57 protein-coding genes (2 of these 57 cut by a window edge) are annotated in these 55,731 nt (G+C 71.4%); 29 read left to right on the top strand and 28 right to left on the bottom strand.

Annotated elements, in window-relative coordinates; genetic code table 11:
• The 10 genes from fdh to C4T78_RS06660 all read left to right on the top strand — a co-directional run.
• Positions 1-435, top strand: partial view of a formate dehydrogenase gene (fdh, locus tag C4T78_RS06705; RefSeq protein ID WP_177247630.1) — the 3' end only. The gene continues 2,811 nt to the left of window position 1, outside the view; 435 of the gene's 3,246 nt are visible here — the last part of the coding sequence; the start codon falls outside the window, past its left edge; its stop codon occupies positions 433-435.
• Positions 432-1,298, top strand: a complete 867-nt coding sequence (locus C4T78_RS06700) for a 4Fe-4S dicluster domain-containing protein (RefSeq protein ID WP_093353598.1) — start codon at positions 432-434, stop codon at positions 1,296-1,298. The genes fdh and C4T78_RS06700 overlap by 4 nt, the downstream gene beginning before the upstream one ends.
• The gene (nrfD, locus tag C4T78_RS06695) at positions 1,295-2,158 is read left to right on the top strand and encodes an NrfD/PsrC family molybdoenzyme membrane anchor subunit (protein WP_235863579.1); all 864 of its coding nucleotides are present in this window, start codon (positions 1,295-1,297) and stop codon (positions 2,156-2,158) included. The genes C4T78_RS06700 and nrfD overlap by 4 nt, the downstream gene beginning before the upstream one ends.
• A gap of 67 nt (positions 2,159-2,225) precedes the next feature.
• Entirely contained in the window at positions 2,226-2,750 is a 525-nt protein-coding gene (locus C4T78_RS06690; RefSeq protein WP_093353595.1) for a PadR family transcriptional regulator, read from the top strand.
• The gene (locus C4T78_RS06685; RefSeq protein ID WP_093353593.1) at positions 2,747-3,424 is read left to right on the top strand and encodes an ABC transporter ATP-binding protein; all 678 of its coding nucleotides are present in this window, start codon (positions 2,747-2,749) and stop codon (positions 3,422-3,424) included. The genes C4T78_RS06690 and C4T78_RS06685 overlap by 4 nt, the downstream gene beginning before the upstream one ends.
• Positions 3,424-5,796 carry an FtsX-like permease family protein gene (locus tag C4T78_RS06680; RefSeq protein ID WP_093353590.1) on the top strand — a complete coding sequence of 791 codons (2,373 nt, stop codon included), beginning with the start codon at positions 3,424-3,426 and terminating at the stop codon, positions 5,794-5,796. The genes C4T78_RS06685 and C4T78_RS06680 overlap by 1 nt, the downstream gene beginning before the upstream one ends.
• Positions 5,797-6,374: 578 nt before the next feature.
• A complete protein-coding gene (locus tag C4T78_RS06675) occupies positions 6,375-7,025 on the top strand; it encodes a LysM peptidoglycan-binding domain-containing protein (RefSeq protein WP_093353588.1) in 651 nt (216 codons plus the stop codon).
• Positions 7,026-7,431: 406 nt separating this feature from the next.
• Positions 7,432-7,611, top strand: coding sequence for a hypothetical protein (locus tag C4T78_RS06670; RefSeq protein WP_093353585.1), 180 nt, complete (start codon positions 7,432-7,434; stop codon positions 7,609-7,611).
• Between the two features lie 63 nt (positions 7,612-7,674).
• Positions 7,675-9,015: a Mur ligase family protein gene (locus C4T78_RS06665; protein ID WP_093353583.1), complete on the top strand. Its 1,341-nt coding sequence runs from the start codon at positions 7,675-7,677 to the stop codon at positions 9,013-9,015.
• Positions 9,015-9,737, top strand: coding sequence for a type 1 glutamine amidotransferase (locus tag C4T78_RS06660; protein WP_093353848.1), 723 nt, complete (start codon positions 9,015-9,017; stop codon positions 9,735-9,737). Before C4T78_RS06665 ends, C4T78_RS06660 begins: the two co-directional genes overlap by 1 nt.
• Positions 9,738-9,741: 4 nt before the next feature.
• Here the strand turns inward: C4T78_RS06660 and murJ are convergent, their stop codons facing one another.
• Positions 9,742-11,367 (bottom strand): murein biosynthesis integral membrane protein MurJ, encoded by a 1,626-nt coding sequence (murJ, locus tag C4T78_RS06655; protein WP_093353580.1) that lies wholly within the window; start codon positions 11,365-11,367, stop codon positions 9,742-9,744.
• 115 nt (positions 11,368-11,482) lie between these two features.
• Here murJ and C4T78_RS06650 point away from each other — a divergent pair, with 115 nt between their 5' ends.
• Entirely contained in the window at positions 11,483-11,947 is a 465-nt protein-coding gene (locus C4T78_RS06650; protein WP_093353578.1) for a YkvA family protein, read from the top strand.
• A 3-nt stretch (positions 11,948-11,950) separates the two neighbouring features.
• Here the strand turns inward: C4T78_RS06650 and C4T78_RS06645 are convergent, their stop codons facing one another.
• From C4T78_RS06645 to C4T78_RS06635, 3 genes are all read right to left on the bottom strand, one after another.
• Complete coding sequence (locus C4T78_RS06645; RefSeq protein ID WP_093353576.1) at positions 11,951-12,382, bottom strand: DoxX family protein; 432 nt, start codon at positions 12,380-12,382, stop codon at positions 11,951-11,953.
• Between the two features lie 100 nt (positions 12,383-12,482).
• Positions 12,483-13,058, bottom strand: a complete 576-nt coding sequence (locus C4T78_RS06640) for an SUKH-4 family immunity protein (protein WP_093353574.1) — start codon at positions 13,056-13,058, stop codon at positions 12,483-12,485.
• A gap of 64 nt (positions 13,059-13,122) precedes the next feature.
• Complete coding sequence (locus C4T78_RS06635) at positions 13,123-14,280, bottom strand: acyl-CoA dehydrogenase (protein WP_093353571.1); 1,158 nt, start codon at positions 14,278-14,280, stop codon at positions 13,123-13,125.
• Positions 14,281-14,423: 143 nt separating this feature from the next.
• Here C4T78_RS06635 and C4T78_RS06630 point away from each other — a divergent pair, with 143 nt between their 5' ends.
• Positions 14,424-15,164 carry a TetR family transcriptional regulator gene (locus C4T78_RS06630; protein ID WP_093353569.1) on the top strand — a complete coding sequence of 247 codons (741 nt, stop codon included), beginning with the start codon at positions 14,424-14,426 and terminating at the stop codon, positions 15,162-15,164.
• A gap of 149 nt (positions 15,165-15,313) precedes the next feature.
• Positions 15,314-15,820 carry a GNAT family N-acetyltransferase gene (locus C4T78_RS06625; RefSeq protein ID WP_093353846.1) on the top strand — a complete coding sequence of 169 codons (507 nt, stop codon included), beginning with the start codon at positions 15,314-15,316 and terminating at the stop codon, positions 15,818-15,820.
• Here the strand turns inward: C4T78_RS06625 and C4T78_RS06620 are convergent, their stop codons facing one another.
• From C4T78_RS06620 to C4T78_RS06600, 5 genes are all read right to left on the bottom strand, one after another.
• Positions 15,821-17,029, bottom strand: a complete 1,209-nt coding sequence (locus tag C4T78_RS06620; protein ID WP_218161599.1) for a threonine synthase — start codon at positions 17,027-17,029, stop codon at positions 15,821-15,823.
• 10 nt (positions 17,030-17,039) lie between these two features.
• Positions 17,040-17,345, bottom strand: a complete 306-nt coding sequence (locus C4T78_RS06615; protein WP_103908086.1) for a hypothetical protein — start codon at positions 17,343-17,345, stop codon at positions 17,040-17,042.
• Between the two features lie 10 nt (positions 17,346-17,355).
• Positions 17,356-18,441, bottom strand: coding sequence for an imelysin family protein (locus C4T78_RS06610; protein ID WP_103908085.1), 1,086 nt, complete (start codon positions 18,439-18,441; stop codon positions 17,356-17,358).
• A gap of 153 nt (positions 18,442-18,594) precedes the next feature.
• The gene (locus C4T78_RS06605) at positions 18,595-19,545 is read right to left on the bottom strand and encodes an LLM class F420-dependent oxidoreductase (RefSeq protein WP_093353841.1); all 951 of its coding nucleotides are present in this window, start codon (positions 19,543-19,545) and stop codon (positions 18,595-18,597) included.
• Positions 19,546-19,686: 141 nt separating this feature from the next.
• Positions 19,687-20,274 carry a TetR/AcrR family transcriptional regulator gene (locus tag C4T78_RS06600; RefSeq protein WP_093353566.1) on the bottom strand — a complete coding sequence of 196 codons (588 nt, stop codon included), beginning with the start codon at positions 20,272-20,274 and terminating at the stop codon, positions 19,687-19,689.
• Positions 20,275-20,499: 225 nt separating this feature from the next.
• On the opposite strand from C4T78_RS06600, the gene C4T78_RS06595 reads away from it, so the two are divergent.
• The 4 genes from C4T78_RS06595 to C4T78_RS06580 all read left to right on the top strand — a co-directional run bounded on the left by C4T78_RS06595 (position 20,500) and on the right by C4T78_RS06580 (position 25,192).
• Positions 20,500-20,952, top strand: coding sequence for a (2Fe-2S)-binding protein (locus C4T78_RS06595; protein WP_093353564.1), 453 nt, complete (start codon positions 20,500-20,502; stop codon positions 20,950-20,952).
• Positions 20,939-21,901, top strand: a complete 963-nt coding sequence (locus tag C4T78_RS06590) for an FAD binding domain-containing protein (RefSeq protein ID WP_093353561.1) — start codon at positions 20,939-20,941, stop codon at positions 21,899-21,901. Before C4T78_RS06595 ends, C4T78_RS06590 begins: the two co-directional genes overlap by 14 nt.
• Entirely contained in the window at positions 21,898-24,060 is a 2,163-nt protein-coding gene (locus tag C4T78_RS06585) for a xanthine dehydrogenase family protein molybdopterin-binding subunit (protein ID WP_093353559.1), read from the top strand. The genes C4T78_RS06590 and C4T78_RS06585 overlap by 4 nt, the downstream gene beginning before the upstream one ends.
• A gap of 115 nt (positions 24,061-24,175) precedes the next feature.
• The gene (locus C4T78_RS06580; protein WP_093353556.1) at positions 24,176-25,192 is read left to right on the top strand and encodes an alpha/beta fold hydrolase; all 1,017 of its coding nucleotides are present in this window, start codon (positions 24,176-24,178) and stop codon (positions 25,190-25,192) included.
• A 45-nt stretch (positions 25,193-25,237) separates the two neighbouring features.
• Here the strand turns inward: C4T78_RS06580 and C4T78_RS06575 are convergent, their stop codons facing one another.
• The 4 genes from C4T78_RS06575 to C4T78_RS37270 form a co-directional block, all read right to left on the bottom strand.
• The gene (locus C4T78_RS06575; protein WP_093353554.1) at positions 25,238-25,714 is read right to left on the bottom strand and encodes a DUF6194 family protein; all 477 of its coding nucleotides are present in this window, start codon (positions 25,712-25,714) and stop codon (positions 25,238-25,240) included.
• Between the two features lie 91 nt (positions 25,715-25,805).
• Complete coding sequence (locus C4T78_RS06570; protein WP_093353551.1) at positions 25,806-26,531, bottom strand: dienelactone hydrolase family protein; 726 nt, start codon at positions 26,529-26,531, stop codon at positions 25,806-25,808.
• Between the two features lie 238 nt (positions 26,532-26,769).
• Positions 26,770-26,916 (bottom strand): hypothetical protein, encoded by a 147-nt coding sequence (locus tag C4T78_RS36300; RefSeq protein ID WP_177247629.1) that lies wholly within the window; start codon positions 26,914-26,916, stop codon positions 26,770-26,772.
• Positions 26,917-27,129: 213 nt separating this feature from the next.
• Positions 27,130-28,686 carry an N-acyl-D-amino-acid deacylase family protein gene (locus C4T78_RS37270; protein WP_093353549.1) on the bottom strand — a complete coding sequence of 519 codons (1,557 nt, stop codon included), beginning with the start codon at positions 28,684-28,686 and terminating at the stop codon, positions 27,130-27,132.
• A gap of 80 nt (positions 28,687-28,766) precedes the next feature.
• On the opposite strand from C4T78_RS37270, the gene lplAB reads away from it, so the two are divergent.
• Entirely contained in the window at positions 28,767-29,816 is a 1,050-nt protein-coding gene (gene lplAB / locus C4T78_RS06560) for a lipoate-protein ligase LplAB (protein WP_093353546.1), read from the top strand.
• A gap of 6 nt (positions 29,817-29,822) precedes the next feature.
• On the opposite strand, the gene C4T78_RS06555 is transcribed toward lplAB, so the two are convergent.
• From C4T78_RS06555 to C4T78_RS06545, 3 genes are all read right to left on the bottom strand, one after another.
• Entirely contained in the window at positions 29,823-30,041 is a 219-nt protein-coding gene (locus C4T78_RS06555) for a DUF5703 family protein (protein ID WP_093353545.1), read from the bottom strand.
• Positions 30,038-31,018, bottom strand: a complete 981-nt coding sequence (locus C4T78_RS06550; protein WP_093353544.1) for a YncE family protein — start codon at positions 31,016-31,018, stop codon at positions 30,038-30,040. Before C4T78_RS06550 ends, C4T78_RS06555 begins: the two co-directional genes overlap by 4 nt.
• Before the next feature lie 79 nt (positions 31,019-31,097).
• Complete coding sequence (locus C4T78_RS06545; protein WP_093353543.1) at positions 31,098-32,063, bottom strand: aldo/keto reductase; 966 nt, start codon at positions 32,061-32,063, stop codon at positions 31,098-31,100.
• Between the two features lie 235 nt (positions 32,064-32,298).
• Here C4T78_RS06545 and C4T78_RS06540 point away from each other — a divergent pair, with 235 nt between their 5' ends.
• A complete protein-coding gene (locus tag C4T78_RS06540; RefSeq protein ID WP_258958326.1) occupies positions 32,299-33,147 on the top strand; it encodes an undecaprenyl-diphosphate phosphatase in 849 nt (282 codons plus the stop codon).
• A 174-nt stretch (positions 33,148-33,321) separates the two neighbouring features.
• Positions 33,322-33,996: a histidine phosphatase family protein gene (locus C4T78_RS06535; protein ID WP_093353838.1), complete on the top strand. Its 675-nt coding sequence runs from the start codon at positions 33,322-33,324 to the stop codon at positions 33,994-33,996.
• 3 nt (positions 33,997-33,999) lie between these two features.
• On the opposite strand, the gene C4T78_RS06530 is transcribed toward C4T78_RS06535, so the two are convergent.
• The 4 genes from C4T78_RS06530 to C4T78_RS06515 all read right to left on the bottom strand — a co-directional run bounded on the left by C4T78_RS06530 (position 34,000) and on the right by C4T78_RS06515 (position 37,608).
• Positions 34,000-34,770: a hypothetical protein gene (locus C4T78_RS06530; RefSeq protein ID WP_093353541.1), complete on the bottom strand. Its 771-nt coding sequence runs from the start codon at positions 34,768-34,770 to the stop codon at positions 34,000-34,002.
• Complete coding sequence (locus C4T78_RS06525; protein ID WP_093353540.1) at positions 34,764-35,273, bottom strand: hypothetical protein; 510 nt, start codon at positions 35,271-35,273, stop codon at positions 34,764-34,766. The genes C4T78_RS06530 and C4T78_RS06525 overlap by 7 nt, the downstream gene beginning before the upstream one ends.
• 270 nt (positions 35,274-35,543) lie before the next feature.
• Positions 35,544-36,011 (bottom strand): pyridoxamine 5'-phosphate oxidase family protein, encoded by a 468-nt coding sequence (locus C4T78_RS06520; RefSeq protein WP_093353539.1) that lies wholly within the window; start codon positions 36,009-36,011, stop codon positions 35,544-35,546.
• 52 nt (positions 36,012-36,063) lie between these two features.
• Positions 36,064-37,608: an FAD-dependent monooxygenase gene (locus C4T78_RS06515; RefSeq protein WP_093353538.1), complete on the bottom strand. Its 1,545-nt coding sequence runs from the start codon at positions 37,606-37,608 to the stop codon at positions 36,064-36,066.
• Positions 37,609-37,729: 121 nt separating this feature from the next.
• Between C4T78_RS06515 and C4T78_RS06510 the strand changes: the two genes are divergently transcribed.
• The 3 genes from C4T78_RS06510 to C4T78_RS06500 all read left to right on the top strand — a co-directional run bounded on the left by C4T78_RS06510 (position 37,730) and on the right by C4T78_RS06500 (position 40,007).
• Positions 37,730-38,371 (top strand): TetR/AcrR family transcriptional regulator, encoded by a 642-nt coding sequence (locus tag C4T78_RS06510; RefSeq protein ID WP_093353537.1) that lies wholly within the window; start codon positions 37,730-37,732, stop codon positions 38,369-38,371.
• Positions 38,372-38,402: 31 nt separating this feature from the next.
• A complete protein-coding gene (locus C4T78_RS06505) occupies positions 38,403-38,981 on the top strand; it encodes a TetR/AcrR family transcriptional regulator (protein ID WP_093353536.1) in 579 nt (192 codons plus the stop codon).
• Between the two features lie 72 nt (positions 38,982-39,053).
• Complete coding sequence (locus C4T78_RS06500; protein WP_093353835.1) at positions 39,054-40,007, top strand: alpha/beta fold hydrolase; 954 nt, start codon at positions 39,054-39,056, stop codon at positions 40,005-40,007.
• Positions 40,008-40,029: 22 nt separating this feature from the next.
• Here C4T78_RS06500 and C4T78_RS06495 read toward each other — a convergent pair whose 3' ends face one another.
• On the bottom strand, positions 40,030-40,248 hold the full coding sequence (locus C4T78_RS06495; RefSeq protein ID WP_143185879.1) for a hypothetical protein: 219 nt from the start codon (positions 40,246-40,248) through the stop codon (positions 40,030-40,032).
• Between the two features lie 210 nt (positions 40,249-40,458).
• Positions 40,459-40,737 carry a helix-turn-helix domain-containing protein gene (locus C4T78_RS06490; RefSeq protein ID WP_093145950.1) on the bottom strand — a complete coding sequence of 93 codons (279 nt, stop codon included), beginning with the start codon at positions 40,735-40,737 and terminating at the stop codon, positions 40,459-40,461.
• A 53-nt stretch (positions 40,738-40,790) separates the two neighbouring features.
• Between C4T78_RS06490 and map the strand changes: the two genes are divergently transcribed.
• Positions 40,791-41,522: a type I methionyl aminopeptidase gene (map, locus tag C4T78_RS06485; RefSeq protein WP_093353533.1), complete on the top strand. Its 732-nt coding sequence runs from the start codon at positions 40,791-40,793 to the stop codon at positions 41,520-41,522.
• A 191-nt stretch (positions 41,523-41,713) separates the two neighbouring features.
• Positions 41,714-42,880, top strand: a complete 1,167-nt coding sequence (locus C4T78_RS06480) for a macrolide family glycosyltransferase (protein WP_093353530.1) — start codon at positions 41,714-41,716, stop codon at positions 42,878-42,880.
• 50 nt (positions 42,881-42,930) lie between these two features.
• On the opposite strand, the gene C4T78_RS06475 is transcribed toward C4T78_RS06480, so the two are convergent.
• Positions 42,931-43,638 carry a DUF2306 domain-containing protein gene (locus tag C4T78_RS06475; RefSeq protein WP_235863578.1) on the bottom strand — a complete coding sequence of 236 codons (708 nt, stop codon included), beginning with the start codon at positions 43,636-43,638 and terminating at the stop codon, positions 42,931-42,933.
• 184 nt (positions 43,639-43,822) lie between these two features.
• Between C4T78_RS06475 and C4T78_RS06470 the strand changes: the two genes are divergently transcribed.
• From C4T78_RS06470 to C4T78_RS06460, 3 genes are all read left to right on the top strand, one after another.
• Positions 43,823-44,764 (top strand): TetR/AcrR family transcriptional regulator C-terminal domain-containing protein, encoded by a 942-nt coding sequence (locus C4T78_RS06470; protein WP_093353527.1) that lies wholly within the window; start codon positions 43,823-43,825, stop codon positions 44,762-44,764.
• A 228-nt stretch (positions 44,765-44,992) separates the two neighbouring features.
• Positions 44,993-45,901 (top strand): zinc-binding dehydrogenase, encoded by a 909-nt coding sequence (locus C4T78_RS06465; RefSeq protein ID WP_093353525.1) that lies wholly within the window; start codon positions 44,993-44,995, stop codon positions 45,899-45,901.
• Positions 45,902-45,924: 23 nt separating this feature from the next.
• The gene (locus C4T78_RS06460; protein ID WP_093353522.1) at positions 45,925-46,881 is read left to right on the top strand and encodes an AraC family transcriptional regulator; all 957 of its coding nucleotides are present in this window, start codon (positions 45,925-45,927) and stop codon (positions 46,879-46,881) included.
• A gap of 94 nt (positions 46,882-46,975) precedes the next feature.
• Here C4T78_RS06460 and C4T78_RS06455 read toward each other — a convergent pair whose 3' ends face one another.
• The 5 genes from C4T78_RS06455 to C4T78_RS06435 form a co-directional block, all read right to left on the bottom strand.
• Positions 46,976-51,772, bottom strand: coding sequence for a DUF4132 domain-containing protein (locus tag C4T78_RS06455; RefSeq protein ID WP_093353520.1), 4,797 nt, complete (start codon positions 51,770-51,772; stop codon positions 46,976-46,978).
• Positions 51,773-51,902: 130 nt separating this feature from the next.
• Positions 51,903-52,478 carry a 1,2-dihydroxy-3-keto-5-methylthiopentene dioxygenase gene (locus tag C4T78_RS06450; RefSeq protein ID WP_093353518.1) on the bottom strand — a complete coding sequence of 192 codons (576 nt, stop codon included), beginning with the start codon at positions 52,476-52,478 and terminating at the stop codon, positions 51,903-51,905.
• On the bottom strand, positions 52,475-53,101 hold the full coding sequence (gene mtnB / locus C4T78_RS06445; RefSeq protein ID WP_093353515.1) for a methylthioribulose 1-phosphate dehydratase: 627 nt from the start codon (positions 53,099-53,101) through the stop codon (positions 52,475-52,477). Before mtnB ends, C4T78_RS06450 begins: the two co-directional genes overlap by 4 nt.
• Entirely contained in the window at positions 53,098-53,817 is a 720-nt protein-coding gene (gene mtnC, locus C4T78_RS06440; RefSeq protein ID WP_093353512.1) for an acireductone synthase, read from the bottom strand. The genes mtnB and mtnC overlap by 4 nt, the downstream gene beginning before the upstream one ends.
• Positions 53,814-54,845 (bottom strand): s-methyl-5-thioribose-1-phosphate isomerase, encoded by a 1,032-nt coding sequence (locus C4T78_RS06435; protein WP_093353510.1) that lies wholly within the window; start codon positions 54,843-54,845, stop codon positions 53,814-53,816. Before C4T78_RS06435 ends, mtnC begins: the two co-directional genes overlap by 4 nt.
• A 207-nt stretch (positions 54,846-55,052) precedes the next feature.
• Here C4T78_RS06435 and C4T78_RS06430 point away from each other — a divergent pair, with 207 nt between their 5' ends.
• Positions 55,053-55,731: the 5' portion of an ABC transporter ATP-binding protein gene (locus tag C4T78_RS06430; RefSeq protein WP_093353507.1), read on the top strand. Its footprint extends 122 nt past the window's final position; only the first 679 of its 801 coding nucleotides appear in the window; the start codon lies at positions 55,053-55,055; the stop codon falls past the right edge of the window.

Raw genomic sequence — 55,731 nt, 5'->3', positions numbered from 1 at the left:
GCCCACCTGTCCGAACTCGCCCCGGCGATGTTCCTGGAGATCTCCCCGCAACTGGCGGCCGAGCGCGGGCTGCGGCACCTGGACTGGGCGACCGTGATCACCGCGCGCAGCGCCATCGAGGGCCGGGTGCTGGTCACCGCCCGGCTGCGACCGCTGCGGCTGGGCGAGCGCAACGTGCACCAGATCGGCATCCCGTGGCACTGGGGCCCGAACGGGCTGACCACGGGCGACGCCGCGAACGAGCTGATCAACGTGGCGCTGGACCCCAACGTGCACATCATGGAGACCAAGGCGGGAGCCTGCGACATCCGCCCCGGGCGGCGGCCTCGCGGCGCGGCGCTGCTCCGCCTGGTCGAGGACTACCGCAGGCGAGCGGGGATCACCGAGCACACCGGCGTGGAGCACGTCGATGACCCGGAACGCGGAGGGAGATGAGCTTTGTGGCCCGGAACCGGTTGAGCGGACCGCTGGCCGACCCGGCGGGCGATGCCGGCTACCCGCCCGATCACCCCGAGCGGGTCGGGTTCTTCACCGACACCAGCGTGTGCATCGGCTGCAAGGCGTGCGAGGTCGCCTGCAAGGAGTGGAACCTGCTGCCCGAGGACGGCATGGACCTCACCGGGATGTCCTACGACAACACCGGAGCCCTGGGCGCCACCACCTGGCGGCACGTCGCCTTCGTCGAGCAGGAGTCCGCTGTGGACCTGGGCATGCCCGGGATGGGCGGTGACCAGGTGCGCTGGCTGATGTCCTCGGACGTCTGCAAGCACTGCACGCACGCCGCGTGCCTGGACGTCTGCCCGACCGGGGCGCTGATCCGCACCGAGCACGGCACGGTGCTGGTCCAGGACGACGTGTGCAACGGCTGCGGCTACTGCGTGCCCGCCTGCCCGTACGGGGTGATCGACATCCGGCCGGACACCGGCGGCGCGGCCAAGTGCACGATGTGCCAGGACCGGCTGGGCGCCGGGCTGATGCCCGCCTGCGCGACGGCCTGCCCGACGGAGTCGATCCAGTACGGGCCGCTCGACGAGCTCCGCGAACGGGCCGCGCTGCGGGTGTCGGAGCTGCACGAGCAGGGCGTCACCGATGCCCGGCTCTACGGGCACGACCCCGACGACGGAGTCGGTGGGACCGGCGCGTTCTTCCTGCTGCTGGACGAACCGGAGGTCTACGGGCTGCCGCCGGATCCGGTGGTGACCACGCGCGACCTGCCGTCGATGTGGCGGCACGCGGCGGGCGCGGCGCTGACCGCGGCTGCGGTGATCGCCGGTTGCTTCCTGGGGAGGAAGCGGTGACGGCGGAGTCCTACTACGGCCGCCCGGTGCTCAAACCACCGGTGTGGAAGGTGCCGGACGTGCCGCTCTACCTCTATCTCGGGGGTCTCGCCGGAGCGTCGTCGACGATGGCGGTGCTGGCCGACCTCACCGGCCGGGGCAGGCTGGCCGCGGCCGGTCGGCTGGCCGCTGCGGTGGGTGCGACCGCCAGCGTCGGAGCGCTGGTCCACGACCTGGGGCGGCCGACGCGGTTCCTGAACATGCTGCGGGTGTTCAAGCCGACTTCGCCGCTGAGCGTCGGGTCCTGGATCCTGGCGCCGTTCTCGGCGCTGTCCGGCGCGGCGGTGGCCAGCGAGCTGACCGGTCGGCTGCCCGGTGCGGGTCGAGCCGCCGGGGTGCTCGCCGGTGCGGTCGCGCCCGCGATGACGACCTACACCGCGGTGCTGCTGGCCGACACGGCCGTGCCGGGCTGGCACGAGGTGTACCGGGAGCTGCCGTTCGTCTTCGCCGGGAGCGCGGTGTCCAGCGCCGGAGCCGTCGGCATGCTCGCCGCGCCAGGAGAAGCCGAGCCCGCGCGGCGGATGGCGATCGCCGGTTCAGTGCTTGAGCTGGCGGCCACCCGCCGGATGCACCGCGGTGCCGGGCTGGTCGGCGAGGTCTACCAGCAGGGCAGAGCCGGTTCGGTGCTGCGCGCCGCCCAAGCGCTGACCTGTCTCGGGCTGGGCGCGGCCGCGTTCGCCGGCCGGAGCCGGACCGCGCGCATCGCCTCGGGGCTCTGCCTGAACGCCGCGGCGGCGGCCACCCGGTACGGGATCTTCGAGGCCGGTCGAGCCTCGTCGCGCGATCCCCGCTACACCGTGATGCCCCAGCGCACGTCCTGACCAGCACCTTCCGCTTCCCGAGGAGATCTATACACCGGGTATATACACTCGATGTATAGTCGCTCGCATGTCGATCGGTCTCACCATGCTGGGGTTGCTGGAGGGTGGCCCCGGTTACGGGTACGACCTCAAACGGGCTTACGACGCCGACTTCGGGCACGCCAAGTCGCTGGCCTACGGCCAGGTCTACTCGACGCTGTCCCGGCTGCTGCGCGACGGCCTGGTCGAGGTCGACGGAGTGGAGTCCGGCGACGGGCCCGACCGCAAGCGCTACTCGATCACCGAAGCCGGCCGCCAGCGGCTGGAGGAGTGGTTGAGCACGCCGGAGAAGCCCGTCGCGGAGCTGCACAACACCCTCTACACCAAGATCGTCCTCGCGGTCCGCTCCGGCCGCGACGCCACCGCGGTGCTCGACGGCCAGCGCCGCGCGCACCTCGCCCGGATGCGCGAGCTGACCCGCCGCAAGACCGCCGCCGAACCCGGTGAACAGCTGGTGCACGACTACGCGCTGTTCCACCTGGAGGCCGATCTGCGCTGGCTGGAGCTGGCCGTGTCCCGACTCGAACCGCTGACCAAGGAGGTCGCCCCGTGACCGAGCCGCTGCTGTCCGGTGCGGATCTGCACCTGTCCTTCGGCCCCACCCCCGCGCTGCGCGGTGCCGAGCTCTCGGTCGAGGCGGGGGAGGTGGTGGCGGTCATGGGTTCCTCCGGCTCCGGGAAGTCGACGCTGCTGCACTGCCTGGCGGGGATCCGGCTGCCGGATTCGGGCCGGATCCGGTTCCGGGGCACCGAGCTGACCGAGCTCACCGACGACCAGCGCAGCACGTTGCGCCGCGACGAGTTCGGCTTCGTCTTCCAGTTCGGCCAGCTGGTGCCGGAGCTGACCGTGCGCGAGAACGTGGCCCTGCCGCTGCGCCTGGGCGGTGCCAAGCGCCGGGCGGCCGAGGCGAAGGCGGCCTCCTGGCTGGAGGAGCTCGGCATCGCCGGGATCGCGGACTCCCGGCCCGGCGACATCTCCGGCGGCCAGAGCCAGCGGGCCGCGCTGGCTCGAGCGCTGGTGGCCGAGCCGGCGGTGGTCTTCGCCGACGAGCCCACCGGCGCGCTGGACTCCGTCGGCGGCGAGCAGGTGATGGGCCTGCTCACCCGCGCCGCGCGGGACACCGGAGCAGCGGTGCTGCTGGTCACCCACGAACCGCGGGTGGCGGCCTACGCCGACCGGGAAGTCGTGCTCCGCGACGGCAGCACCGAGCTCGCCGAGGTGCGCTGATGACGAACTGGCTGCAGGACCTGGCCTTCGGTTTCCGGCTCGCGTTCACCGGCCACCGCCCCTGGGGGCGGCTGGTGGTGATGGCCCTGGGCATCGCGCTCGGTGTCGCGGTGCTGCTCGGCGCCGCGTCGGTGCCCACCATCCACTCCGCGCGGATCGAGCGCGAGAGCATGCGCGACCCGGTCGCCGCGGCGGACGCTCCCGGCGTCGGCGTCCTGGTCGCGAACACGCCGACGCTGCAGTTCGGGGATCACTTCGTCCAAGGGCTGCAACTGCAGGACGTGCGCCCGGACGCGCCGGTGGCGCCGGGCCTGACGCGCAATCCCGCGCCAGGTGAGGCAGTGGTCTCGCCAGCTCTCCAGGAGCTCTTGCAGAGCCCGGAAGGCGAGCTGCTGCGGCCCCGGCTGCCCGCCGAGATCACCGGGGTCATCGCACAGGACGGCCTGGTCGGCATGGGCGAGCTGTTCTACTACGCGGGCACTGACTCGTTGTCACCGCGGAGCGACCAGGTGAACGGCGTCTCCGACCACTTCGGCGAAACCGCGGCGGCCAGGGCGGAACTGCCCGACGAACTCCAGCTGGTGCTGCTCCTGTCCATCGCGGTGCTGCTGGTGCCGATCGTGGTCTACGTCGCGGCCACCGCCCGGCTCGCCGAAGCGGCCCGGCAGCGGCGGCTGGCGGCGATGCGGCTCGTCGGTGCCACCGGAACCCAGGTGCGCCGGATGGCGGCGGGGGAGTCCCTGGCCGGGGCGGTGCTCGGCGTCGCGCTGGGCTGGGTGCTGTTCGAGCTGGCGAAACCGGCGGTCGACGGCATCTCGATGAGCGAGTTCTCGCTCCTCAGCTCCGACGTGCGACCGGTCTGGTGGCTGGCGTCGCTGGTCACCATCGGGATTCCCGCGCTGGCCGCGCTGGTCACGATCGCCGCCTTGCGCCGCAGTGTCGCCGAGCCGCTGGAGGTCGCGCGGCGGGGCACGGCGCGGCCGCGGAAGCTGCTCTGGCGGGTGGTGCCGGTCGTGGCGGGACTGGCGGGCCTGGCGTTCATCGGCGTGGACGGCATCTCCGGTCAGCCGGCGCTCCGGCTGTTCGTGGTGTCGGTCGTGCTGGTCCTCGCTGGTGTCCCGCTGGTGCTGCCGTGGTGCGTCGAGCGGTTCGCGGGCCGGCTGAGCGGTGGTGATTCCATCGCGTGGCAGCTCGCGGTGCGGCGGCTCCAGGCGACCAGCGGAACCGCTGCCCGTTCGGTCAGCTCCATCGCGGTGGTGGTGACCGGCGTGATCGCGTTGCAGACGCTCCTCGCGAGCGTGATCGCCTCGGATGCGAGCCACACTTCGAGGCCGAGCGCGATCGCCTCGGACGCGGGCGAGGTTTCGAGGTCGAGCGTCAGAGCGGTTGACTGGATGACGATCACGGGCGGCCTGCCGGAAGATCCGGCTGACGTGACGCGAGCGGTGCGCGAACTGCAGGCGCTGCCCGGGGTCCTCGGCGCGCGCGTGATGGGCTCGTCCGTCCAGGCCACCGACGACGAGTACGCCTCGTGGACCGTGCACGTCGTGGACTGCGCGCAGATCCGCGGGCTGGCCGAGGTGCCGGACTGCGCGGACGGCGATGTCTTCGCCATCACCCCGGACCAGCGCGTCGGTCATCTGGGCGGTAAGACGATGCACCTGGCCGACAGCTACTACGGTGCGACCAGCAGGCCGACCCCGGACCGGCCGGTCACCTGGACCGTCCCCGGCACGGTGCGGCCGGCCGGGCCCGGGTCGAACGGCGGACTGGAACTGCTGGTCACGCCCGCTGCGGCGGGTGGCCTGCTGGACGTCGCCCGGCAGGTCGACATCGAGGTCGAGCTCGCCCCGGCGGTGTCGCCCGACGTCGTCGAGCGCGTCCGCAACATCGCCGCGGCGCACCTGGTCGACCCAACGACCAGCAACGGGATGGGCTCGCTCGGCGCGGTACCGGATTTGGACCGGGACATGGCGATGGCCGCCGTCCAGGTGGTGCTGCTGACGGGAGCGCTGGTGTTGTTCGCGCTGATCGGGTGCAGCCTCTTCGTCGCGGCCACCGAGCAGATCCAGGAGCGACGCAGGCCGCTGGCCGTGCTGGGCGCGGTCGGGGTGCCGCGTCGGACGATGGCGTGGTCTCTGCTGCTTCAGAACGCGGTTCCGATGCTGGTGGCCACCGCGCTCGCCGCAGTCATCGGTCTGCTGCTCGGAGTGCCGGTGGTGCTGATCTTCAGCGAGGGCGCGGTCGCCCTCGACGTGCCCGGGATGCTCGGCCTGTTCGCCTTCGCAGCCGCATCGGTCCTGGTGGTCACCGCGCTGAGCCTGCCGGCGGCGACCCGGGCCGCCCGGCCGGACGGGCTCCGCACGGAGTGATCGAGGGCGGGCGCGCCCGCTGGCAAGGGGCGCGCCCGCAAGGTCAATACTGCCGATAGCTTCAGTTATGACAGAAATCAATCCGGACATCGCCGCATGAACCGGAGGAAGCGAAAAGGCCGCGAGTCCTTGTGCTCGCGGCCTTTTCGGCTGCGTCGAGAACTGATCGAATGCGGGCGATCGCACTCTGTGTTCGCTCGACCGGGTGAGTCGTGGCTCATGTCTCACCCTGGGTGATCGGCTTTGGGGTCTCCACCCGCCGCACGATCACGATGCGAACTGGGAAAACGGCGACATCGCGCCGATCTTGTCGGCGTTTCTATGACGATGGCCACTCGCTGATGGTTTGGTCTGCGGAATCTCGCTACGTAGCGTGGCCCCTCGTCGGCACCCCCGAAGCCGACGCAGCAAGACCGGAAGTCCGCAGCGCCGAACCCTGTCCCGGCGGACTTCTCGACCCCCGACACGCATCAGGGGCAGGGACCTGACCACCGCGGCGGCAGCACTCGCCGGACCGGCCCCGATCGGATCCGGCGAACCGCCGCCGGTGCCAGCGCAGGCGTTGCTGGAGACGAAACATGGCTTTCTCCCGAGGCAAGCACCGCAAGTCCGCCACCGGTCGCAACCTCGCCCGCGTGGCGCTGGCCGGCGCGGTCGTCGCCACCCCGTTCGCCCTCGCCGCACCGGCCAACGCCGCGTCCACGTCCACCTGGGACGCCGTCGCGCAGTGCGAGAGCGGTGGCAACTGGTCGACCAACACCGGCAACGGCTACTACGGCGGCCTGCAGTTCAGCGCCTCCACCTGGGCCTCCTACGGCGGCACCAGCTACGCCTCGAACGCCTCCCAGGCCACCAAGGCGCAGCAGATCGCGGTCGCCGAGCGGGTGCTGCAGGGGCAGGGCCCCGGCGCCTGGCCGGTGTGCTCGAAGAAGGCCGGCCTGACCAAGGGCGGCGGTGCCGAGCACCAGGACGTGGCCTCCGGCGGTTCGACCAAGAAGGTCACCCCGAAGACCACCACCAAGACCAAGCCGCAGCCGAAGACCGAGACCAAGACGCAGGTCAAGAAGACCGTGTCGGTCGAGGGCGCCTACACCGTGCAGGCCGGCGACACGCTGAGCACGATCGGTGCGAAGGTCGGCGTCGAGTGGCAGTCGATCTTCGACAAGAACCACGACGTGATCAGCGACGCGAACCTCATCTTCCCGGGTCAGCAGCTGACCGTGAAGTGACCCACCCGGTCCGCGCGACCAGGTGATGACAAGGAACCCCGCCTGCCTCTCTCCGGCGGGGTTCCTTGCTTTCCAGCGCAGTTCACAGCTTGCGCCTGCGCAGGTCGGAGCGGATGTCCCACGCGGTCCAGCCGATCCCGCCGAGCGCGATCCCGCCCAGCACGATCAACAGCAGCAGCTGCGTCATACCGACTCCTCCCCGCGGCGGGTGCACGCCGAGCGTGAACGATCCTCGCGATGATCGCCGGTCGCGGACGGCTGACGACGGCGTCGAGAAGACCCCGATGGGGCGATTCCCCGGCATGTCAGGACCCCTGATCGCGCGCTGACGACCGGATCATGTGCGGCGAGCGGCTCCGGCCTCCCGGCCGGGCGCCCGAGCTCGCGGGGAAGGAGGGGTACCACGATGTCCACCGATCACCAGGCGGCGCTGGTCGAGCTGTCCGGCGCCTTGCACAGCTGGGTGGGACCAGCGGCGATCGCCGCCGGTGTCCTGCTGCTGATCGTCGCGCTGTTTCGCCGATCCCGGGCGACACTGGCGAAGAAGCGACGGACGGCGCGCCCGAGTGCGGCCGAGTGGTGGTGACGCGCCAGTCCCGAGCCGACCTGGGAAGCCCGCTCGCGGCGGGTGCCGAGGGGGGAGGGGTGCATGGCCAGGACCACGCGGGACACCGAAGCGGTCGAGCCGACATCCGGTCAGCGGGCACCGGCGGAGCAGCAGCGCTGGCAGCTCGTGCCCGCGCCGGTACCGCCGACTCGCGGCGCGCACCGGCTCGACCTGCGGACCACCATCGCGATCGACATCGGCCGGCTGGCCGCCGCGATGTCCCGGCGGCTCGGCCTGGGCAGCGGCGCGATGATCGGCGGCCGGCTCGCGCTGAGCCTGCAGCCGCAGGTCCTGCGCAGGCTGGCGGTGGGCCGACGCGTGGTCATGGTGACCGGCACCAACGGCAAGACCACCACCACCCGGATGGTCGCCGAGGCGCTGCGCTCGCGAGCTCCGGCGGTCAGCAACGCCACCGGCGCGAACATGCTCGACGGGCACGTCGCCGCGCTGATGACGCAGCCCAACGCGCCGTTCGCCGCGCTCGAGGTCGACGAGCTGCACCTGGCGCAGGTGACCGCGCAGTTCGAGCCGGCGGTGATCCTGCTGCTCAACCTCAGCCGAGATCAGCTGGACCGGGTCGGCGAGATCCGCACGGTGGCCGAGAGCCTGCGCCGCGCCCTCGCCGGCGCACCCGGCGCCCGGGTGATCGCCAACCGGGACGACCCCAACATCGTGTTCGCGGCCGCCGAGCACCCCGGCGTCACGTGGATCTCCGGTGGCGTCCGCTGGAAGGGCGACGCGCTGAACTGCCCGCGCTGCGGAGCGTTCCTCGGCGAGGCCGATCGGGACTGGCGCTGCGAGTGCGGGCTGGCCCGTCCTGAAGCGGACTGGACGGTCACCGCCGATGCCGCGGTGGCCGCCGACGGCACCCGCCGCGAACTCGACCTGGCGCTGCCCGGTCAGGTCAACCGGGTCAACGCCACCTTCGCGCTGGCGGCGGCCGGGCACCTGGGCTGCGACCCGAACGCCGCGGTGCAGCGCATCCAGCGGATCACCCAGGCCGCGGGCCGCTACGGGACCGTGCGGCTGGCCGGCCGCACGGTGCGGTTGCTGCTGGCCAAGAACCCGGCTAGCTGGCTGGAGATGCTCGACCTGGTCTCCGCCGAGCAGCAGCCGCTGGTGCTGGTGGTCAACAGCAGGGAAGCCGACGGCCACGACGTCTCCTGGCTCTGGGACGTCGACTTCGAGCTGCTGGGCGGGCGCCCGGTGCGGGTGGCCGGGGACCGCGCGCTCGACCTCGCGGTCCGGCTGCACTACGCCGGAGTCCGGGCCACCGTCGCCGGCACGGTGGAGGACGCCCTGGCGGGCACCGGCGACGGCGTTCCCGACGTCATCGCCAACTACACCGCGTTCCGCGATCTCGTCGCCCGGAGCCGGTCGTGATGCGCGACCGGGTCCGCCTGGCGCTGGTGCTGCCCGACCTGCTGGGAACCTACGGCGACCGGGGCAACGCCATCGTGCTGGCGCAGCGGCTGAAGTGGCGCAACATCGACAGCGAGACGGTGACGGTGCTGTCCTCGTCGGAGGCGGTTCCGGAGTCCTGCGACCTGTACCTGATCGGCGGCGGAGAGGACGTCGCGCAGGTCGCGGCGGTGCGCTTCCTCCGCCGCGGCCGCGGACTGAGCGGCCCGGTGGACCGGGGCGTCCCGGTGCTCGGCATCTGCGGCGGGTTGCAGGTGCTGGGCACCAGCTTCGTCACCGGCGACGGCACGCGGCACGAGGGACTCGGCTTCGTCGACGCCGACACCGAGCCCGGGGACGGGCGCGCGATCGGCGAGATCACGACGCAGTCGACGCTGCTGGGCGTGGGGATGCTGACCGGGTTCGAGAACCACCTCGGCCGGACCAGGGTGGGCGCCGACTCGCGTCCGCTGGGCCGTGTCGTGCGAGGGATCGGCAACGGGCACGACTCCGCGGAGGGAGCGGTGTGCGGCCACGTGGTGTGCACCTACATGCACGGCCCGGTCCTGGCGCGCAATCCGCGGCTGGCGGATCTGCTGCTGGAGTGGGCGATCGGCGAACCGCTGGAACCGCTCCCTGATCCACCCGAGCTGCGTGCGCTGCGCGCCGAGCGGAGCAAGCCCCACGCGCGCAACCGCAAGTGAGCTCTCAGCGGCGGAAGACCCGGGCCAGCCGGTCGACCGCGGGCTTGAGCTCCGGCGCCCGCAGGAGCGCCAGCGCGGCGAAGCTGACGCCGAGCACCACGACGGTGTGGACGACCAGCGAGATCCAGGCGTCCCCGGCAGTCCCGAGCGACCCGAACGCGCTGCGCACGCCGGCCACGGCCGCGATCGAGCAGGCGCATCCGAGCGCGGTCGCGGCGATGCTGCGCCCGATCCCGGCGAGCGTGCTCCTGGTGCGCAGCCGGCCGACCCGGCAGCGCAGCCAGATCTGCCCGGCGACCGCACCGACCACGAAGCTCGCCGACATCGCCGCGGTCACCCCGACGACCAGGTCCTGCGGATCGGCGGTGGCCAGCACGAGGTAGCACAGCGCGCTGCGCACCACGACCATGATCACGTTGATCCAGGTCGGTGTCCGCGCGTCGTGCAGCGCGTAGAACGCGCGCAGCTGGAGCATCGTGATGGCGAACGGGACCACGCCGATCGCGGCAGCGGCCAGGGCGTACCCGAGCCGGTCGGCGGCGGCCACATCGCTGGCACCCAGCGAGAAGAACGCCACGGCCAGCGGCCCGCCCGCGACCACCAGCAGCGCGCTGATCGGCATCAGCAGCACCGAGCTCATGCGGGTGCCCAGCGCTAGGTCGGAGACGAACGCGGCGGTGTCCTCGGCCGCCGCGGCCTTGCTGATCCGCGGCATCAGCGCGGTCAGCAGCGAGACGCCGAGCACTCCGTAGGGCACCTGGGACAGCAGCCAGGCGTAGTTGAACGTCGCGACGCTGCCCGGGGTGCCCTGGCCGGTCACGCGGGTGATCACCACCATGCCTGCCTGGCTGACCAGCGTGTAGAGCACCACCCAGCCGGCCAGCCCGCCGAACTCCGAGAGCCGCCGGTCCCAGCCCCAGCGCCACCGGAAGCGGAATCCGCTGCGCCGCAGCGACACGACCATGATCAGCGTCTGGGCGGCGATGCCCAGCGCGGTGCCGATGCCCAGCACCAGCAGCTTCGGCTCGCCCATCCGCACCGGGTGCGTGGAGATCTCGCCGGGCACCAGCGCGTACACCACGACCGTGGTGATCACGACGAGGTTGTTGACCACCGGGGCCCAGGCGGGCGTGCCGAACACCCCGCGCACGTTGAGGATCGCCTGCAGCAGCGCGGACAGGCCGTAGCAGACGATGCCCGGCAGCAGGAGGTAGGCGAAAGCCGTGGTCAGGGCGGCGTTCGCGCGGGTGTCCGGGCCGAGGTAGAGCTCGGTGAGCAGGGGAGCGGCGGCCACCGCGGCCGTGGTGGCCACGAGCAGCAGCACCCCGCCCATGGTGATCATCCAACGCGCGTACTCGGTGCCCTCGCGCTCGCCCCGCTGCTGCGCGCGCACCAGCAGCGGAACCGCGATGCTGGTGAGCACTCCGCCGAGCAGGAGCTCGTTGACCACGGTGGGCAGCGTGTTGGCCACCGTGTAGGAGTCGTTGACCACGCCGAGGCCGAGCACGGCGACCAGCAGCACCTTCGCCAGCAGCCCGCTGACCCGGCTGGTGGCGGTGGCCACGGCCATCGTGGCGCTCGCGCGGGCCAGCGAGGTGTCGCGCACCCGGGATTCGGCGTGATCGACCACGGTCCTCCCCAGCCTCGGCGACTTTCGCCGACCGTGCCACGGATCACCCGGCTCCGCCGGACGAGCGCGGGTCGTGGCAACCTGATCGCAGCGGTGCGGGAACGGGGGAAGAGCGATGATGGTGGTCGGTGGGCTGCTGCTGGTGGCCGGTGTGGTCGTGGCGGTGGTGTTCGGCGGGGACGCGGCGGGTGGCTGGCTGCTGCCGGTCGGGTTGATCGCAGCCGGGCTCGGCATGCTCATCGCCGGCGCGGCGGCCGCGGTGCGCCGGCGCGTGCCGCTGCTGGCGGCGGTCCGCGCGCATCGCGCGACGCCGGTGGGCAGTCCGGTTCGCCGGGCACGGGCGGTGCCGGGGATGCTCGCGGCGACCGCCCGGGGCCGCAATCCGGTGCTCCCGCGCTACCAGCTGCTGCTGTGGCTGATCGCGGTCGTCTACATGATCTCGCCGATCGACTTCATCCCCGACTTCCTGCCGCTGCTGGGCATCGGCGACGACATCGGGGTGGGTGCCTGGCTGCTGACCAGCCTGTACGCCGAGTCGGGCAATTACCTCGCGGCGAAGCAGCAGCGCGAGGAGGAGTGATCGTCAGGCCTCGCCGGCCGCGTTCTCGGCCGGTGCGCGGCGGCGGCCGAACATCCCGTGGTCGATGGACCAGCGACCGCCGTTGAAGCCCAGGGCCAGCGCGGCCACCCCGATGGCCAGCGGCAGTTCGAAGCCTTCCGGCGAGAACAGCCCGTGCGGCAGGTGCACGAAGAACACCGCACCCGCCATGACGACGGCGATCAGGATGCCGACCAGCGGCAGCAGCAGCCCGAGGATGAAGAACGCACCACCGACCAGCTCCACCAGCGCGGTGAACCACGCGGCCAGCTGCGGCAGCGGGATGTTCATCTCGGCGAAGCCGCCGGCGACCGCGCCGATCCCGTAGTCGACCAACTTCTGCCAGCCGTGCGCGATCAGGATGATGCCGATGCCGAGCCGCCCGATGAAGGCGAAGAAGTCGCGTACCACGTGCATGACGGGCCTCCTGTCTGCCGCCGACCTCGTGCGGTGAGGTGCGCGCATACCAGTCTGGTGGCTGCGCGGGCCGCGGTCATCTCGGAGCGTCGCGGCATCGTCAGTCCAGGAAGAACCCGAGGAAGTCGTCGGTGAGCACCGGATCCAGGTGAGCGCTCAACGCGGCGTAGAGCTCGAGGGGCACCTCGGGGAGCAGGTTGAAGTCCTCGTCGTGGGTGTCCAGCTCTCGCGCTGCCTCCCACCGCATCACCGCCGTGACGGCGGCGAAGAACGTACCGAGGTCGGGCGCGAGCGGGGAGTTGTGCTGCTGCACGCTCCCGAACACCGGACAGGCCTGGTCGCCGGTATCGGCGACGACGGCGTCGCCGTTGACGTCCCCGAAGACGATCCAGGACTGCTGCCACGCCGGGTTCGGCTGCGGCTGCCCGTTCGCCCAGACCGTGGACCAGCCGTCCTGGGCCTTCGCGAGCTCGTGGTGCGAGAAGAGCTGGAGACCGAGCAAACCGCCGATCACCGGAGAGTCCTCGATCTCGACGGCGGCCAAGTAGTCGCGGAACGGGCCGGGCGGCAACCCGGGCACGTCCGCGGCCCGCGGGCGCAGAGCGATCCTGCCCGGGTTCCCGTCGTTCCGCCCGAAGGCGTCGGTGAACTGGCGCAGGGGCGGAAGGAGATCCACCTCCGGCATTCTGCACGAGCGACGTTCGGGGCCCGGGCCCGGTGCCCGGCCCCCGAACGCGGGCTCAGCCCTTGAGCAGCGCGCGGCCCATCACCATGCGCTGGACCTGGTTGGTGCCCTCGTAGATCTGGGTGATCTTGGCGTCGCGCATCATCCGCTCGACCGGGAAGTCGCGGGTGTAGCCGGCGCCGCCGAAGAGCTGCACCGCGTCGGTGGTGACCTCCATGGCCACGTCGGAGGCGAAGCACTTCGCCGCCGCCGAGATGAAGCCGAGGTTGGGCTCGCCGCGCTCGGCGCGGGCGGCCGCCAGGTAGACCAGGTTGCGGGCGGCCTCGACCTTCATCGCCATGTCGGCGAGCATGAACTGCACGCCCTGGAAGTCGGCGATCGCCTTGCCGAACTGCTTGCGCTCCTTGACGTAGGCCAGCGCGGCGTCCAGCGCGCCCTGCGCGATGCCCACGGCCTGCGCGCCGATGGTCGGGCGGGTGTGGTCCAAGGTGCGCAGCGCGGTCTTGAAGCCGGTCCCGGGCTCACCGATGATCCGGTCGGCCGGGATGGTGCAGTCCTCGAAGTACAGCTCCGCGGTCGGCGAGCCCTTGATGCCGAGCTTCTTCTCCTTCGGCCCCACCACGAAACCGGGGTCGTCGGCGTGCACCACGAACGCGCTGATGCCGTTGGCGCGCTTGTCCGCGTCGGTCACCGCCATCACGGTGTACCACTTGGACTCGCCGCCGTTGGTGATCCAGCACTTGCTGCCGTTGAGCACCCAGTGGTCGCCGTCGAGCCGGGCCCGGGTCTTCATCGCGGCGGCGTCGGAACCGGCCTCCCGCTCGGACAGGGCGTAGGAGGCCATCGCCTCGCCCGAGGCGATCGACGGCAAGACCTGCTTCTTGAGCTCCTCGGAGCCGGACAGCAGGATCGGCATGGTGCCGAGCTTGTTCACCGCCGGGATCAGCGAGGACGAGCCGCAGACGCGCGCGACCTCCTCGATCACGATGCAGGTGGCGACCGAGTCCGCGCCCTGGCCGTCGTAGGCCTCCGGGATGTGCACCGCGGCGAACCCGGCCTTGACCAGCGCGTCGCGCGCCTCGCGCGGGAAGCGCTCCTGCTCGTCGACCTCGGCCGCGTGCGGGGCGATCTCCTTCTCGGACAGGTCGCGGACCGCCTCGCGCAGCGCTTCGTGCTCTTCGGCCAGCTGGTAGGTGCCGAAATCGGGGTTCACCGGGTGCCTCCTCGTTCCCGCCGCCGTGCCCGGTGGGGGTGAGTCCGTCGCGGGTCCGCGCAGGTTCGCGGACGTTGCTTTCGATCGCCATCGTAACGGCACTGAGTGCCACGAGCAACGCGCTCCGGTGCTATATTCCGGCCATGTCCCAGGCAGCGGCTCCAGCGCCGAAACCCCGTTCCGGCCGAACCGAGCATGGCCGCAGGCGGGTGCGCAGCGCGCTGGCGCTCGCCGCGCTCGAACTGTTCGCCGAGCAGGGCTTCGAGGCGACCACTGTGGACCAGATCGCCGATGCGGCCGGTGTCGGCCGCCGGACGTTCTTCCGCTACTTCCGGTCCAAGGAGGACGTCGTCTTCCCCGGCCACGACGAGCGCCTGGCCGAGGTGGTCGAGCGCCTCGCCGGCGCCGACCCGGCCGCGGATCCGCTGCTGGTGCTGGGATCCACCGCCGAGGTGGTGCTGGAGATGTACCTGGCCGAACCGGAGGTCTCGCTCAAGCGCTTCGAGCTGACCCGCGAGGTTCCCGCGTTGCGCGACAAGGAGATCGCCAGCATCGACCGCTACCAGCGGGTGTTCGCCCGCTACCTGCGGCAGCGCTTCGCGGGGGAGCCCGGTGGCGACCTGCGCGCCGCGGTGGCGGCCGCGGCGGTCGTCGCCGCGCACAACCACGTGCTCCGCCAGTGGCTCAAGAGCGGGGGAGCGCTGGACGCCAAGCGGTCGCTGCGGGAGGCGGTCGAGCACGTCGCCGATGCGCTGGCGGACCGGCGCTCCGCGGTGGAGCGGAACGGCGAGGGGGAGAACGTGGTGGTGGGAGTTGTCCGCACCACGGCACCGACGGGCGTGGTGCTCAAGCAGCTGGAGGATGCGCTCCGCGAGCTCCGCTGATCGGCGGCACTCAGTGCCGACGTAGGAGTGGCACCGAGCACATCTATTATCTCGATTGCTTCAGTGTTAACTGAAACTATCGCTGATCGATGACTCGGGAACCCAGCGCGGGAAGAGCGTCGGCCCTTCGGCCTACGGTGGCGGCCGTGATGTTCGAGGCTGATGAGATCCGCACGGATCGACTGCTCCTGCGCCGGGTTCGCGACGACGACCTGCCCGCCGCGGTGGAGATCCTCTCCGACCCGGAGACCAACCGGTTCAACCCCTCCGGCGCGCCCTCGGCCGAGGAAGCGGGGGAGATGCTGGCGCAGTGGCAGGTCGACTGGGAGCGCGACGGCATCGGGTACTGGGCGGTGGTGCTGCCGGAGTCCGGCGCGGTGATCGGCTTCGGCGGTCTGCGGTTCCACACCGCGGACGAGGAACCGGTGCTCAACCTGTTCTACCGCTTCAGCCCGGCCCACTGGGGGAGGGGATACGCCCCGGAGATGGCCAGGGCGGCGATCGACCGGGCGGACCTGGCGGGCACCGACCGGCCGGTGGTGATCATGACCGACCTGACCAACGAGCCGTCCCAGCGCGTCGCGCGCAAGCTCGGCTTCGCCGTCGCGGGCGAGGTGCAGCGGTCGGACGGCCCGATGCTGGTGTGGCGGCGCTGATCAGCAGCGGATGTCGGCCTCCAGCAGCCGGTGGCGCACCACGGCCCAGTCCGGCCCGATGACCTCGGGCCGGTGGTCGCCGACACCGATGTCCTTGAAACCGCTGGAGGTCGCCACGCACACCACGGGGCCGTCGAACTCCTCGCGCAGCTGCCGGAACCCGGCGAGCCCGGCGGCGGAGGACAGCTCGTACCAGAGCCCGGAGCGGGCCAGGTCGCGCTGGGCCAGCGCCATCTCCGCATCGTCCACCAGGAGCGCCCGCCCGGCGCTCTCCTGGACGGCCACGGTCGCCCGGTAACCGCTCACCGCGGAGTTGATGGCGTAGGCATCGGTCGGTCCCACGTCCACCGAGGTGGCGGGGAGGCCTTCGGCGACGGCACGAGCCAGCGGCCCGCCGGCCGCGGGTTCGCAGGCGAACACGCGAGGCACCTTGCGCGCCAGGCCGAGGCGCACGAGCTCGGCGAATCCCTTCCACACGCCGAAGAGCAGCTCGCCGTACCCGGTCGGGACGAACAGCGCTGCCGGGACGCCGAGCTCGGCGAAGATCTCGTAGGCGATGGTCTTGTAGCCCTCGGGGCCGAAGGCGTGCCCGGTGTGGGTCGTGGTGACGTTGCTGACCGGGTGGAAGCCGGTTTCCGCGGTGATCCGGCGCAGCAGCGGCCACCGCGCGTCGCTCGGCACCGCCAGCACGACGGCACCGTAGGACTGGAGGAACGAGCCGACGGCGGGCGGCATCCCGGCGGAGGCCAGCACGATGCAGCGCAGACCGGCCCGCGCGGCGTACGCGGCAGTGGAGGCGCCGTGGTTGCCGGACGAGGCGACCACGACACCCGGTGCGCCGACGCCTGCCGCCGCGCTCACCGCGACCCGGTTGAGCCGGTCCTTGTGGCTCCACGTCGGATTACGCGACTCGTCCTTGACGAACACCCCGTGCTCGGGCAGCTCGATCAGCGGTGTGCCGCCTTCCCCGAGCCCAGGTGCGTGCAGCGGCGGCAGCAGGGGAGCCCACCGCTGCAGTCCGGGGCCCGGCGGCTGCTGGAAGAGCTCGGCGGGCACCCGGTCGTAGTCGTAGTCGACTTCGACGGGATAGGCGGTGGTGTCGGTGCTGGTGGCCGGACATCCGCTGGTCAGCGGTGGCCACAGCGGGTAGCGGAGGTCCGGGTCGCCCAGCGAGCGCTGACCGCTGGCCAGCGATTGATCGTTCACCACGCACCGAACACTAGACCAGGAAGGATTCCGGCGGTTCGTCCTCCTCCTCGTGCGGATCACGGGCGGGGGCTGCCGGTTCCGGCTCGGCGGGGGAGTCCTCGTCGGCGAAGAACTCCTCGACGGTGAGCGCCGCCAGCTCGGCGTCGCACTCGTGAATGAACTCCGCGTATCCGGGGTGCGCGGCGATGTCGCCGAACGAATGAGCCCCGGAGGACACCGCTTCACCGATCTCGCGGAGTTCGGCGCGGTCGGCGTGCCTGAGCTCCTCGGCGATGGCGGCGAGCACCCGCTGTTCGAGAACGTGCGCTTCTTCCACGGCGACCTCCTCAGTTCCGCGCGTGCGGTTCGAGCTCTTCGAGCACCGACGGCACGGTGGTCGTCGGTTTCAACTCGGCGAAGTCCCCGCTGATGCTGTTGAGCTTGGATTTCGTGGCCTGCAACGTCGCTTGGAACTCGGAGATGCGGACCGCCGCGTCGTCGGCGTGCTTGGTGAGGACCTCGCCGCCCTCCTTGAGCGCCTTCCCCGCGGTCTTGAGCAGTCCGATGCCGGTCGACGCGTCGATCAGCGCCTTGATGATCGGTTCGAGGTCCTTGTGGGTCTGGTAGGACGCCTCCACCGCTTCCCGGTAGTGCTCCGCCAAGCTCTCCAGCGGTACCGCGGTCCCGTCGACCATTTCGTTGGCGGCTTGGTACACGGCGGAGTTGCAGGCGGCGTAGGCGTTGCCCTGCCAGGCCTGTTCGAGCTGGTCGACGTGGTCGCGGAGGTTCTGCGCGATCGCCCGGACGCCGTTGGCCAGGTTGTCGAAGGCGTGGGCGCACTTGGCGAAGGACTCCCAGTCGCCGACCAGCTTCTTGCCGAGGAACTCGATCGGGTCGCGGTCGAAGAACTTGCAGATCGTCTGCACGAAGTGCGTGATGCTGAAGATGTCCAGCACTCCGGTGGGGGAGAACGAGGATTCGGGGCTGTCCGAGCTGGACAGCGTCACCTCCACGAAGTGGCTGGTCGGGTCTTCTCGCGCGGTGAACAGCCCGTCGGCGCCGCCGGTCGCCGGTTCGCCGGAGGCCGCCTCGCGCCGTCGCTCCACCATGTTGTTCTCGGCGCTGAAGTACTCCTCGAGTTCGAGCAGCACGCCGCGCTGCTCGTCGTCGATCCGCGCGTACAGCGCGAACGTGTCCGCCAGGTTCTCCGACAACGTGGTGCGCAGGTACTCGTAGATGTGGTCCATCTGATCGTTGACCTCGGTGGCCAGATCGGCGTGGGCCGAGGACAGGATGTTGATCAGGCCTTGGTCGCCGAGCGAGAGGCTCGTGTACTCGGAGACGTAGCGACTGCCCGCCTGGGCGTCTTCGCTCAGCACCTCGAGAGCATCGAGGATCTTCATCGCGCTGTCGCGATCGAAATCGATCGCCATACCGGTGGTCTCCTCTCCGCAGCGCGCGGTCTGGCGCGTGCTGTCGCTCCTGGGACGCGATCATGCTACGTCCGGTTCCGCATGATTTGTCCCTTTTGTGGGCGTGCGGGGCGACGCGATCCCGTTGCGGGCTGCGGAGCGGAGGGGTGAGCGCTAGCCGCTGATGGCGCGGACGCGTTCGATCACCGGGGCGAAGGTGTCCATGTAGGGGCCGTGCACCGCGTAGTAGGTGAAGCCGTAGCGCTCGTGATTGCGCAGGACCTGCTCGGCCATCTGCTCGACCGTGCCGATGAACACGAACGGCGTCTCCAGGAGTTCGTCGGCGGTCATCATCGGCCCCGTCCTGGACAGGAACTCCTCGGCGGCGGCGCGCCGGTCGTCGGTGACCACCACGGCTTGCGTCAGGGCCTGCCACTGCACCTGGTCGGCGCGTTCGCCGGCGTGCTCGCGGGCGAACCGGATCCGTTCGTCGGCTTCGTCGGCGGTGCCGATGCGCAGGGTGCCGGGCGGTTGCCCGGGCACCTGGAAGGCTCCTGCGATGCCGATGATGTCCGCGGTCGCCGCGGCGATCCGCAGGATCCGGTCACCGGTGCCGCCGACGATCAGCGGCGGCCCGTACCCGCCGAAGCCGGTGCGCTGGACGGGGCGCAGCGCGGTGACGCCGAAGTGCTCGCGGAGCGCCGCCTGCTGGGCGTAGCCATCGGCTGCGAACAGCTCGCTCAGCTCGGCGATCAGCGCTTCGAGCCGGTCCGCCCGGCGGCCGAACGGCTCCCACTCGATGTCGGCCTCGTCGAACTCCCACTTCATGTGCCCTGCGCCGAGCCCGACCTCCAGGCGGCCGCCGCTGAGCAGGTCGGTGGTGGCGATGTCGCGGGCCAGCAGCGCGGGATTCCAGAAGGGCGCGTTGAGCACCAGGGTTCCGACGCGGAGCCGTTCGGTGGCCTGGGCCGCGGCGACGAGGGTGGGGAAGGGGGCGGCGATCCCGAGGTGGTCGGCGGCGAACGCGGTGTCGTACCCGTGCTGCTCCGCGCGGCGGCAGGTCGCGGCGAAGTCCTCGGCGGATCCCAGCTCGAAGATGTTGTACGCGAAGCGGAATTCAGGCATGGAGTCACGTTGCCGCAAGCTTCCGGGCACGACCACCGGCTGCTGGCGGAACATGGAATTTTGTTACATCTTTCATTTCAGTGTTGATCGAAACAAAACCTGCGGGCAAAACCGCGCAAAAAGCATCGCAACGGCGGGAGGTCAGGCCGACGGCGGTGGGTCGCCCGCGCTCATGCCTCGCCACAGCAGGTCGATGAGCTTCTCGGTGGGAGCGCGCCAGTCGCTGCTCGGGTCGAGGAAGAAAAGCCCGCCCAGGCCGCGGATGAGGGTCTCGGGTTCGAGGTCGGGGCGCACGGTTCCGGCCTGGATGTTGGCCTCCAGCAGGGTGGTGACCGCGCCGGTCATGGCTTCGTGGGCCTTCGCCAGCATCTCGCCGTGCGAGGACGCGGCGGCGCCGAGGGCCTTGGCCAGGCCTCGCTTGGTCATCATGTAGCGGACCAGGTGATCGGCCGTCCAGGTCCGGAAGGCCAGGTCGGGGGAGTGCTGGGCGAGCAGTTCCGGCACGACGTCGACGAGGTGCTGCAGCTCGCGCCGGTAGACGGCGATGACGAGCGCTTCCGGGTTGGGGAAGTGCCGGTACACCGTGCCGACGCCCACGCCGGCCTGCTTGGCGATGGCGTTGAACGAGATCTCGCCGGAGCCGGCCAGCGCGGTGGCGGCAGCGGTGAGGATGCGCTCGTGGTTGCGGCGGGTGTCCGCGCGCCGGGGGCTGACCGAGCCCGTCGTCATCGTCCCTCCCGGATTGCCGCGGTCTCCGGTGGAAAATGTAGTGCACGGCCCGGCCGGGCTCCGGCAAGCTTCAATTGAGATGTTTGCCTACCGGATAAATATCCGCTAGCGTCGGTTCCGCAGCCGGGCGGTTCCGGCCCGGCTCCGCTCTTCGCGTTTCCTCCCACCACGAACGACCCACGCCGCCGCGGACGTCCTGCGGGCGGTCCGCGGGAAAGGGAACCAGTGGACATCTCCATCGACATCAACGGCACGACCGAGCGGCTCAGCGTCGATCCCGGAGTGACGCTCCTGGACGCGCTCCGCGAGCAGCTCGGCGTGACCGGCCCGAAGAAGGGCTGCGACCGGGGGCAGTGCGGCGCGTGCACGGTGCACGTCGGAGGCCGGCCCGTGCTCTCGTGCCTCACCCTCGCGGCCACCGTCAAGCAACCGGTCACCACCGTGGAAGGCCTGGCCGAGGACGGCCGGCTGCACCCGGTCCAGCAGGCGTTCGTCGACCAGGACGCCCTGCAGTGCGGTTTCTGCACCTCCGGGCAGATCATGTCGGCCGTCGCGGCGGTCGAGCAGGACGTCGACGACGTCCGCGAGTTCATGTCCGGCAACCTCTGCCGCTGTTCGGCCTACCCGAACATCGTCGCGGCGATCGACCAGGCGAGGCGGTCCGATGCGTCCCTTTGATCTGACTGCTCCCGCGACCGTCGAGGCCGCGCTGGCCGAACCGGGTGCGTTCCTGGCGGGCGGGACCACGCTCGTCGACCTGATGAAGCTCAACGTCCTGACCCCGCAGCAGGTCGTGGACATCAACCAGCTGCCGCTGCGCGGCATCGACACCGCGGATGGGCTGCGGATCGGTGCGCTGGAGCGGATGAGCGACGTCGCGGCGCACCCGGACGTGCCGCCGGTGATCTCCCGGGCGCTGCTGCTGAGCGCGTCCCAGCAGTTGCGCAACATGGCCAGCATCGGCGGGAACCTGATGCAGCGCACGCGGTGCTCGTACTTCCGCGACGTCGCGATGCCGTGCAATCGCCGGGAGCCCGGGAGCGGGTGTCCGGCGGTGTCGGGGGCGAACCGGATGCACGCCGTGCTGGGCACCAGCGATTCGTGCGTGGCGACGCACGCCAGCGATCTGGCGGTGGCGCTGGTCGCGCTCGATGCGGAGGTGCGGCTGGTCAGCGCCGACGGGAGCCGCGCGGTGCGGCTGGCCGACTTCTACCGGCAGCCGGGGGACACCCCGGAGGTGGAGACGGTGTTGCGGCCTGGCGAGCTGATCAGCGAGGTCGTGGTGCCGAGGCTGGACTGGGCGTCGCGGTCGACCTACGTCAAGGTGCGGGACCGGCAGTCCTACGAGTTCGCGCTGTGCTCGGCCGCGGTGGCGCTGGACGTGCGGGATTCGCGCGTCGTCGATGCGCGGATCGCGGTGGGCGGTGTGGCGTCGGTGCCGTGGCGGTTGCCCGCGGTGGAGGACGCGCTGCGCGGCAAGCCGGTGGCCGAGGAGTCCTTCGTGGACGCGGCGTCGGTGGCCGCTGAGGGCGCTCGGCCGCTGTCCGGCAACGGTTTCAAGGTGCCGCTGCTGGAGCGGACCGTCGTCCGCGCTCTGCTCGAACTGACCGAAGGGAGCAGGCTGTGACCAGTCGGCTTGATGGCCCGCTGAAAGTCACCGGGCAGGCCAAGTACGGGGCCGATCACAACTTCCCGGGCATGGCCTACGGGTACCTCGTGCTGAGCACCATCGCGCACGGCGAGATCGAGACCATGGACGTCACGGCGGCCAAGGGCGCGCCGGGCGTTCTCGGGGTGTACACGCCGTTCGACCGGCTGGAGTTGAGCACGGCGCGGTCCGCGCTGTTCGGCGAGACCTGGGTTCCGCTGCAGGACCGGGAGGTGGCCTACTACGGCCAGCCGATCGGGTTCGTGGTGGCCGAGACCTTCGAGCAGGCGCGGGATGCGGCGATGCTGGTGGAGGTCGGCTACCGCGCGCGGCCTGCGCTGACGTCGCTGGAGGACGGGCTGGCCACGGCCGAGGAGGCGCCGGGCACCGAGGACCTCGCGGTGCTGGCCGAGGGCGTGGAGTCCATCGAGGAGGCGCTGGCGGCGAGCAGCGTGGTGGTGGAGCAGACCTACCGCACCGCGACGCAGAACCACGCCGCGATGGAGCCGCACTCGGCGGTCGCGGTGTGGGAGTCGGGCGCGCTGACCGTGTACAGCGGGAATCAGGGGTCGGACCTGCAGGCGGCGGAGCTGGCCAGTGCGCTGGGGGTCGATGGCGCGTCGGTGCGCGCGCTCAACCCGTTCGTGGGTGGTGCTTTCGGCGGCAAGGCGCGCACTTCGGCGCCGGCTTTCCTCGCCGCGGCGGCGGCCAGGGTGCTGGGGCGGCCGGTCAAGGCGGCGCTGACGCGGGAGCAGGTGTTCACCGCGACGGCGGGTCGTGCGGCCACGGTGCAGAAGATCGCTCTCGGGGCTGCCGAGGACGGCACGTTGATCGCGGTGCGGCACGATTCGTGGTGCGCCACGGCGGCGGACCGCTCGTTCGTGGAGCCGACTTCGCACGGCACGTCGCGGGAGTGGTACGCGACGCAGAACTTGGCGCTGAGCCAGCGGATCGTGCCGTTGAACGTTCCGCCGACGACGTTCATGCGGGCGCCGGGCGAGGCGCCGGGGTCGTTCGCGCTGGAGAGCGCGATCGACGAGCTGGCGGTGGCGCTGGGCATGGATCCGATCGAGCTGCGCCGCCGGAACAGTTCGATCGCGCCGCCGGGCAAGGACCTGCAGTGGTCGAGCAAGCACCTCGACGAGTGCTTCCAGGTCGGTGCGCAGCGGTTCGGGTGGGCGCAGCGCTCGCCGGGCGGTCGTGAGGACGGGGATTGGCTGGTGGGCATGGGAGTGGCCACGGCGATGTTCCCGGCGTTGCGGTTCCCGGCGACCGTCGAGATCACCTTGCGCGAGGACGAGACGGTGGTGATCTCGACCAGCGGTGCGGATCCGGGCACCGGGCTGCTGACGGTGCTCGCGCTGGTGGGCGCGGAATCGCTGGCTGTTCCGGTGGAGCGGATCACGCCGCGGTTGGGTGATTCGGCGTTCCCGTCGGGCGGTATGTCGGGTGGTTCGACGGCGACGGCGAGCGCGGGGTCGGCGGTGATGGTCGCGGCGGTCGAGGTGATCGATGCGCTGCTGGCCTTGGCGTCGGCTCCGGGTGGGCCGTTGGCGGGGGCGGAGCTGTCCTACGAGGACGGCCGGGTGCTGGCCGAGGACGGCCGGTCGATGAGCTTCGGCGAGGTGCTGCGGGCGGTTGGCCGCGAGTCGGTTTCGGCGACCGGTTCGTCGGCGCCGGGCGAGGAGCTGACGAAGCACTCGTTCAGCTCGTTCGGGGCGCAGTTCTGCGAGGTGCGCGTGCACAAGTGGACGCGCGAGACGCGGTTGTCGCGGATGCTCGGGGTGTTCGACTGCGGCCGGATCATCAACGAGAAGGCGGCGCGCAGCCAGGCCTTGGGCGGGATGATCTGGGGTGTGTCGGCGGCGTTGCACGAGGCGCTGGAATTCGAGGGCAGCGGGCGGCCTGCCAACGGTGATCTGGCCGGGTACCTGGTGCCGGTGAACGCCGACATCCCGGAGGCGGATGTGGAGTTCGTGCGGTATCCGGACACGTTGCACAACGCGGTCGGGTCGAAGGGGCTGGGCGAGATCGGCACGGTCGGCGTGGCGGCGGCGGTGGCCAACGCGGTCTACAACGCCACGGGTGTGCGGGTGCGCCACATCCCGATCACGATCGAGGACCTGCTGGTGCAGTGAGGTCCGGCGGGTACCGCCGCTGCCGTCCGGCGGTGGTACCCGCGTCCGGTCCGGCCCAGACTTGGCGGACGGCGGCGGCTCGTCGTCGAAGAACCGCGCGGGTCGGAGGGTTGCCATGGACTACGAAGTGTTCGAACTCGGGGATGTCCGGTTGCAGGGCGGTGCCACGCTGCGGGCGGCCAAGCTGGCGTACCAGACCTACGGCGAGCTCAACGCGGACAGGTCCAATGCGATCGTGTACCCGACCTGGTACTCGGGGCAGCACTACGACAACGAGTGGCTGATCGGCGAGGGCATGGCGCTGGATCCCTCGCGGTACTTCATCATCGTGCCGAACATGCTGGGCAACGGGCTTTCGTCGTCGCCGAGCAACACGCCCGCGCCGCACGACCGGGCCCGGTTCCCGCACGTGACGATGTACGACAACGTCCGGTTGCAGCACCGGTTGATCACCGAGCGGTTCGGGATCGAGCGGCTGGAGCTGGTGACCGGGTGGTCGATGGGGGCGGGGCAGACCTACCAGTGGGCGTTGAGCTATCCGGAGGTGGTCCGGCGCATCCTGCCGTTCTGCGGTGCGGCGAAGACCAGCGTGCACAACATCGTGTTCCTGGAGGGCGTGAAGGCGGCGCTGACCGCTGATGCGCAGTGGCGCAACGGCTGGTACGAGTCGCAGCCCACGACGGGGTTGCGGGCGATGGCCCGGGTGTACGCGGGGTGGGGCTTCAGCCAGGAGTTCTACCGGCAGCGGGCTTACGAGTCGGCGCCGCTGGACTACGGGAGCCTGGAGGACTTCCTGGTGGGGTTCTGGGAGGCGTTGTTCCTCAAGCGGGATGCGAACAACCTGCTGGCGATGTTGTGGACCTGGCAGAACGCCGATCTCGGGGCGACTCCGGGGTGGTCGGGGATCGAGTCGGCGCTGGCGGGGATCCGGGCGGCGTCGGTGATCGTGCCCGCTCAGCAGGATCTGTACTTCCCGCCGGAGGACAACGAGTGGGAGGTCGCGCGGATACCCGGGGCGGAGTTGCGGGTGATCCCCGGCGCGTGGGGGCATTTCGCGGGTGCCGGGATGAATCCGGTGGACACCGCGTTCATCGATGGGGCGCTTCGGGAGTTGCTGGCGCGGGAGGTGTGACCGGGTGGGGCTGCGGCCGGCCGTGGTGGCCGGCCGCAGCCCGTGTCAGCGGTGGCGGCGGGCGGCGCGGGCGTGGGCTCGGGTGATCAGCTCCAGGGCTTGGCCTGCGGTGCGCTGCCCGGGGTTGAGGATCGAGATCCAGGACTGGGTCGCGTAGACGGGGTGGGGGAGGACTTCGTCGAGTGCGGTGTAGTCGAACTCGTGGTGGTGGGCGGGGTGCGCGGCAGGGCTGTGGCCGGTGAGCCGCTCGAACTCGGTGCGGCCGACGTTGATGTTGAGGCGGTAGACGCCGGGGCGGTCGAGGTGGGATTCGGCGTCGAAGGTGCCGTAGTCCTTGGTGACGATGGTGGCGAAGGGGAAGGGTCGGTCGGCGGGGTCGCGGCCGTCCGGGTCGTAGTGGAAGAAGGTGTCGCCCCAGGCGAGTTCGGGGGCGCCGCTGGCTTCGTCGGCCGTTTCCGCTACGACGCCGGGCAGGCTGCTGGTGTGCTGGATGATGTCGGCTTCGGTCGGCCCAGTGCTCATGCCTTCAACTTTATCGTTGAAGTGCTTTTTGAGACTTTTTCCGAGCAAAGCCGATAATCGTCGGTAGAACTCTCAAATGGGGATCCTGTCCTCACTTGAGATGCCGGGTGAAGAACTGGGTCGCGGCGTCCTCGGCGAACTGCGGGACACCGGTGTGCCCGCCCATGTTGGCGTGCAGCGTCTTCTCCGCGGAGCCGAGGGCGTGGAAGAGGTCCAGGGCCGACTGCCGGTCGTTGCCCTCGTCGTCCCACTGCAGCAGGACGTGCAGCGGGATGGTGATCTGGCGGGCTTCCTGGAACGCGGTGCGGGGCACGACGCTCCCGGCGAACAGCACGGCGGCCGTGATGCGCGGTTCGACCACCGCCAGCCGGATACCGATGGAGATCACTCCTCCCGAATATCCGACGGGGCCGCCGATTTCGGGAAGCGGGAGGAGGGCGTCGAGGGCGGCCTGCCATTCCGGGGCCGCCTCGTCGACCAGCGGGAGGATGAGCCGGTCCACGATCTCCTCGTCGACCGGTTCGCCGGCTCGCAGCGCTCGGCGCAGGTCGCTGCGGGCCTGCTCTGCGGTGGTGGAGCGGCGCCGGTCACCGCTTCCGGGCAGTTCGATGGTGGCCGTGGCGAAGCCTTCCGCCGCGCAGCGGCGGGCCCGGGCCGCGAGTCGGGGGTACATCCGGGGCAGTCCGCCGGGGTGGCCGAGGAGGATCAGCGGCGCCGGTGCGGATGCGGGCGTCCAGAGGATTCCGGGGATCTCGCCGAGGGTGAATTCGCGTTCGAGGACGCCGTCGTCGAGGCGCTGCTCGGAGGTGAATCGCATGGTCGTGCCTTTCGGGAGTGCTCTTGACGGCGCTCCCGGACGACCTATCGCCCGACCGTGACCCCGGAGGGAAGCACCCATGTCGATGTGTTCACGGGTACCACCTCCTCGTTCTCCGGCACGGCCTTCGGGAAAGTAGCAGCGGCTCCGGCGATTCATCAACGGGTTTTCGCGGGGACTCCGTGGCCGTGACGTCACGGAGCCGTTCGCCGCGTGGAGGCTTCCCGGAACGGGAATCTCAGTCGTAGCCGCGGATCAGGTGGCTCTCGTCGAGGTCGTCGAAGTCGGGCTCGGTGCGGTCCTGGGAGGGGAGGTGGAGCTCGTCGTGGTCCGGCAAGAAGGAGTCGAAGCGCTGCTGAGCGGTGCGGGGGTCGGAAAGCGTCATGACCGGCTCCTTTCGGCGCGGAAGTGATTGCCCGATAGTGCTTCTCGGCATTGGAGATCGCATGGCGACCCGCTGGGGCGCTGATCGGAATCGCCCGGTTGAGCAAGGGTGATCAGCAGCAATATTGGGCTCTATGACTTCAGTGTTGATCGAAATAAATGCTCGATGCGGACTCACCTCGAACCTGTCCGCCAAAGATCGCCTCGACGGCGATCAGGCTCGCGGGGTGAGGCGGATTCCGTTGCGGTGGCCGAGGTACCGGCCGTCCTCAACGACCGTGCGGCCGCGCTGGCAGACCCACGTGATGCCGGCGGGCTGCTGCATCGGTTCGGCGTAGTCACCGCGGTCTTCGACGGTCCGGGGGTCGAAGGCGACGAGGTCGGCGATCTTGCCCGGGGCGATCAGGCCGCGGTCGGGGATGCCGAAGATCTGCGCGGGCAGCCAGGTCATCCGGTGCACGGCGTCGGGCAGGGTGAGCACCTGGCGGTCGCGGGTGTAGCGGCCGAGGACGCGGGGGAAGGTGCCGGTGAGGCGGGGGTGCGGTTTGCCGCCGGTGCCGGGTGGCAGGCCGTCGGAGCCGATCGCGGTGTGCGGGTCGGCCATGGCGAGTTCGAGGTCGTCCTCGTGCATGCTGAAGTGGATCATCGCGGCGCGCAGGCGTTCGGCGACCAGGACCTCGATGAGCGCGTCGACGGGTTCGGCGCCGGTGGCCTCGGCGATCTCGGCGAGGGTGCGGCCTTCGTGGCGGTGGCTGGCGGTGGTGGCGATGAGGATGCGGTCCCAGCGGGTGGTGGCGTTGATCGCGGTGGCGAGCTCGTCGCGGCCTCCTGGCCTGGTCAGGCGGGCGAGGATGTCGTCGGGGCTGCCGGTGAGGTAGTGGGCGGGCAGCACGGCGGTGAGCATCGTGGAGGAGGCGGTGTAGGGGTAGACGTCCTGGTGGACCTGCTGGCCCCGGTGGCGGGCGCGGTTGAGTTCGTCGAGGGCGGAGCGCATGGTGCCCCAGTTGCGCGGGCCGGTGACCTTGAGGTGGGAGATGTGGGTCCGGCCGGCGACGGCGCCGATGCGCAGGGCTTCGCCGATGGATTCCAGCAGTGCGTCGCCCTCGTTGCGCATGTGCGTGACGTAGTGGCCGGTGCCGCCGAGGACGGTGGCCAGATCGGTGAGCTCGTCGGTGGTGGCGAAGACGGCGGGTGGGTAGATCAGGCCGCTGGAGAGGCCGAAGGCGCCTGCGGTCATGCCTTCGTCGAGGGCGTTGCGCATGGTGCGGCGGGCGTGGTCGTCGGGTGCCGCGTCGGTCATGCCGGTGGCGGCGATGCGGAGGGTGCCGTGGCCGACCAGCGGGCAGTAGTTGGTGACGTAGCCGGCGGCGTCGGTGGCGGCGAACAGGTCGTGGAAGCCGGTCCAGGTGATCTCCAGGGGCGGGAAGAGACGTTGCAGGAAGGTGCTGAGGGTGTCGTGGTGGTCGTGGCTGCGCGGGGCGAGGCTGAATCCGCAGTTGCCGACGATCTCGGTGGTGATGCCCTGGTGGATCTTGGTGGTGTCGTGGGCGGGGAGCAGGGGTGCGTTGTCGGCGTGGGAGTGGACGTCGATGAAGCCGGGGGCGAGGACGAGGCCGGTGAGGTCGCGGCGGGGGATGTCGGGTGGGAGGGTGCCGGGGTTCTCGACGGCGGCGATGCGGTCGTCGCGGAGGAGGACTTCGGCTGGGCGCAGCGGGGTCGCGGTGCCGTCGGCGAGCTGGGCCCCGGTGAGCAGGAGTTCGGTTCGGGTCATGCGGTGGCCTCCGGGTGCGGTGGAATATCCGGTGTTGTGCGATGTTGTCGGTGGTAGTTGTCGATGTTGCGGGGTGTGCGGTGCACGGTGAGTACAAGGTTCCCGGTGGGAAGCTGGTCGTGGTCGATCTGGACGTGGTGGACGGCCGGTTGTCCGGGGTGCGGGTGAGCGGTGATTTCTTCTTGGAGCCGGATGAGGCGTTGGAGGCGATCAATGGTGCGCTGACGGGTGCGCCGGCGGATGCGGACGGGGAGGAGCTGGCCGCGCGGATCCACAGTGGACTTCCGGAGGGGGCGCGGTTGGTGGGTTTCGACGCTGCGGCGGTCGCGGTGGCGGTGCGGCGGGCGGTGTCGAAGGCGTCGGGGTGGTCGGATCACGAGTGGTTGCTGGTGCACGACGGGCCGCAGACGCCGTTGATGCACATGGCGTTGGACCAGGTGCTGGCCGAGGAGGTGGGTGCGGGTCGTCGTGCGCCGACGTTGCGGTTCTGGGAGTGGGCGGCGCCGTCGGTGATCATCGGCAGTTTCCAGTCCGTGCGCAACGAGGTGGACATGGAGGGTGCGCGGCGGCACGGGATCGAGGTGGTGCGGCGGATCACCGGTGGTGGGGCGATGTTCGTGGAGCCGGGCAACACGGTGACGTACTCGGTGTACGCGCCGGTGTCGTTGGTGGCGGGGATGAGTTTCGCGGAGTCTTACGCGTTCTTGGACGACTGGGTGCTGGGTGTGCTGCGGGAGCTGGGGTTGAACGTGTGGTACCAGCCGTTGAACGACATCGCCTCGGATGCGGGCAAGATCGGTGGTGCGGCGCAGAAGCGGCTGGCTTCGGGTGCGGTGCTGCACCACGTGACGATGTCCTACAGCATCGATGCGGACAAGATGGGTGAGGTGTTGCGGGTCGGCAAGGAGAAGTTGTCCGACAAGGGGGTCGCGAGCGCGAAGAAGCGGGTGGATCCGCTGGCGCGGCAGACGGGGTTGGCGCGCGAGGTGGTGATCGAGCGGTTGATCGCCGGGTTCCGGGCTCGGTTCGGGTTGGTGGCGGGGCCGGTGACCGATGCCGAGCGCGCGCGGGCGCGGGAGTTGGTGGAGTCGAAGTTCGCGACTCGTGAGTGGTTGATGCGGGTGCCGTGAGCGTTCTCAGGTGAGGAGTTCGGGGATTCCCGGGGTGCTGCGCTTGCGGCGGAGCCAGATCTTGCGGGTTCCGTCGGCGTAGAGCAGGACGCGGGAGAGTTCCCAGCCGGAGAACTCGGCGTGGATGCTGAGTTGGGTGGCTGCGCTGAGGCGGGTGACGCCGGGTGGCAGGCGCAGCGGTCGGTATTCCCAGTCGGGGTCGGTCCCTTCCGGGGCTGGGGTCATGGTGTCACCACCTGGTATCCGGCGCCGTTGGCGGAGGCGATGTAGAGCGTTCCGGTCTGGGGGTCGACTGCGACGCTGTTGGGTTGGGTGATGGTGGGCAGCCGGTGGCGTTCGGTGGGTTCGCCGCCGGCGATGTCGTAGCCGACGATTTCGTTGGTCGCGGTCAGTGTGACCCAGGCTAGGTCGCGGGTGGGGTCGTAGGCGAGGCCGTAGGGGGCGCCGGGGACGGGGTAGCGCTGCTTCATGACCAGGGGGTCGGTGCTGAAGGCGAGGAGTTCCTGGCCGCGGGTGTCGATGGTGAGGATGCGCTGGTAGCGGTCGGTGACGGCGTTGGTGGCGCCGTCACCGGCGCGCAGGCCTGCGCCTTTGGCACCGGTGGTGGTGTTGATGGGGGTGATGGCGGTGGTGAGGCGGTCGAGGACGTAGATGTCCTGGCCGGCGGCGAGGACCTGGGCGGGGCCTTGGAGATTGTCGGCGGTGGCGGTGGGGGTGCCGTTGCGGAGGATGGTGACGGTGGCGGGGTTGCGCAGTGCGACGGCGGTGCGCTCGGTGTCGAGGTCGATGGCGTGGACGGGGCCGCCGGGCACGGTGGTGGTGCGGACTTCGGCGGTGCGCAGGTCGACGCGGGCGAGCTGGTCGCTGTCGGGCAGGGCTGCCAGGAGGTGGCCGTTCTGGGTGGTGAGCGCGGCCGGGGCGCTGGGCAGGGTGGTGGTCTGCTGGGCGCCGGTGGTCGTGTTGGTGAGGGTGAGGGTGGGGCCGCTGGCCAGCACGAGGGTGTGGGTGGTGGGGTCGTAGCTGGTGTGCTGGACGGGGGGTGCGGGGTGGGTGGTGCCCGCTGGTGGGGTGGTGGTCGGGGGTGAGGTGGCTGGTGTGGCGGCGGTGAGGGTGTCGGTGACCTGGAGGGGGTCGCTGGGTTTGTCGGTCGCGCAGCCGGTGAGCAGGGTGGCGATCAGGCACGTGATGACCAGACGGCGCAACGAGGCCCTCCTTGGTGGTGCTGGCCCGCGGGTGGCGGGTGTTCGTTGCTTCCAGCATCCCTGATGGCCTGTCGTGCGGTCAGGGTTGGGGTGGGATGTCCTGGGGTGCGCTGATGTCGTCGAGTGCGGCGCGGATGGCGGGCGGCAGGGTGAGGTCTTCGGTGGCGAGTGCGGTTTTGAGCTGACTGGTGGTGCGGGCGCCGAGGACGGGGGCGGTGACGCCGGGGCGGTCGCGGACCCAGGCGAGTGCGACGTGGGCGGGTGGGGTGCCGAGTCCTTCGGCGGCGGTGAGCACGGCGTGCACGATGCGGGTGGCGCGTTCGGTGCGGTGGTGTTCGACGTAGCTGGCCAGGGGTCCTGCGCCGCGGGAGTCGGCGGGGGTGGAGTTGCGGTATTTGCCGGTGAGGACGCCGCGGCCGAGTGGGGCCCAGGCGAGCAGGCCGATGCCGTGGTGGGTGGCGGCGGGGATGACTTCGCGTTCGGTGCTGCGGTCGAGCAGGGAGTATTCGTGCTGGGTGGAGATGAGTGGGGTGCGGGTGGGGTGGGCGCGTTGGTGGGTGGCGGCGGTGGCCAGTTGCCAGCCTGCGTAGTTGGCGGTGCCGGCGTAGCGGACGCGGCCGGTGGTGACGGCGGTGTCGAGGGCGGCGAGGGTTTCGTCGAGGGGGACGGCGGGGTCCCAAGCGTGGAGTTGCCAGAGGTCGATGTGGTCGGTGTTCAGGCGGCGCAGTGAGTCGTCGAGGGCGGCCAGCAGGGAGCCGCGGGAGGCGCCGCCGCCGAAGGGGCCGGGTTTGCGGCGGGCGGCGGCGGTGGTGGCCAGGACGATTTCGTCGCGGGGGATGTGGTGGGTGAGGAGTTGGCCGAGGATGGTTTCGGCGTGGCCGTCCTGGTAGACGTCGGCGGTGTCGACGAGGGTGCCGCCTGCGTCGTGGAAGGCCGACAGTTGTTCGGCGGCTTGGTCGGCGTCGGTGTCGAGTCCCCAGGTCATGGTGCCGAGGGCGAGTCGGGAGACGCGGAGGCCGCTGCGGCCGAGTTGTCGGTGTTCCACGGTGGGGAGGGTATTCGGTGCGGGGGCGGGTGTTGGTGAGGTTGGGGCGGCGGGTCTGGTGGGTGGTGTGGTGGATCACAGGGCGTGTTGTTGCGGTGGGTGATCGGCTGGTCGCTGGCCCGGGTGATGGGGTGTGGGTAGGGCGGGGGTCGGGTGGTGTGGGGGATGCTGCAAGATTTGGGTCGGTCTTCCGGCTGCCCCATCGCCGGGGTGTGTGCCGGTTTCATCCCGACTTGTGCTGGAGTGGGTTTCGTTGTCGTGGTTGCAGGCCATGGTGCTGGCCGTGGTCCAGGGGCTGACCGAGTTCCTGCCGATCTCGTCGTCCGGGCATTTGCGGATCGTCTCGGAGTTGTTCTTCGGTGCCGACGCGGGTGCGTCGTTCACCGCGGTGACGCAGATCGGTACCGAGTTGGCGGTGGTGATCTACTTCGCCAAGGACATCGTGCGGTTGGTGGCGGTGTGGTTCCGCGGGTTGTTCAACGCCGAGGTGCGGCGGACGCAGGACTACCGGTTGGCGTGGTACGTGATCGTGGGCAGCATCCCGATCGGGGTGCTGGGGTTGTTGTTCCAGGACTACATCCGCTCGACGTTCCGGAGCCTGTGGGTGACCGGTGCGATGCTGATCGTGTTCGGTGTGCTGATGGGTCTGGCGGAGCGGTTCGGGCAGCAGCGCCGCAATCAGGAGCGGTTGCAGTTGCGCGATGGTGTGGTGATGGGTTTCGCGCAGTCGCTGGCGCTGATCCCGGGTGTGTCGCGCTCGGGTGGGACGATCACGGCGGGTCTGACGCTGGGTCTGGACCGGCCGACGGCGGTGCGGTTCTCGTTCCTGCTGGCGATTCCGGCGGTGTTCGCGGCGGGGCTGTCGGAGATCCCGCACGTGTTCGAGCCCAGTGGACAGGGCTTGCAGCCGTCGGTGGCGCAGATGGTGGTGGCCACGGTGGTGGCCGGTGTGGTCGGTTATGCGGTGATCGCGTGGCTGCTGCGGTTCGTGGAGCGCCACAGCGTCTACCTGTTCGTGTGGTACCGGATCGCGTTGGGTCTGCTGGTGTTCGCGCTGCTGGGCTTCGGCGTCATGCAGCCGTGAGCTTGAGTGGTCCCGGCTCGCCGCGGCGGTGCGGGCGACACCTTCGGCGGCCCGGGCGCGTTGGGCGTCGCGGCTGCGGCCATCAGCGAAGATGATGCGGAATTCGGGGAGCGCGGTCCGTGCCGGTGGGCGCGGGCCGCGCTCGTTTTCGGGGGACCACTACCCTCGGCGGGCGTGGCGACTCTCATCTTGTTGCGGCACGCGCGTTCGGCGGCCAACGGTTCGGGGATTCTGGCGGGCCGGTCGGCCGGTGTGGGTTTGGACGAGACCGGGGCGGGTCAGGCCGCGGGTCTGGTCGACCGGTTGGCGGGGGTGCCGTTGCGGGAGGTGGTGGTCTCGCCGTTGCAGCGGTGTCAGGAGACCGTGGCCGGCCTGGTGGCGCAGCGGGAGCTCTCGCCGGTGGTGGAGCCGGATCTGGTCGAGGTGGACTACGGGCAGTGGACGGGCCGCAAGATCAGCGAGCTGACCGAGGAGCCGTTGTGGCGGGTGGTGCAGCAGCACCCATCGGCGGCGGTGTTCCCCGACGGTGAGGGCTTGGCGCAGGTGCAGGCGCGGGCGGTGGCCGCGGTGCGGGCGTGGGACCGGCGGCTGGCCGACGACGAGGTGTGGCTGGCGTGCACGCACGGCGATGTGATCAAGGCGGTGCTGGCCGATGCGCTGGGCATGCACCTGGATGCCTTCCAGCGGATCGTGGTGGATCCGTGTTCGGTGAGCGTGGTGCGCTACACCCGGACGCGGCCGTTCGTGGTGAAGGTCAACGACACCGGTGGGGATGTTTCGGCGCTGGTGCCGCCGAAGTCCTCGGAGGCTTCGGATGCGGTGGTGGGCGGGTCGACGGGCGGGGCGTGAGGTTCAGGTCCGCAGGTGCACGACGTGGCAGGGCGCGCCGGCGGGCAGGAGGCGCTGGGTGCCGCCGGTGAAGCGCACCAGGACTCGGTCGTCGTTGCCGGTGGTGACCTGTTCGACGATGCCGACGGGGCCGATCGGTCCGTAGATGCGGATGGGGTCGCCGGGCAGCAGTTCGTCGGCGCGGACGCGTTCGCGGTTGATCGCCGTTGAGGCCGGGCGCAGCCAGCGGGTGGTGGCGTACCAGGCGGTGCAGGTCAGGGCGGGCAGTGCGATGGGCAGCCATGGTGCGAGGTCGGTGAGGGCGAGTCCGGGGGCGGCACCGGCCAGGGCGGCCCACAGTCCGGAGCTGATGGGGTGGCGGCCCAGTTGCAGCCAGCCGGTGGTGCGGATGGTGCCGTCGGGTCGCTGCCCGCGCGGTGGTGGTGGCGGTTCGTCGGGGAAGTCGAACTGGTCGGTGTCGCGGGTGGTTTCCGGGGCGGTCTTGGCCAGCGGTTCGCGTGCGTCGGTGATCGCGGCGATCTCCGTGGTGACCTCGGCCGGTGCGGGGTCGGTGCGCCGGGGTGCGTCGAAGCGGGCGGTGCCGGGGTTGAGCGGGGTGCGCAGCATGGTGGTCTCGGTGTCGTGTCGGTGTCCGCAGGCGGGGCAGCTCGGTGCGACGCCGGTGGGTGCGACGCTCAGCGGGCCGTGGCCGTGGGGGCATTGCGGTGCGTGGGGCCCGTTTTCGAGGATGTGCAGGGCGCTGGTGGGGATGTGGTCGGTTCCGGAGTTCACCATCGGGTGGTCCACCTCAGCTCGCCGTCGGCGTCGCGTTCGCAGCTGGCGGCCGCGCCGCTGGGGGTGTGGGCGATGTCGCCTCCTTCGGAGCAGCGTTCGTTCTGGGTGACCACCGGTACCCAGTCCTCGTCGGGATCGGTGGTGGTGGTCGGGGCGGGGCTCGTCGCCGGTCGCTCGGCGGGTTCGGGGCGGGGACTCGGCGGTGGGCTGGTGCGCCGGGTGCTGGTCGGGGTTGTGGTCGTTGCCGGGGCGCGGCGGGTGGTCGTCGTGGGCGTGACCGGCTGGGTGCTGGTGGTGGAGATCGCTGTGGGGCTCGGGGCCGGTGGTGGGGGAGCAGCCGCCCGGGGCGGGAGCTGGGCGGGTTCGGTGTTCGCCGAGCTCGGCAGGGCGTTGATGCCGGTGGTGGCGGTGGCGGCCAGCAGTGCGGCGGCGGGCAGCAGCCTGGCGGCCACCGGGGTGCGCCACCACCAGCGGCGCAGCGCGGCGGGGGTCTGGGCAGGCAACGGAAGTGCACTCCTTGTCGCGTTGGTGCCGTGTTTTCCCCGACCGGCGAGGCGAATCGTAGCGAATTCGTCACGAATCCGTGTCCGGACGGCAAACCGCGCCCTTGTTCGCCGCCCTGTTTTCGGTGCGCACGACACCACCGGCGCCCGAATGTGATCTGCACCTCGCCGTTGCGGAAACCCCTGTCGCGCACCGGCAACGCACACCCGGGCACGCAACGTGATCATCCTTTGTGGATTGTCCACAGCGGATGGGATCTTCATCCGCGCTCAAGGCGGCGTGAGGCCCGTCGGTGCCCGGACCGAATAGCTGAGATCTCTGGCGGTCAGCGAGACCGGCCGCAGCCGCAGCCAGATCGCCCCGCTGTCCGGGGCGTGCAGGTAGTGGCGGAACCTGGGATCCCACCGCGACTCGTCGGAGCCGAGGTAGCGGGAGAGCTTGCGCCTTCCGCGCGGCACGTCGAAGGGTACGAGTTCGGCCTCGCCGCGGGCGATGGCCTGCCGGACCACGCCCGTGGCGAGATCGCACTCGTCGACGACCAGGGCGAGCGCGGGATCCGCCCGCACCCGGCCCGGCAGTTTCGCCCAGGGGCCGGTGAGGATCCAGAACGCCTGCTGCTCCCAGAGGAACCACGTCGGCCGCACGGTCGGGCCGCTGGTGGCCACCCGCGCGGTCAGCGGCCGCGCGAGGAAACCGTCCACGTCGAAGTCCGGTTCGCGCTGCACGTCAGTCTCCATCCGCGCAGCGTGAAACCTCCACCGCGCTGGAGGTCAAGGCCGTCCGGGTCTTCTAGGCGGCGGTGGGCAGCCAGCGCCGCAACGCCGCGCGCAGCGCCTGCACGGCCTGGCTGTCCACGTGATCTGCGGCCCAGGCGACGTAGCAGTCCGGGCGCAGCAGCAGCGCGGCGGGCGCTCCCGGCTGGGGGCGGGCGGTGACGACGTCGAGGTGATCGCGCCACTCGGCGGTGATCCCGGCCAGCGAGCCATCACCGGTCAGGTCCAGCAGCAGCGGCCGCGCTGTCTGAGTCAGCTCCGCCAGCCGGGCGGGCCCGGCCTGGGTGTCCAGCACCAGCTCCGGTGCGAACCGGCCGGTCAGCGGGTGCGCGGCGGGATCGCCCATGTCGTAGGCGATGTCGGCGCCGGTGGTCAGCTCGGCCAGGCGGCGCACGGTGTCGCGGTCGCCGAGCAGTTCGGTCACCACCGCGCGCAGACCGGTGACGTCGCTGCCGGGAGCGATCAGGGCCGCTTGCGCCTGCGCGTTGAGCACCATGCGCTCGGCGGCGGCCCGCCGCTCGGTCTGGTAGCTGGCCAGCAGGCCGGGCGGTGCGCTGCCGCGGATCTCGGCGGCCAGCTTCCAGCCCAGGTTGGCCGCGTCCTGCAGGCCGAGGTTGAGGCCGGGGCCGCCGCCGGTGGCGGAGTAGACGTGCGCGGCGTCGCCGATCAGCAGCACCCGCCCGGCGGCGAACCGCTCGGCCACCCGGGTGTTGCCGCCGCTGAGCCGCCGCAGCACGTGCGGGCCCGTGCCGCCGGGTGGGCTCAGCGGCACGTCGGTGCCCAGCACGCGGCCGATGCTGGCCCGCAGCTCGCCCAGGCTCATCGGGGCGTCGGTGGCGGGCTGGTCCCACTCCGTGGTGCTGATCAGCGGCGGCTGGCCGGGCAGTGGTGCGTAGGAGAACCCGCCGGTTGCGGTGCGGTGCGGCAGGAACGGCGCCACCGCGCCGAAGCCGGGGACCTCCAGCGCGCCGGTCGCCGGGTCGATCCACTCCGGTGGGACCTCGGCGTGCGCCGAGCGCACCGTCATGCGGTCGTAGGTGAGGCCGGGGAAGGCGATCCCGGCGAGCTTGCGGGTGCGGCTGTGCGCACCGTCGGCGCCGACGAGGTAGCGGGCCCGCAGCCGGTAGGTGCCCTGCGGGCCGGTGACCTCGGCGGTGACCGCGTCCTGGTCCTGGGAGAAGCCGATGAGTTCGTGCCCGCGGCGCACCTGCACCCCGAGCTGCGCCGCGCGTTCGGCCAGGACCTGCACGATCCGCCGCTGGGGGACCGCCGCGGTGTGGACCGGGCTGTTCTCCAGCAGGCTCAGGTCCAGTCCCAGCCCGCCGAAGGTGAAGTAGGCGGAGTTCGGCTGCGGCGGCCGGGTGTCGCCGCTGAGCCGCTCGTGCAGTCCCCGGTGGTCGAGCAGTCGCACGACCTGGCCGAGCAGCCCGTTGGCCTTGGGTTCGCCGTCGGGTTCGGGCAGGCGTTCCAGCACGACGGGCCGGATTCCGGCCAGGCTCAGCTCGCAGGCCAGCATCAGCCCGTTCGGGCCGCCGCCGACGATGACGACATCGGTGGTCACCAGCGTTCTCCTCACCTTCCCCGCGGGCGGGCCCAGCGCGCGTCCGCGGGGCCGAACCTAGACGCAAAACTTGCGTGCGCGCAAGTTTGCGTGCACGCAGGAAAGGTGGGAGGGTGGGCCGGTGACCACACGGCGGACAGGACTGCGCGAGCAGAAGAAGCAGGCCACCGAGAAAGCACTGCGCGAAGCGGCACTGCGGCTGGCGCTGGAGCGCGGACCCGACAACGTCCGCGTCGACGACATCGCCGAAGCCGCCGGAGTCTCACCCAGGACCTACAACAACTACTTCTCCAGCCGCGAACAGGCCATCGTCGCCGCCATCACCGCCGAACGGCACACGCGAGTGGCCGCCGCGGTGGCCGCCCGGCCCGAGGAGGTCGGCCTCGCCGAAGCCATCACCGACTCGATCGTGGAGCAGTACACCGGCACCGGCACCGGCCACGACGCCATGGCCATGATCACCACGAGCCCCGCGCTCCGCGAGGCGTTCCTGCACGCCGCCACCGCCATCGAAGACCCCCTCGCCGCCGCCATCGCCCACCGCCTCGGCGACACCGGCCCGGCCACCGCCGGCGTGCTCGCGGCGGCCGTCACCGCCGCGATCCGCACCACCATGAGGCGGTGGCTGCAGCCCGCGCCCACCGCCGGCGGCCTCGTCATCCCCACCGGTTCGCTCCCGGACCTGCTCCGCACCGCACTCGAAGTCCTCGCGCCCGCGCTCGACGCCGCAGAGGAACAACACCGCCCAGACACCCGTTCTTGAATGAACGGTCCAGTATGCGTAGGGTTGCGGCATGGGCAGGGTGAAGGAGTTCGACCCCGACGCGGCACTGCGCGCGGCGATGGAGCTGTTCTGGCGCCAGGGCTACGAAGCGACCTCCATGCAGGACCTGGTCGAGCACCTGGGCCTGGGGCGCGGCAGCATCTACGGAGCGTTCGGCGGCAAGCGCGACCTGTTCCTGGCCGCGGTCGAGCGCTACGCCGAGGACGCCCGCGCGGGACTGCTCGACCAGCTGGCCGCACCGGGCTCCTCGCTCGAGGCGGTGCGCGCCCTGGTGCGCTGGTACGCGCACACAGCGGTGGCCGACGAGCACCGCAAAGGGTGCCTGGTGACCAACACCGCGGTCGAGCTGCCCGGTGACGCCGATGCCGCGCGCCTGGTGGCATCGGAACTGGAAGTCGTGGAAACCGCTCTCACGACCGCGCTGATGCGGGCGAGGAGCGAAGGGGAGCTGCCCGCCGACCGCGACCCGGCGGCGCTGGCGCGCTTCCTGGTGACGGTGCTGCAAGGCATCCGAGTGGTCGGCAAGACCGCGCTGCGCCAGCGCCTGATCGACGACACCGTCGAGCAGGCCCTGGCACTGCTCGACTGATCCACCCCGCTCCTCCCGGGGACGCCCATGCCCATTTTCTGGACCGATCATTCAACTAAAGGACATGTGATCATGGTTTCCGCTGTTCCCACCGACGCCGAACTGGCCGCCACGCTCGACGGCGACTTCACCAGCGACCACACCCAGGTCAACGGAACCCGCCTGCACCACGTCAGCGGAGGCACCGGCGACCCGCTGGTCCTGCTCGGCGGATGGCCGCAGACCTGGTGGCAGTTCCGCAAGATCATGCCCGAGCTCGCCCGCCGCTTCCACGTCATCGCCGTCGACCTGCGCGGCATGGGCGGATCGGCCAAACCCGAGACCGGCTACGACAAGAAGACCATGGCCGCCGACATCCACGCGCTGATCGACCACCTCGGCCACCGGTCGGCCTTCGTGGCCGGGCACGACATCGGCGCCGCGGTGGCCTACCACCTGACCGCCGGCTTCCCGCACGCCGTGCGCCGACTGGTCACCCTGGACCTGGGCGTACCGGACGCCTCGTGGCTGGCCATCCCGATGCTGCCGGCCAGCGACGAGCAAGCCGCCGCGCTCGCCGAAGGCCGCGGCGGATATCCGTGGTGGTTCGCCCTCAACCAGCTGCGCGAACTCCCGGAACGACTGCTCGACGGGCGGTTCCGGCTGCTGATCGACTGGCTCTACGGCCACATGCTCCGCGACCAGGCATCGGTCGACGAGCAGGCCCGCCGCATCTACGCCCACGCCTATGACTCACCGCAGGCCATCCGCGCGGGCAACGGCTGGTACCAGAGCATGCGCCAGGACGTCGCGGACCTGGCCACCTACCCGCCGGTGACCACACCGATCCTGACCCTCGCGGGCGAGGACAGCTACCCGGCGCTGCGCGAGCAGATGGCCGACAAGGGCACCGATGTGCGCGTCGTCGCCGTGCCCGGCAGCGGGCACTACATCCCCGAAGAACAACCGGAATTCCTGATCGCCCGGCTGACGGAGTTCTTCACCGGGCCCCACCGCACGACCGAGCCGGAAACACCGGCCGCCTGAGCGCCAACCGGCTCCGCCGTGCTCACAACCGCATGTCGATGACGAGCTCGCCCGGCGCGTGGCGGGACTCCACGAGTACCAGTGCATCTCCCGCCCGCGCCAGCGGGGAGGCCGCCGTGATGCGCGGACCGAGCCGCCGGGCGATCACCAGCTCGGCGACGCGCTCGAGCCCGCGGCGGACGAACGCGCCGCCGAGCTCGGTCACCGACCCGTTCACATCGCGGACATGACCGGAACGCACCAGGTGATCGAGCGCATTGGACGAGGACCGCGCGACGGATCCGGCCGATCGAAGACCTCCGGGACCTCGGCCCCACCGAAAGTCCGGCACCCGAGAGCTGCGCTCCTCGCGGTTTCCGCCCTCCCGGGAATCGCGCTGTGCTCTTCGGGTCGGTCGCTGTCGGCTCCCCATCGCCTCGCGCCTGACCGAACCCGGCGGAAGGGCGGCCGGTCAGGCGGAGATGCGTGGTCGTTGCGGGGGAGTCTGGCCGGTGAGGATGGTGCGGCGCAGTTCGTCCAGCGACAGGCCCACCGCGTCGGCCAGAGCCGCCACGGTGAAGAACGCCGGGGTCGGGATCCGGCCCTTCTCGATCTTGCGCAGCGTCTCGGTGGAGATGCCCGCAGCTGCGGCGACCTCGACCATGCTGCGCTGGCCGCGCGCCTCCCGCAGGGCCTGGCCCAGCAGTTCGCCCCGGCGCAGCTCGTGCTCGGTGAGAGGTTCACGCACCATGACCGCGATACTAATATCGGTATAGTTATTGGGCCAGTCCGCTGGAGCAGCACGTGATCGAGCTGAAGACCGCCACCGAGATCGACGCCCTGGCCGAAACCGGGCGCATCGTCGCCCGCACCCTGCGCGCCGTGCGCGCCCACGCCCGGCCCGGGATCACGCTGCGCGAACTCGATGATCTCGCCCGCACCACCATCACCGACGCCGGAGCCAGGGCCTGCCGCACCGCGGCGGGCGCGATCTGCACCTCGGTCAACGACGCCATCGCCCACGGCATCCCCGATGGCACCCGCCTGGCCGACGGCGACCTGATCAGCATCGACTGCGCCGCGAGCCTGCACGGCTGGTTCGGTGCCGCGGCGATCACCTTCAGCGTCGGCCAGGCCCGGCCCGAGGACACCGCGCTGGTGCGTGCCGCCGAGCAGTCCCTGGCCGACGGCATCGCCGCCGCCCAGCCGGGAGCACGCCTCGGTGATGTGTCCCGCGCCATCGGCGTGCTCGGCCGCAGCGCCGGATACGGCATTCCCGCCGGGCTCGGCGGCGCAGGCGTGGGCCGCGACCGGCGCGAAGCGCCACCGGTTCCCAACGACGGCCACCCGGGCAAAGGCGTCCCGCTGCGCCCGGGACTGGTGCTGAGCATCGAGCCGGTGCTGTCGGCCGGCGGCACCGACAGCACCCGAAGCGACGGCCCGGTGGTGCGCACCGCCGACGGCAGCCGCGCCGCCCACACCGGGCACACCATCGCCATCACCGCCGAGGGCCCGCGAATCCTCACCGGGAACTGATCGGCATCCACCGCAATTCCCCCACGGCACCAGAAAACGGATTCCCGCCGGGACCTCGGGCACCGGAGTCAATCCGCCGAAGGTCCTTTCCTCGCCGCCGCACGATGATCAATGACACATGCGACGCAGCGTGCCCATCCGGATACTGGGAATTGCCGATCACGCCATCGCAGGAATTGCCCCGAGGAAACATGAAAAAGCATTTTGCCTTCGTCAGCGTGCCCGCCGCCGGGCACGTCAACCCGACCCTGCCGCTGGTGGCCGAACTGCTGCGCCGCGGCCACCGGGTCAGCTACGCCGTGGGCCACGGCATGGCGCCCGCCGTGAAATCCGCGGGCGCCGAACTCGTCGAACTCCCCACCGAACTGCCCAAACCCGGCCGCGGGCCGCTCAGCGAGCGCATGGGGATGATGCTGGACTTCTTCTGCGAGGACCTGCGCGCCAGCATCCCGGTGCTGCGGCAGCGATTCGCCGCCGACCCGCCGGATGCGGTCTGCGCCGACATGATGACCCCTCACGGGCGCATGCTCGCCGAAGAACTCGGCGTTCCCGCGATCGTGCTGATGCCCAGCATGGCCTCCAACGAGCACTTCTCGATGCTGGAGGCCGCACCACCCGGCGAGGAATTCCCCGCCGAGCTCTTCACCGAGATGAACAACCGGATCGAGCAGGTCGCCGGTGAACTCGGCGTGCGGCCGGTGGTGCCCTTCCAGCCGCAATCCGGCGAGCTGAACCTGGTGTTCCTGCCGCGCGAATTCCAGCGGGCGGGCGAGACCTTCGACGAGCGGTACCACTTCATCGGCCCGCTGCTGGGCGAGCGCGACCAGCAGCCCTGGCAGCCCCGCGACCCGCAGGCCCCGCTGCTCTACATCGCACTGGGCACCGCCTTCAACGACCGGCCCGACTTCTACCGGATGTGCCTGAACGCGTTCGGCGACAGCCGCTGGCAGGTCGCGATGTCCATCGGCCACGACGTGACGGCCGGTGACCTGGGGCCGGTGCCCGACAACTTCGAGGTGCGCGCCAGCTTCCCGCAGCCTGCGGTGCTGCGCCACGCCAGCGCGTTCGTCTCCCACACCGGCATGAACTCCACCATGGAATCGCTGCACGCCGCGGTCCCGCTGGTGGCCGTGCCGCAGATGCCCGAGCAGGCCATCAACGCCGCCCGCGTCCAGGAACTCGGCCTCGGCCGCCACCTGGACCCCGGGACCGTCACCGCCGAGGTGCTGCGCGCCGCCGTCGAGGACGTCGCCGCCGACGAGAGCATCCGCGCCAACCTGGAGAACATGCGCCGGATCGTGCGCTCCAGCGGTGGTGCGGCAGCCGGGGCCGAGGCGCTGGAGAACCACCTCGCCTGAACCGCGGTGGTGTCGCCGGCGACCCCCTGATGCGTCGGCGACACCACCGTTCACCGCGTCGCGCCGCGAGCCCGCCGCGGGCGGCGGTCCAGCCACCACTGGCACACCAGCAGCGGAACGACCCAGCCCAGCCACGTCGACAACCCGGCGATGGTCGAGATGAAGTAGTCCATGTTCCCGCCGAAGGTCGTCGGCAGCTGCGGCGCCAGCAGGATCGCCCACAACGGCGACCACACCCGGTTGGTCATCGTCGAGATCGTCAGCACGAACGAGCGGAGCATCCACTTGCGGTGATCACCGAAGCGGCGGGCCCGCCCCGCCCGCCAGCCCGCCGCGGTGCAGCCGAACCACACCGCCGCCAGCGTCAGGTTGCTGGCCACCGCCACCGGGCCGAACGGCGCGAACACCGCCACCGCCACCGCCAGCACCGCCGCGGGCAGCACCCCGGCGAAGACGTAGGCCCGCCCGATCAGCCGGTGCGCCCGCGGGTACCGCGCCCGGAACGCCGGCCACACCTGGAAGCAGCAGCTCAGGATCGCCACCGTCCCGAACAGCACGTGCCCCACCAGAAGCGGGTAGTGCACCTCCATCCCCCCGGGCACCTGCACCCGCGAGAGCGCGGGATCCAGCGCCAGGTACGGCGGCAGCGAGTAGACCACGAACATCACCGCCACCAACGCCAGCGGCCCCACCCACGGTCGCCGCCACCACCGCACCGGCGACCGCTCCACCTCCGGCCGCTGCACCACCGTGCTCACCTTCAACCTCCTCGCGTACGCCGTACCAGATGCGTACACCGTATTGAGGAACGCGAGAAACCGGCACGGCAAAACGAGAAACCGATGGAACTTGTTGGAGGTGAACTAGTGCGAGGAGGTGTTCTCCGTGGTGCGCTACGCTTCCCGGCACACGTGCACTAGTGCGACGACAAAGGGGAGCGCGATGCCCGCCGAACCACAACCGCCCTACCTGCGCATCGTCGCCGACATCCGCGCCCGCATCGACTCCGGCCGACTGCGCCCCGGAGACCGCGTCCCCTCCACCCGCCAGATCACCGAGGAATGGGGCGTGGCCATGGCCACCGCCACCAAAGCCCTCGCCACCCTGCGCCGCGAAGGACTCGTCCACCCCGTCACCGGCACCGGCACCGTCGTCACCGACCCGACCCACCGCGCACCCCGCCGCCGCAGCCCCCGCACCACCACCACCGACACCCACATCGACCAGCGGCGCATCGTCCGCGCCGCCATCACCATCGCCGACGCCGAAGGCCGCAGCGCGGTGTCCATGCGCCGCGTGGCCGCCGAACTCGGCGCCGGCACCATGTCGCTATACCGGCACATCCCCGACAAGGAAGAACTCCTGCGGCTCATGGCCGACGCCGCCCTCGCCGAAACCCCGCTGCCCGAACCCAGCCGCCGAAGCTGGCGCCGCAGCCTGGAAAAACTCGCCCGCCAGCACTGGGCCACCTACCGCCGCCACCCCTGGCTGGCACCCACCGTCCTGACCTCGCTGGCCCAGCCGCCCCTGCTGCCCACCGGCGTCGACCACCTCGAATGGCAGCTCACCGCCCTGAACGGCCTCGGCCTGCCCCGCAGCACCGCCCTGCACATCGCCGTCAGCGTCAACGGCTTCGTCGGCGGCATCGCCATGAGCCACGCCATGGAACGCGAGTACACCCAGGAAACCGGCCTCACCCTCCGGCAACGCCACAACACCGACCAGGACGAACTGCACGCCCTGCTCGGCAGCGGCCGCTACCCCGAACTCGCCGCCACCGCCGCCAGCGGCATCACCCTCGACCTCGACCAGCTCTTCGAATTCGGCCTGCAACGCCACCTCGACGGCATCGCCGCCCACCTCACCACCCGCAACCACCGCTGAGCGTCCACTCGGGACGCCGAGCGCGGACGCTTGCACCCGAACGCCTCCGGGCTCACCGGGCCACGCGCCGCACTGATACAGATCGTCAACTGATCGCCTCTCACGGGGCTGGTCGCCGTGCTGGTCCTGCGTAAGCTTTCAAAGCAGACGGCAGTGCGGCATTCCGCGCACTCCGCCCGATGCCGCGCCGAATGTTCAGGCGCATCCACGACAGAAGGAAGCACACCCATGCGCGCCCTCGTGGTCGATCACGGCCAGGCCGGACCCGTCCGGTTCGCCGACGTCGATGAGCCCGTGCCCGCCAGCGACGAGGCGCTGGTCGAAGTCCGGCACATCGGTCTCAACTTCGGAGAGCTGAACTACGTGCACCAGTGGCCGGCCGGTGCTGTGCACGGTCACGACGCGGCCGGGGTCGTGGTGCGCGCCGCAGCCGACGGGTCGGGCCCGCCCGAAGGCACGCGCGTCGCGGTGGGGATGTCTTCCCACGCGTGGGCGCAGCGGGTGGCAGTCAGCCCCGCCTCGCTGGGCACCGTCCCCGAGGGCGTGGACCTGGCCGACGGTGCCGCGCTGGGGATCGCCGGGGTCACCGCGCTGCGGGTGCTGCGCAAGCGTTCCCTGCTGGCGCGCAACGTACTGATCACCGGCGCCAGCGGGGGCGTGGGGCACTTCGCCGTCCAGTTGGCGGCGCTGGCGGGCGCCCGGGTGACGGCACTCGTGGGTGCGCCGGAACGGGCCGCTGGACTCCGCGAACTCGGGGCCGACAAGGTCCTGACCGACCTGGCCACCACCGAGGACCGGTTCGACCTCGTCCTGGACACCGTCGGCGGGCCGCTGCTGGCGCAGGCCTGGAGTCGCCTCGCCGAGGGCGGCACCCTCCATGTCGTCGGCTATTCCTCGGGGCAGGACACCACGTTCCCGTCAGGGACCTTGTTCGGCTTCGGTGAACCCCGCAGCATCGCCACCTACGGCGACATGACGCCGACCAGCGGGGAGCTGACGGACCTGCTGGGCCTCATGGCCGCCGGGAGGCTCTCGGCACCGGTCGGGCTGCGAGGCCGCTGGCAGGACGTGGGCGAGGCCGTCCAAGCGCTGTTCGCGCGGGAGGTGCGCGGAAAGATCGTCCTTGACGTGGCCTGATGCCCGTCGGTGAGGATACGACGATGGACGTACTCGCGGAGGCTTTGCGCGTATCGGGTGCGCGAGGAGCGCTCGGGGTCGTGCTGAAGGCCGGCGGAGCCTGGGGCCTGTGGCTGGACCCCCACCCGGCAGCGGCACTGCACGTGGTCTCCCGCGGCACGATGTGGCTCCACCTCCCAGGCGCGGAACCCCTGCGGGTCCGGGCAGGAGACGCCGTCCTGCTGTCGCCGGGCACCGCCCACGGGATAGCCGGCGGGCCCGGTGCGGCGATGGGCCCCTGCGACCGGAAGGCGACGGCCCAAGCCCTCACCGACGGCAGCGCCGTGCACCTGGGCTCGACGCCAGGGCAGACGGAAGTGCTCGTCCTGCGCTACGAGCAGGACCCGGAGGTGAGCACACCGGTGCTCACCTCCCACGGTGGGCCGATGCACATCACCAGCGGGGAGAACGCACAGCTCAGCAAGACCGTCGAGCTTCTCGTGGCCGAGCTCGCACGACCTCAGATCGGCACCACCGCCGCGGTCAACAGCATCGTCGACCTCCTGCTCATCCAGTTCGTACGCGTCTGGCTGGCCCGCCACCCCGGGAAGCAGCCCGGCTCGTGGCTGGGCGCGATGCGCGATCCGGTCGTGCGCGACGCCCTGGCATGCCTGCACGCCCGACCCGAACACCCCTGGAGCACCGAGTCGCTGGCGGCCGCGACGGCGGTCTCCCGCACGACGCTGTCCAGGCACTTCCGGTCCGCCCTCGGACAGACCCCGGGTGCGTACCTGACGCAGTGGCGCATGGACCTGGCCTCGGTCCGGCTTCGCGACACCGACGAGCCGGTCGAGTCGATCTCCGGCGCGGTCGGCTACGCCTCTCCGCACGCGTTCAGCCGGGCCTTCCGGCGCGCCCGGGGCATACCCCCGGGCGAGTACCGCGCACGGCTGCGCGGTACTCGCCAGCAGGCGGTCACCGGCAGCACTCCAGCGCCGTGAGGAGCCGCTGCCCGGCCGAAATACCCGGCTGCGACCGTCATTCCAGCCGCGCGGCGGCCTCCAGTGACTCCGACGAGCTCAGGAAGCGCAGATCCTACACGACCAGCGCGACATCGGTGGCGCCACCGCCGCGCAGGGCCGGAGCCAGGGCCGCCAGGTCCGGCCAGCGGGACGGGCGGAGGTGGACGCGGTAGCCGTCTCCAGCGGGCTCCAGGACCAGAGCGTCGCCGATGGCGAGCCTGCTGCCCGGCAGGTGCGCCGCGGTTGCCCCGGCGGCTCGCTCCAGGGAGGTGACCGAGGTGACCCCGGTGGCGATGGGCAGGATCGTCTCCGGGCCGGAGAGGTGTTCGTGCAGGTCGCGCAGGCGGGCAGCAGCGGTTGCCCGGGCGGGGTGGCCCTCGGGCAGCCGGTCGGCCAGCAGCCCGGCAGCACGGGCGATGTGCCCCAGCGGCGGTGCGGACCGGCGCTGGCCGAGCAGGGCGACCAGCGCCACCAGGACGTCCTCGGCACCGGAGGCGAGGGCGACCCACTGCTCAGCGGTGAGCGGGGTGAGCCTCGGGTGGCGTTGCGTCCAGTACGCGACCGCCCGGTCCAGGTCGGGGCCCGTGCGCCAGAGATCGGCGGGATCCTCGGGCATGAGCAGCTCGCCGACCTCGACGGCCTCATCGAGGCTGCTCATCGCCTCCAGCGACAGCGCAGCGATGCGCAGTCCGGACTCGGTCAGACCGGGCGCGCAGGCGCCGTCGCCCGTGCGGAGGGCGGCCACGCGGCCCTGCGCCCAGCCTTGCGGCCAGGACAGGGTGCGGGCCGAGCCGGACAGCAGGATCAGGCACTGAGCCGGTGACAGGCCGGTGGCCTCGGCGAACGCCCGCGCGGTCGCCTCCCGGTCCACGGGTGGCCGACCGTTCTCGGCGATCAGCTCCAGCGCCCGCCGGAGCCGGCCCGGATCGCCCCAGCCGCGGCAGGTCCGCAGCTCGACGACGCGGTTGCGGGTGAACAGCAGCGGGTCGGGGCCGCCCGGGGTGTGCAGCAGCGCCGTGACCGCGTAGCCGTTGCCCACCTCCTCGTAGTCGGCGACGGCGGCGCTGGCGATGGGGCCGCGGCCGGAGTGGATCTGCCCGAGCTCGTACTCCGGGCGCAGCCGGGCGACGTGCCAGGTGCCGTCGGTGCGGAGCAGATCGGGGACCGCCGCCAGCTTCAGCAGCCGCGCGCGCCCACCGGTGTTGCCCCACGCGGCATCCAGGACGGCGGCGCCGAGACGGCCCAGCGCGTTCTCGACTCCCTCGACGGCCGCGGAGTTGAACGTCGCGATCTTCTTGTCGTAGGGCACGTCGACGGCGGCGCGGGTGAAGTGGACGATCCTCTCGTACGCCGACTCCGGCCCCGGGTCCTCCGGTTCCGCGGGCTTGCCGGACGCGACAGCGGGCGTGGCGGAGGCAGGCGCCGGGCGCAGGTGCGGCGGCGGGGTCAACGCCAGGCGTTGCAGGAGGGCCAACGCGCGCTCGCGGCATTCGACGGCCGTCCACACCAGGAACGTCACGCCCTTCCACAACGACTCGTCGGTGATCTCCGGCAGGAGCGGCCGGAGCCGTCCCGCCAGCTCGTCGCGGACGGCGTCCTGCTCCCGGAATCCGCTGTCGGGATCGAGCACCCGCATGAGCTCGGCGGCGAGAGCGGCATCGGCGACGTCGATGAGGGCCTGCGCCTTCTCCTCGTCCACGGCGCGCAGCGCCCTGGAACCTTCGGGGTCGCGCGGCCGCATCGCCGACCACCAGCCGGGAGGAGCGACCAGCCGGGTCCCGGAGGCGTAGCGGTGGTGCTCGACCGTGCCGATGTTCTCGGCACCGTCGTGCTCGGGCACCCGGCCCCAGCCGCGGACGTAGCGGCCGATGCTCCGCCCGGCCGGGTCCCGCAGCTCGATGACCCGGCCCCGGCCGCGCCACACGGTGGCCTCGGCACCACCGGGGAAGACGACACGTTCGCCGTCGGCCGCTACGACGCGACCAGCGGCGGGGTGCGCGCTGCCGTGCGGGCAGTGCGGGCCGCCGTGATCGAGCACGGTCACCCGGCCGTTCACGGCGATCAGGCAGCGGTCGTAGAGGTCACGCGCCTCGGTGCGCTCGTGGGACCGGCTCGAGACGTACTCGTAGGTGCCGAAGCCGTGGGACGGGCCGACTCCGTCCGGGGTGACCACCGAGGCGCGGAACTTGTGCTCCCAGAGCCGGCCGGCCTCGATCAGCAGCAGATCGGTGCCGCTCTCCTCCAGGTAGTCGGTGATGGTGCTGACGTGGCCGGGAACGAAGGCGGGCAACTCCAGTTCGTCGAGGACACCGCCGCTGAGCGTGGCGGCCAGCGCGCGGGCCGGGTCCGTCCCGGTCGCGATCGTCCGGACGCTCTCCAGCAGGAGAGCCGGGACTCCGGGGACGGTGAACCGCTCGGCGTCGCACAACGCGGCGTGCGCGTCGGGAAGTCCTTGGTGCGGGACCCGCTGGGCGTGCTCGGCCAGGATCTCGGCGACGATCCGCGCCGTTCCCGGTGTCGCGGTCAGAGCCCGCACGGTCTCCGGAGCGGTCTGCTTCGCCACGGCGGGCTCGGTCACGTTGAGCTGGTTGGTCACGTTGCCCACGACCGCGTCGCGCAACACCGCGGCCCAGTCCGGGTCGGCGGCGACGGCGGCCAGATCGGTGCCCACTCCGGCCGCCAGCCGGTCGTACAGCTTGAACGTGTGCAGCAGCCGGGGCCGGGCGAGCGGCACGCCGCGCTCCAGGAGGAGATCGAGCAGCGGGAGGTCGGCGGCGGTCTCCTCCCAGCGGTTGACCTCGTCCTCGTCCACGCCCAGCACCGCCTCGTGGTCGCCGCAGGTGAGGCCCTCCGCCCGCAGCCGCGCACCAGCGTCGTGCAGGAGATCGCCCAGACCGGCGACGGGCAGCGCGAGCCCTGCGTACAGCTTCAGGAAACGGCCCAGCCACTCCTGCACAGCTGTTCCCGCCAGCCCGGGGGAGGTGGTGAACGGGGTGCTCATGCCCGCGCCCGCGAGGTTGGCGAGCAGGAGCGACACCGCCGCGCTCTTGGCCTTGGGGGTGTCCTTGGCGGGCAGTGGCAGGATGCCGAGCAGTGCGCGGCCGATGCCCGCATCCGCCCGCGTCATCGCGCCGAGCAGCGGGAGGACGAACTTCCAGAGGGCCTGCGGTGCCGACTGCATGCAGCCGCTGGCCAGCAAGGCCCGCACGGCGCGTTCGTCCTCGGGCCCGCCGAGTGCGTGCCCGGCGGCCTTAGCCAGCGCCGCCCAGCCCTCGGCCAGGACCAGCGCACCGTCCGCGCCGTCGGGGACTTCCTCGCACCACGCGGTGAGCAGGCTGCGTTGCCAGCGGTACGCGTCGGGCTCCGGATGACGGGCCCCGAGACGCTTGCGGTGCTTCTTGAGCGTGGCCGTTGCCGCGACGTCCGCTCCCGCGGTCAGGTGCGCCGCGATGAGCGCGGTCTCGTCGACCAGCAGTGCGCGCGTTTCCTCGGCCGCGCGGGCTTTTTCGAAGAACGCGGCGGCGAAGCGGTCGCTGCCCACAGCGGCCAGGATCAGCGCGCACTCCTCGTAGAACAGCGGCAGCAGCTCGGGCGCGCGGGTTTCCAAGGCCTCACCGGTACGGCTCAGCGCGGTGCGCGCGAAGCCGGGCCTGCGGGCAGCCAGACCGCGGGCGGCCTGCAGGTCGGTGTGCGCGGCCAGGATGTGGGTGCGGTGCGCCGGGTGCGCGTGCAGGGCCGAGGCGAGGAAGCCCAGCGGGCCCGCGTGCACGGTGCCGACGTCGGTCTCCGCCACCGGGGCCAGGCCGTGCAGCGACTTCTCGGCCTTGTCGCCGTTGACCGCCGCGCGACGGAGGAGTTCGATGACCGGCTCGTCCAGGACGGGGTGCTCGTAGCGGACCGCGACGCAGGTGTCCTCCTCGGAGCCGGCAGCCGCGCCCGGCATGACCGCACCGGCACGCAGCAGCACGGCGCGGGTCGGGGCGGTGATGCCGGAGGTCTGCACGGTGCCGGGCTCGCCCTGGTGGACCTCGCAGTAGCGGGCGTAGGCCTCGGCCGGTTCCATCGCCGGTTCCGCGTCGTCCACGGTGCGCTTGGCGTACAAGCCCATGAGTATGCGGATGCCCTCGGACCAGGCGATGTCGCCGATCTCCCGGCCGTCCGAGGTGAAGCTCAGCCACGCCATGTAGGCCGGGCTCATCGGCCCGCTCCAGTCCACGTCGATCTCGATGCCGAGCGGCTCGGGCGCATGCACGGTGAACCGCGCCCTGTCCCGCTTGAGGCGCCCGCCCAGCTCGTGCACGCGGCGCTCGAACGCGGCGCCGCTCTCGTACTGGGCGTCCAGGTATCCGAAGGTGTCGACCACGCCGAACGCGCGGTCCATGCTCGCCGGACGCCTCCACACCTCGCGGTCCACCTGCTCGACGACCTGACCGAGATCGCGCGCCCGCCAGCCGGGCAGCTCCTCGCCGAGCAGCAGCGGGTGCGGGATCGCGAAGGCGTCGGCGCCCGCCCACGCACCCTCACGCAGGAGCGCGCAGCGGCCGAGGTCGGGCGTGCCGTCGAGGATCGGGGCGATGACCAGGTCGGTGAGCGTCTCGCGCCACACCGGGTCGTCCCACACGGCCGCCAGCACCGCGGCCGGGACGGGCAGGGACCGCACCATCCAGGACTCGACCTGGTCGTGCACGGCCCGCGCGTGCTCGCCGACCCGGTCGCAGAGGGCGGCGAGCCGCACCGCGGCCGGGTCCTTCTTGACGTTGGCCGGCACCTTCGCCAGCACGCGGCCCGCAGCCGTCCGGCAGGCCAGCACCGGACGCAGCGCGCCCTCGACGGTGATCTCGTGGCCCGTGGCGATCCCGATCCATCCCATGCCAGGAGATTGTTGATCATCCCTACGACATTCGGCGGGAAAACCGGGAAAACCGGTGATCGCCCGCGGGCGAGGCCGGGAACACGAACGCCGGGCGCGGACGAGGTCCGCACCCGGCGCCCGGTGATGATCAGCGCGAGGCCATCAGCTCGTCGAAGGACGGGAACCGCTCGGCGGTGTCGGTGTCGCAGAAATCGCCCACCCAGCCGTCCTCGTCGTGGAAGAAGCGGATCGCCACGAAGTCCGGGCGCACCCCCATGTCGAACCAGTGCGTGGTGTTGGCCGGCACACTCAGCAGATCACCCGCCTCGCACAGCACCCCGTAGACCTTGTCCTCCAGGTGCAGGTAGAACACCCCCGCACCGCGGGCGAAGAACCGGTCCTCGTCATCGTCGTGGGTGTGCTCGGAGAGGAACTTCTCCCGAGCCGCCTTGGCCTGCTCGGCCCACTGCGGATCGTCATCGCGCGGCGCCATCACCGCCGCGTCGACCTTGATGTAGCCCTCGGCATCGATGACCCGGTCGACCTCCGCGCGGTAGGCCTCCAGCACCTGCTCCGAACTCGCCCCCTCGGGCAGCTCCTTGAGCTCCCAGCGCTCGAAGCGCACCCCGAACCGCTTGAGCAGCGCGGCGATCTCGACCGGATCCTCCGTGCGCACCTCCACGGTGCCGGGGTCGGTGTCGGGCCACACGGTCAGCAACGTCATGCCACACCCTCCTGAATTCCGTTCGCGGCCAAGGTGAACCGGAACAACCAGTCCAAGCACTCGGTGCGGTGCCGGGCCTGCACCAGATCCCGCCCCCACACGTACACCCCGTGGCGGGCCACGACCACCGCAGGCGTCGCGGCGTCGAAGGAGGCCTCGAAGGCATCACCCAGCACCCGCATGTCCTGGCTGTTGGGCACCACCGGCACCGTCATCACATCGTCGTCGCGGCGCCCCAGGCCCTTGAGCATCTCCAGATCGCGCAGCACCACGCCCTCCGGCCAGCGCTGCCCGGCGACCACCGCCGAAAGCATGTGCACGTGCACCACCGCACCCGCACCGGCCACCGCCGCGATCCGCGCGTGCAGCCCGGCCTCGGCCGAGGGCCGCTGATCCGGGTTCGGCTGGTCGGGCACCGCCGCGCCCGCCTCGTCGACCACCACCACGTCCGAGGCGGTCAGCTCGCCCTTGTCCAGGCCGCTTGCCGTCACCGCCAGTCGCAGCGGTGCGCGCCCCAACGTCACCGACAGGTTCCCCGACGTGCCGCGCATCCAGCCCAGCCCCGCCATCCGCGCCGACTCCGCGGCCAGCGCCGCCCCGGCCCGCTCCAGCTCGCCGCTCACACGATCACCTCAAGCTCCACCTCGTCGAAACCCGCCACCACCGGGTGCGCCCCGAAATCGGCGTCGGCGAACGGTTCCCCGTCCCGCGCCAGCCCCACCGTCAGCCAGCCCGCCGCCGCCGCGGCATCCAGCTCGGCGGGCACGTCGGAGAAGAACACGACCTCACCCGGCACCGCACCCAGCTGCCCGGCGATCGCCTCGTAGGACGGGCGCTCCCGCTTCGGCCCGGCGTTGACCGTGTCGAAATGACCGGCGAAGAGCTCCCGCAGATCACCCGCGGTGGTGTTGGAGAACGACGCGACCTGCGCGGCCACCGAACCCGAGGAGAACACCGCCAACCGCGCGCCCCTGCCCCGCCAGTCCCGCAACGCCGGGACCACGTCCGGGAAGTAGTCGGTGCGCAACTCGCCCCGCGCGTAGCCGTCCGACCAGATCAGCCCCTGCAACGTCTTCAGCGGCGTGGCCTTGCGGTCGGCATCCATCCAGGAGTGCAGCACCGCCACCACCTCACCGGTACCGGCACCGGAATCCAGGCCCGCCTCGGCCTTGACCTGCTCCACCGCCTCGGCGACAACCGGATCGGAGCCGTGCTCGTCGATCCACGGGCCCAACCGCGGCCGCGCGTAGTCATAGAGCACCACGTGCACCTGGCTGGTGGCCGTCAGCGTGCCCTCGATGTCCAGCACGACCCACCGGGCCGCAACCCGCACGCTCACCGCGATTCCTCCCCGAAGTACTCCGGCAACCGCTCCGGGGTGAACGCCCCGCGATCGGTCACCACCGTGGTCACGAACTGCGGATCGGTCACGTCGAACGCCGGGTAGAGCCCGCGGACCAGATCCGTGGCGCTGCGCCGCCCCAGCGTGTGCAGCACCTCGTCGCCGTCGCGGTACTCGATCGGCACGTCCGCGCCGGTCGCCGAGTGCGGATCCGGGGCGTGGCACAAGGCGTGGAAGGGCACCCCGAAGGCCTGCGCGGCCACCGCGTGCTGCAACGTGCCCACCTTGTTGATCACGTGCCCGTCCATGGTGACCCGGTCGCTGGCGGTCACCAGCGCATCGATCTCCCCGGCGCGCATCAGCGACGCCGGCATCGCATCGGTGACCAGCGTGGTCTCCACACCCATCTCGGCCAGCGTGTGCGAGGTCAACCGCGCGCCCTGCAGGTACGGGCGGGTCTCGGTGCACACGAACGACGGCTTCAAACCCGCCTCCAGCGCCGCCTCCACCAGACCCACCAGGTACAGATCACCCCAGCAGTGCGTCAGAACCCGGGCGCCCTGCGGCAGCAGCCGCGCACCGGCACGGCCCATCTCCCGGCTGCGGCGCCGGTAATCGGCGTCACCGGCCTGCGCACCCGCCAGCGCCGCGGCGGCCACGTCATCACCGCCCTCGGCCACCGCCGACATGACCCACTCCACGGCCTTGCGCGGCTGGTCGTTGGTGGGGCGGGTGGCGATCAGCCGGTCACCGGCGGCGCGCAGCCGCGCCCGCGCGGTGTCGGGATCGGCGCCCGCGGACTCGCGGGCCGCCAGCACCATGCCCCACAGCACCGCGAAGTACGGGCCCGAGGACTGGGTCACCATGTCCTCGATCGCGACGGCGACCTCTTCAACGGTTCGGGCGTGCACCCAGCGGTGCTCGAACGGGAACACCCTGCGGTCCAGGATGTGCACTCCGTCCTCGGCCAGTCGCACGCTGTCGGCCAGCGTCGGCGAGCCGGGGTGCGCGGAAGGTGGCGGCATGAATCCCTCGATGCGAAATGTGTGGTTCTTGCGCCGCCAGCGTAGTCAGCACGGCCCGCACCACCGCAAACCAACCCACATCGCGAGAGCCGCCGCGATCAGTTGTTACAGTCCGAACACCGCCTGTCCGCCTGCACCGGAGCCGTTGCGCGCAGCCACCCCTCGCGCGCCGCGACCCGCAGCGATCCCGCCCGGAAGGCACCTTCCTTGATCGACTCCCGGCCCACCGACACCGGCCCGGTCCTGCACGCCGACGACGTCGACGTCGTCCGCGACGGCAACCACCTGCTGCGCTCGGTGTCGCTGCAGGTCCACCCCGGCCAGCACTGGGCGCTGCTGGGCGCCAACGGCGCGGGCAAGACCACCCTGCTCAACCTGCTCGGCGCCATCAACCACCCCACCCGCGGCAGCGTCACCGTCCTCGGCCACCGGCTCGGCCGCGTCGACATGCGCCAACTGCGCTCCTACGTCGGCCACATCAACCCCCGCCACCCCCTGCGCAGCCCGCTGCGGGTCCGCGACGTCGTGCTCACCGGAGTCACCAACACCACCGAACTCGTCCCGCGCTGGCAACCGACCCAGCAGCAGGCCGACCAGGCCGACCGGCTGATCAGCACCCTCGGCATGAGCGAGAAAGCCCAAGCCCGCTGGGAAACCCTCTCGCAGGGGGAGCGGGGCCGCACCCTCATCGCCCGCGCCCTGATGCCCGTGCCGCGCCTGCTGCTGCTCGACGAACCGGCCACCGGACTCGACCTGGCCGCCCGCGAACAACTGCTGACCAGCCTCGACGACCTGCGCGCCGAACACCCGCAGCTGGCCACCGTGCTGGTCACCCACCACCTCGAAGAACTGCCCGCCAGCACCACCCACGCCATGCTGCTGCGCG

This window comes from Saccharopolyspora kobensis (assembly GCF_900108315.1).
GTDB lineage: Bacteria > Actinomycetota > Actinomycetes > Mycobacteriales > Pseudonocardiaceae > Saccharopolyspora > Saccharopolyspora kobensis.
Note: the sequence above shows the minus strand (reverse complement) of the source record. Positions and strands in the feature narration are given on the sequence as shown.

Coding starts and splice junctions, on each gene's coding strand:
- C4T78_RS06700 (WP_093353598.1), top strand. CDS start 432: ATGAGCTTTGTGGCCCGGAACCGGTTGAGCGGACCGCTGGCCGACCCG.
- C4T78_RS06690 (WP_093353595.1), top strand. CDS start 2,226: ATGTCGATCGGTCTCACCATGCTGGGGTTGCTGGAGGGTGGCCCCGGT.
- C4T78_RS06680 (WP_093353590.1), top strand. CDS start 3,424: ATGACGAACTGGCTGCAGGACCTGGCCTTCGGTTTCCGGCTCGCGTTC.
- C4T78_RS06675 (WP_093353588.1), top strand. CDS start 6,375: ATGGCTTTCTCCCGAGGCAAGCACCGCAAGTCCGCCACCGGTCGCAAC.
- C4T78_RS06670 (WP_093353585.1), top strand. CDS start 7,432: ATGTCCACCGATCACCAGGCGGCGCTGGTCGAGCTGTCCGGCGCCTTG.
- C4T78_RS06665 (WP_093353583.1), top strand. CDS start 7,675: ATGGCCAGGACCACGCGGGACACCGAAGCGGTCGAGCCGACATCCGGT.
- C4T78_RS06660 (WP_093353848.1), top strand. CDS start 9,015: ATGCGCGACCGGGTCCGCCTGGCGCTGGTGCTGCCCGACCTGCTGGGA.
- C4T78_RS06650 (WP_093353578.1), top strand. CDS start 11,483: ATGATGGTGGTCGGTGGGCTGCTGCTGGTGGCCGGTGTGGTCGTGGCG.
- C4T78_RS06645 (WP_093353576.1), bottom strand. CDS start 12,382: ATGCACGTGGTACGCGACTTCTTCGCCTTCATCGGGCGGCTCGGCATC.
- C4T78_RS06630 (WP_093353569.1), top strand. CDS start 14,424: ATGTCCCAGGCAGCGGCTCCAGCGCCGAAACCCCGTTCCGGCCGAACC.
- C4T78_RS06625 (WP_093353846.1), top strand. CDS start 15,314: ATGTTCGAGGCTGATGAGATCCGCACGGATCGACTGCTCCTGCGCCGG.
- C4T78_RS06610 (WP_103908085.1), bottom strand. CDS start 18,441: ATGGCGATCGATTTCGATCGCGACAGCGCGATGAAGATCCTCGATGCT.
- C4T78_RS06605 (WP_093353841.1), bottom strand. CDS start 19,545: ATGCCTGAATTCCGCTTCGCGTACAACATCTTCGAGCTGGGATCCGCC.
- C4T78_RS06600 (WP_093353566.1), bottom strand. CDS start 20,274: ATGACGACGGGCTCGGTCAGCCCCCGGCGCGCGGACACCCGCCGCAAC.
- C4T78_RS06590 (WP_093353561.1), top strand. CDS start 20,939: ATGCGTCCCTTTGATCTGACTGCTCCCGCGACCGTCGAGGCCGCGCTG.
- C4T78_RS06580 (WP_093353556.1), top strand. CDS start 24,176: ATGGACTACGAAGTGTTCGAACTCGGGGATGTCCGGTTGCAGGGCGGT.
- C4T78_RS06575 (WP_093353554.1), bottom strand. CDS start 25,714: ATGAGCACTGGGCCGACCGAAGCCGACATCATCCAGCACACCAGCAGC.
- C4T78_RS06570 (WP_093353551.1), bottom strand. CDS start 26,531: ATGCGATTCACCTCCGAGCAGCGCCTCGACGACGGCGTCCTCGAACGC.
- C4T78_RS36300 (WP_177247629.1), bottom strand. CDS start 26,916: ATGACGCTTTCCGACCCCCGCACCGCTCAGCAGCGCTTCGACTCCTTC.
- C4T78_RS37270 (WP_093353549.1), bottom strand. CDS start 28,686: ATGACCCGAACCGAACTCCTGCTCACCGGGGCCCAGCTCGCCGACGGC.
- C4T78_RS06555 (WP_093353545.1), bottom strand. CDS start 30,041: ATGACCCCAGCCCCGGAAGGGACCGACCCCGACTGGGAATACCGACCG.
- C4T78_RS06530 (WP_093353541.1), bottom strand. CDS start 34,770: ATGGTGAACTCCGGAACCGACCACATCCCCACCAGCGCCCTGCACATC.
- C4T78_RS06520 (WP_093353539.1), bottom strand. CDS start 36,011: ATGGAGACTGACGTGCAGCGCGAACCGGACTTCGACGTGGACGGTTTC.
- C4T78_RS06505 (WP_093353536.1), top strand. CDS start 38,403: ATGGGCAGGGTGAAGGAGTTCGACCCCGACGCGGCACTGCGCGCGGCG.
- C4T78_RS06500 (WP_093353835.1), top strand. CDS start 39,054: ATGGTTTCCGCTGTTCCCACCGACGCCGAACTGGCCGCCACGCTCGAC.
- C4T78_RS06490 (WP_093145950.1), bottom strand. CDS start 40,737: ATGGTGCGTGAACCTCTCACCGAGCACGAGCTGCGCCGGGGCGAACTG.
- C4T78_RS06480 (WP_093353530.1), top strand. CDS start 41,714: ATGAAAAAGCATTTTGCCTTCGTCAGCGTGCCCGCCGCCGGGCACGTC.
- C4T78_RS06470 (WP_093353527.1), top strand. CDS start 43,823: ATGCCCGCCGAACCACAACCGCCCTACCTGCGCATCGTCGCCGACATC.
- C4T78_RS06465 (WP_093353525.1), top strand. CDS start 44,993: ATGCGCGCCCTCGTGGTCGATCACGGCCAGGCCGGACCCGTCCGGTTC.
- C4T78_RS06460 (WP_093353522.1), top strand. CDS start 45,925: ATGGACGTACTCGCGGAGGCTTTGCGCGTATCGGGTGCGCGAGGAGCG.
- C4T78_RS06455 (WP_093353520.1), bottom strand. CDS start 51,772: ATGGGATGGATCGGGATCGCCACGGGCCACGAGATCACCGTCGAGGGC.
- C4T78_RS06450 (WP_093353518.1), bottom strand. CDS start 52,478: ATGACGTTGCTGACCGTGTGGCCCGACACCGACCCCGGCACCGTGGAG.
- C4T78_RS06435 (WP_093353510.1), bottom strand. CDS start 54,845: ATGCCGCCACCTTCCGCGCACCCCGGCTCGCCGACGCTGGCCGACAGC.